This window comes from Rhodococcus sp. IEGM 1330 (assembly GCF_033142445.1).
In the GTDB taxonomy this organism is placed as follows: domain Bacteria; phylum Actinomycetota; class Actinomycetes; order Mycobacteriales; family Mycobacteriaceae; genus Rhodococcoides.
This window is the reverse complement of the sequence record NZ_JAWLSB010000014.1, coordinates 1-56756: the sequence shown is the minus strand read 5'-3', so window position 1 is coordinate 56756 and position 56756 is coordinate 1. Positions and strand designations below refer to the sequence as shown.

56 protein-coding genes and 1 pseudogene (1 of these 57 running past the window's edge) are annotated in these 56756 nt (G+C 64.7%); 28 read left to right on the top strand and 29 right to left on the bottom strand.

The window, feature by feature from the left end:
• On the top strand, positions 1-785 hold the 3' portion of the coding sequence (locus tag R4P57_RS24745; RefSeq protein WP_317805515.1) for a lipase family alpha/beta hydrolase. It extends 40 nt beyond the left edge of the window; 785 of the gene's 825 nt are visible here — the last part of the coding sequence; its start codon lies beyond the left edge, outside the window; it ends in the stop codon at positions 783-785.
• Between the two features lie 17 nt (positions 786-802).
• Here R4P57_RS24745 and R4P57_RS24740 read toward each other — a convergent pair whose 3' ends face one another.
• From R4P57_RS24740 to R4P57_RS24725, 4 genes are read right to left on the bottom strand one after another with little or no spacing between them, the layout of a single operon-like run.
• Complete coding sequence (locus tag R4P57_RS24740; RefSeq protein ID WP_317805514.1) at positions 803-1615, bottom strand: ABC transporter permease; 813 nt, start codon at positions 1613-1615, stop codon at positions 803-805.
• A complete protein-coding gene (locus R4P57_RS24735) occupies positions 1612-2562 on the bottom strand; it encodes an ABC transporter ATP-binding protein (RefSeq protein WP_317805513.1) in 951 nt (316 codons plus the stop codon). The genes R4P57_RS24740 and R4P57_RS24735 overlap by 4 nt, the downstream gene beginning before the upstream one ends.
• Positions 2559-3686, bottom strand: coding sequence for a hypothetical protein (locus R4P57_RS24730; RefSeq protein ID WP_317805512.1), 1128 nt, complete (start codon positions 3684-3686; stop codon positions 2559-2561). The genes R4P57_RS24735 and R4P57_RS24730 overlap by 4 nt, the downstream gene beginning before the upstream one ends.
• A gap of 21 nt (positions 3687-3707) precedes the next feature.
• On the bottom strand, positions 3708-4805 hold the full coding sequence (locus tag R4P57_RS24725) for a DNA alkylation repair protein (RefSeq protein ID WP_317805511.1): 1098 nt from the start codon (positions 4803-4805) through the stop codon (positions 3708-3710).
• A gap of 335 nt (positions 4806-5140) precedes the next feature.
• Between R4P57_RS24725 and R4P57_RS24720 the strand changes: the two genes are divergently transcribed.
• Together R4P57_RS24720 and R4P57_RS24715 are read left to right on the top strand one after the other, a co-directional pair.
• Positions 5141-7666, top strand: a complete 2526-nt coding sequence (locus R4P57_RS24720; protein ID WP_317805510.1) for a putative bifunctional diguanylate cyclase/phosphodiesterase — start codon at positions 5141-5143, stop codon at positions 7664-7666.
• 46 nt (positions 7667-7712) lie between these two features.
• Positions 7713-8804 (top strand): spore photoproduct lyase family protein, encoded by a 1092-nt coding sequence (locus R4P57_RS24715; RefSeq protein WP_317805509.1) that lies wholly within the window; start codon positions 7713-7715, stop codon positions 8802-8804.
• 73 nt (positions 8805-8877) lie between these two features.
• Here R4P57_RS24715 and R4P57_RS24710 read toward each other — a convergent pair whose 3' ends face one another.
• The 4 genes and pseudogenes from R4P57_RS24710 to R4P57_RS24700 form a co-directional block, all read right to left on the bottom strand.
• Positions 8878-9279, bottom strand: coding sequence for a type II toxin-antitoxin system VapC family toxin (locus R4P57_RS24710; RefSeq protein WP_317805508.1), 402 nt, complete (start codon positions 9277-9279; stop codon positions 8878-8880).
• A gap of 20 nt (positions 9280-9299) precedes the next feature.
• Positions 9300-9536 carry a type II toxin-antitoxin system prevent-host-death family antitoxin gene (locus R4P57_RS24705; protein WP_317805507.1) on the bottom strand — a complete coding sequence of 79 codons (237 nt, stop codon included), beginning with the start codon at positions 9534-9536 and terminating at the stop codon, positions 9300-9302.
• A gap of 51 nt (positions 9537-9587) precedes the next feature.
• Positions 9588-9668 (bottom strand): annotated as a pseudogene (locus R4P57_RS26850) (DUF2087 domain-containing protein); the annotation flags it as partial.
• Between the two features lie 90 nt (positions 9669-9758).
• A complete protein-coding gene (locus R4P57_RS24700; RefSeq protein WP_317805506.1) occupies positions 9759-10127 on the bottom strand; it encodes a helix-turn-helix domain-containing protein in 369 nt (122 codons plus the stop codon).
• Positions 10128-10207: 80 nt separating this feature from the next.
• On the opposite strand from R4P57_RS24700, the gene R4P57_RS24695 reads away from it, so the two are divergent.
• The 4 genes from R4P57_RS24695 (at position 10208) to R4P57_RS24680 (ending at position 13516) form a co-directional block, all read left to right on the top strand.
• Positions 10208-10618: a RidA family protein gene (locus tag R4P57_RS24695; RefSeq protein ID WP_317805505.1), complete on the top strand. Its 411-nt coding sequence runs from the start codon at positions 10208-10210 to the stop codon at positions 10616-10618.
• A 70-nt stretch (positions 10619-10688) separates the two neighbouring features.
• Positions 10689-11246 (top strand): dihydrofolate reductase family protein, encoded by a 558-nt coding sequence (locus tag R4P57_RS24690; protein WP_317805504.1) that lies wholly within the window; start codon positions 10689-10691, stop codon positions 11244-11246.
• Between the two features lie 40 nt (positions 11247-11286).
• A complete protein-coding gene (locus tag R4P57_RS24685; protein WP_317805503.1) occupies positions 11287-12519 on the top strand; it encodes an AGE family epimerase/isomerase in 1233 nt (410 codons plus the stop codon).
• A 103-nt stretch (positions 12520-12622) separates the two neighbouring features.
• Positions 12623-13516: a LysR family transcriptional regulator gene (locus tag R4P57_RS24680; protein WP_317805502.1), complete on the top strand. Its 894-nt coding sequence runs from the start codon at positions 12623-12625 to the stop codon at positions 13514-13516.
• On the opposite strand, the gene R4P57_RS24675 is transcribed toward R4P57_RS24680, so the two are convergent.
• The 5 genes from R4P57_RS24675 to R4P57_RS24655 are packed head-to-tail and all read right to left on the bottom strand — an operon-like array spanning position 13517 to position 18796.
• Positions 13517-14326, bottom strand: a complete 810-nt coding sequence (locus R4P57_RS24675) for a carbohydrate ABC transporter permease (RefSeq protein WP_317805501.1) — start codon at positions 14324-14326, stop codon at positions 13517-13519. It abuts the gene before it with no gap.
• Positions 14316-15236, bottom strand: a complete 921-nt coding sequence (locus tag R4P57_RS24670) for a carbohydrate ABC transporter permease (RefSeq protein WP_411742439.1) — start codon at positions 15234-15236, stop codon at positions 14316-14318. The genes R4P57_RS24675 and R4P57_RS24670 overlap by 11 nt, the downstream gene beginning before the upstream one ends.
• A gap of 38 nt (positions 15237-15274) precedes the next feature.
• Positions 15275-16234, bottom strand: coding sequence for a metallophosphoesterase (locus R4P57_RS24665; protein WP_317805500.1), 960 nt, complete (start codon positions 16232-16234; stop codon positions 15275-15277).
• Positions 16231-17607 (bottom strand): ABC transporter substrate-binding protein, encoded by a 1377-nt coding sequence (locus tag R4P57_RS24660; protein WP_317805499.1) that lies wholly within the window; start codon positions 17605-17607, stop codon positions 16231-16233. The genes R4P57_RS24665 and R4P57_RS24660 overlap by 4 nt, the downstream gene beginning before the upstream one ends.
• A gap of 34 nt (positions 17608-17641) precedes the next feature.
• Complete coding sequence (locus R4P57_RS24655) at positions 17642-18796, bottom strand: ABC transporter ATP-binding protein (RefSeq protein WP_317805498.1); 1155 nt, start codon at positions 18794-18796, stop codon at positions 17642-17644.
• 199 nt (positions 18797-18995) lie between these two features.
• On the opposite strand from R4P57_RS24655, the gene R4P57_RS24650 reads away from it, so the two are divergent.
• On the top strand, positions 18996-20333 hold the full coding sequence (locus tag R4P57_RS24650) for a hypothetical protein (RefSeq protein WP_317805497.1): 1338 nt from the start codon (positions 18996-18998) through the stop codon (positions 20331-20333).
• Positions 20330-21427, top strand: coding sequence for a hypothetical protein (locus R4P57_RS24645; protein WP_317805496.1), 1098 nt, complete (start codon positions 20330-20332; stop codon positions 21425-21427). The genes R4P57_RS24650 and R4P57_RS24645 overlap by 4 nt, the downstream gene beginning before the upstream one ends.
• Before the next feature lie 36 nt (positions 21428-21463).
• Here the strand turns inward: R4P57_RS24645 and R4P57_RS24640 are convergent, their stop codons facing one another.
• Together R4P57_RS24640 and R4P57_RS24635 are read right to left on the bottom strand one after the other, a co-directional pair.
• A complete protein-coding gene (locus R4P57_RS24640) occupies positions 21464-21775 on the bottom strand; it encodes a hypothetical protein (RefSeq protein ID WP_317805495.1) in 312 nt (103 codons plus the stop codon).
• An 82-nt stretch (positions 21776-21857) separates the two neighbouring features.
• Positions 21858-22391: a CGNR zinc finger domain-containing protein gene (locus tag R4P57_RS24635; RefSeq protein WP_317805494.1), complete on the bottom strand. Its 534-nt coding sequence runs from the start codon at positions 22389-22391 to the stop codon at positions 21858-21860.
• A 39-nt stretch (positions 22392-22430) separates the two neighbouring features.
• Between R4P57_RS24635 and R4P57_RS24630 the strand changes: the two genes are divergently transcribed.
• Complete coding sequence (locus R4P57_RS24630; protein ID WP_317805493.1) at positions 22431-23432, top strand: DMT family transporter; 1002 nt, start codon at positions 22431-22433, stop codon at positions 23430-23432.
• A gap of 23 nt (positions 23433-23455) precedes the next feature.
• On the opposite strand, the gene R4P57_RS24625 is transcribed toward R4P57_RS24630, so the two are convergent.
• A complete protein-coding gene (locus R4P57_RS24625; RefSeq protein WP_317805492.1) occupies positions 23456-24100 on the bottom strand; it encodes a TetR/AcrR family transcriptional regulator in 645 nt (214 codons plus the stop codon).
• Positions 24101-24173: 73 nt separating this feature from the next.
• On the opposite strand from R4P57_RS24625, the gene R4P57_RS24620 reads away from it, so the two are divergent.
• Genes R4P57_RS24620 through R4P57_RS24610 form a run of 3 tightly spaced genes read left to right on the top strand, consistent with a single transcriptional unit; the run spans position 24174 to position 27254 of the window.
• Positions 24174-25040 (top strand): SDR family oxidoreductase, encoded by an 867-nt coding sequence (locus R4P57_RS24620; RefSeq protein ID WP_317805491.1) that lies wholly within the window; start codon positions 24174-24176, stop codon positions 25038-25040.
• A gap of 26 nt (positions 25041-25066) precedes the next feature.
• Entirely contained in the window at positions 25067-26557 is a 1491-nt protein-coding gene (locus R4P57_RS24615) for an NAD(P)/FAD-dependent oxidoreductase (RefSeq protein ID WP_317805490.1), read from the top strand.
• 37 nt (positions 26558-26594) lie between these two features.
• Positions 26595-27254: an NADPH-dependent F420 reductase gene (locus R4P57_RS24610; RefSeq protein WP_317805489.1), complete on the top strand. Its 660-nt coding sequence runs from the start codon at positions 26595-26597 to the stop codon at positions 27252-27254.
• Between the two features lie 15 nt (positions 27255-27269).
• On the opposite strand, the gene R4P57_RS24605 is transcribed toward R4P57_RS24610, so the two are convergent.
• The 5 genes from R4P57_RS24605 to R4P57_RS24585 all read right to left on the bottom strand — a co-directional run bounded on the left by R4P57_RS24605 (position 27270) and on the right by R4P57_RS24585 (position 32125).
• Positions 27270-27551, bottom strand: a complete 282-nt coding sequence (locus tag R4P57_RS24605) for a protealysin inhibitor emfourin (protein ID WP_317805488.1) — start codon at positions 27549-27551, stop codon at positions 27270-27272.
• Positions 27552-27561: 10 nt separating this feature from the next.
• Positions 27562-28614: a M4 family metallopeptidase gene (locus tag R4P57_RS24600; protein ID WP_317805487.1), complete on the bottom strand. Its 1053-nt coding sequence runs from the start codon at positions 28612-28614 to the stop codon at positions 27562-27564.
• Between the two features lie 94 nt (positions 28615-28708).
• Positions 28709-29458, bottom strand: coding sequence for a 5'/3'-nucleotidase SurE (gene surE, locus R4P57_RS24595; protein ID WP_317805486.1), 750 nt, complete (start codon positions 29456-29458; stop codon positions 28709-28711).
• Positions 29455-30408, bottom strand: a complete 954-nt coding sequence (locus R4P57_RS24590) for a 1-phosphofructokinase family hexose kinase (RefSeq protein ID WP_317805485.1) — start codon at positions 30406-30408, stop codon at positions 29455-29457. Before R4P57_RS24590 ends, surE begins: the two co-directional genes overlap by 4 nt.
• 43 nt (positions 30409-30451) lie before the next feature.
• The gene (locus R4P57_RS24585; protein WP_317805484.1) at positions 30452-32125 is read right to left on the bottom strand and encodes a phospholipase D family protein; all 1674 of its coding nucleotides are present in this window, start codon (positions 32123-32125) and stop codon (positions 30452-30454) included.
• A 54-nt stretch (positions 32126-32179) separates the two neighbouring features.
• Here R4P57_RS24585 and R4P57_RS24580 point away from each other — a divergent pair, with 54 nt between their 5' ends.
• Entirely contained in the window at positions 32180-33028 is an 849-nt protein-coding gene (locus tag R4P57_RS24580; protein WP_317805483.1) for an aldo/keto reductase, read from the top strand.
• A gap of 68 nt (positions 33029-33096) precedes the next feature.
• On the opposite strand, the gene R4P57_RS24575 is transcribed toward R4P57_RS24580, so the two are convergent.
• Positions 33097-33738, bottom strand: a complete 642-nt coding sequence (locus R4P57_RS24575; protein WP_317805482.1) for a 3-oxoacid CoA-transferase subunit B — start codon at positions 33736-33738, stop codon at positions 33097-33099.
• Positions 33735-34496: a CoA transferase subunit A gene (locus R4P57_RS24570; protein WP_317805481.1), complete on the bottom strand. Its 762-nt coding sequence runs from the start codon at positions 34494-34496 to the stop codon at positions 33735-33737. The genes R4P57_RS24575 and R4P57_RS24570 overlap by 4 nt, the downstream gene beginning before the upstream one ends.
• Positions 34497-34606: 110 nt before the next feature.
• Here R4P57_RS24570 and R4P57_RS24565 point away from each other — a divergent pair, with 110 nt between their 5' ends.
• Positions 34607-35422, top strand: coding sequence for an IclR family transcriptional regulator (locus R4P57_RS24565; RefSeq protein ID WP_317805480.1), 816 nt, complete (start codon positions 34607-34609; stop codon positions 35420-35422).
• Here R4P57_RS24565 and R4P57_RS24560 read toward each other — a convergent pair.
• Positions 35419-35691 (bottom strand): hypothetical protein, encoded by a 273-nt coding sequence (locus R4P57_RS24560; protein ID WP_317805479.1) that lies wholly within the window; start codon positions 35689-35691, stop codon positions 35419-35421. The two genes, R4P57_RS24565 and R4P57_RS24560, sit on opposite strands and share 4 nt — an antisense overlap.
• Before the next feature lie 142 nt (positions 35692-35833).
• Here R4P57_RS24560 and R4P57_RS24555 point away from each other — a divergent pair, with 142 nt between their 5' ends.
• On the top strand, positions 35834-38176 hold the full coding sequence (locus R4P57_RS24555; RefSeq protein WP_317805478.1) for an HNH endonuclease signature motif containing protein: 2343 nt from the start codon (positions 35834-35836) through the stop codon (positions 38174-38176).
• A gap of 33 nt (positions 38177-38209) precedes the next feature.
• Here the strand turns inward: R4P57_RS24555 and R4P57_RS24550 are convergent, their stop codons facing one another.
• A complete protein-coding gene (locus tag R4P57_RS24550; protein ID WP_317805477.1) occupies positions 38210-39355 on the bottom strand; it encodes an NADH:flavin oxidoreductase in 1146 nt (381 codons plus the stop codon).
• 79 nt (positions 39356-39434) lie between these two features.
• Here R4P57_RS24550 and R4P57_RS24545 point away from each other — a divergent pair, with 79 nt between their 5' ends.
• The 3 genes from R4P57_RS24545 to R4P57_RS24535 all read left to right on the top strand — a co-directional run bounded on the left by R4P57_RS24545 (position 39435) and on the right by R4P57_RS24535 (position 42364).
• The gene (locus tag R4P57_RS24545) at positions 39435-40256 is read left to right on the top strand and encodes a sulfurtransferase (RefSeq protein WP_317805476.1); all 822 of its coding nucleotides are present in this window, start codon (positions 39435-39437) and stop codon (positions 40254-40256) included.
• 71 nt (positions 40257-40327) lie between these two features.
• Complete coding sequence (locus R4P57_RS24540; RefSeq protein ID WP_317805475.1) at positions 40328-41149, top strand: SDR family oxidoreductase; 822 nt, start codon at positions 40328-40330, stop codon at positions 41147-41149.
• A 69-nt stretch (positions 41150-41218) separates the two neighbouring features.
• Positions 41219-42364 carry an acyl-CoA dehydrogenase family protein gene (locus R4P57_RS24535; RefSeq protein WP_371828273.1) on the top strand — a complete coding sequence of 382 codons (1146 nt, stop codon included), beginning with the start codon at positions 41219-41221 and terminating at the stop codon, positions 42362-42364.
• Between the two features lie 8 nt (positions 42365-42372).
• Here the strand turns inward: R4P57_RS24535 and R4P57_RS24530 are convergent, their stop codons facing one another.
• Positions 42373-43410, bottom strand: coding sequence for a TIGR03086 family metal-binding protein (locus R4P57_RS24530; RefSeq protein ID WP_317805474.1), 1038 nt, complete (start codon positions 43408-43410; stop codon positions 42373-42375).
• Positions 43407-43766, bottom strand: a complete 360-nt coding sequence (locus tag R4P57_RS24525) for a metalloregulator ArsR/SmtB family transcription factor (protein WP_317805473.1) — start codon at positions 43764-43766, stop codon at positions 43407-43409. Before R4P57_RS24525 ends, R4P57_RS24530 begins: the two co-directional genes overlap by 4 nt.
• 94 nt (positions 43767-43860) lie before the next feature.
• Here R4P57_RS24525 and R4P57_RS24520 point away from each other — a divergent pair, with 94 nt between their 5' ends.
• The 4 genes from R4P57_RS24520 to R4P57_RS24505 are packed head-to-tail and all read left to right on the top strand — an operon-like array spanning position 43861 to position 46837.
• Positions 43861-44511: a hypothetical protein gene (locus R4P57_RS24520; protein ID WP_317805472.1), complete on the top strand. Its 651-nt coding sequence runs from the start codon at positions 43861-43863 to the stop codon at positions 44509-44511.
• A 19-nt stretch (positions 44512-44530) separates the two neighbouring features.
• Positions 44531-45142, top strand: a complete 612-nt coding sequence (locus R4P57_RS24515) for a DJ-1/PfpI family protein (protein ID WP_317805471.1) — start codon at positions 44531-44533, stop codon at positions 45140-45142.
• Entirely contained in the window at positions 45139-45603 is a 465-nt protein-coding gene (locus R4P57_RS24510) for a MarR family winged helix-turn-helix transcriptional regulator (RefSeq protein ID WP_317805470.1), read from the top strand. Before R4P57_RS24515 ends, R4P57_RS24510 begins: the two co-directional genes overlap by 4 nt.
• Positions 45604-45610: 7 nt before the next feature.
• A complete protein-coding gene (locus R4P57_RS24505) occupies positions 45611-46837 on the top strand; it encodes a hypothetical protein (protein ID WP_317805469.1) in 1227 nt (408 codons plus the stop codon).
• 13 nt (positions 46838-46850) lie between these two features.
• Here R4P57_RS24505 and R4P57_RS24500 read toward each other — a convergent pair whose 3' ends face one another.
• Positions 46851-48407 (bottom strand): amidase, encoded by a 1557-nt coding sequence (locus R4P57_RS24500; RefSeq protein WP_317805468.1) that lies wholly within the window; start codon positions 48405-48407, stop codon positions 46851-46853.
• 105 nt (positions 48408-48512) lie between these two features.
• On the opposite strand from R4P57_RS24500, the gene R4P57_RS24495 reads away from it, so the two are divergent.
• The 5 genes from R4P57_RS24495 (at position 48513) to R4P57_RS24475 (ending at position 54625) form a co-directional block, all read left to right on the top strand.
• Positions 48513-49517: an aldo/keto reductase family protein gene (locus R4P57_RS24495; RefSeq protein ID WP_037149047.1), complete on the top strand. Its 1005-nt coding sequence runs from the start codon at positions 48513-48515 to the stop codon at positions 49515-49517.
• A 57-nt stretch (positions 49518-49574) separates the two neighbouring features.
• On the top strand, positions 49575-51047 hold the full coding sequence (locus R4P57_RS24490; RefSeq protein ID WP_411742436.1) for a carboxylesterase/lipase family protein: 1473 nt from the start codon (positions 49575-49577) through the stop codon (positions 51045-51047).
• 63 nt (positions 51048-51110) lie between these two features.
• Positions 51111-52481, top strand: coding sequence for an NAD(P)/FAD-dependent oxidoreductase (locus R4P57_RS24485; RefSeq protein WP_317805466.1), 1371 nt, complete (start codon positions 51111-51113; stop codon positions 52479-52481).
• 13 nt (positions 52482-52494) lie between these two features.
• Positions 52495-52869, top strand: a complete 375-nt coding sequence (locus tag R4P57_RS24480) for a VOC family protein (protein WP_317805465.1) — start codon at positions 52495-52497, stop codon at positions 52867-52869.
• 238 nt (positions 52870-53107) lie between these two features.
• Positions 53108-54625 (top strand): amino acid permease, encoded by a 1518-nt coding sequence (locus R4P57_RS24475; protein ID WP_317805464.1) that lies wholly within the window; start codon positions 53108-53110, stop codon positions 54623-54625.
• 122 nt (positions 54626-54747) lie between these two features.
• Here R4P57_RS24475 and R4P57_RS24470 read toward each other — a convergent pair whose 3' ends face one another.
• On the bottom strand, positions 54748-56589 hold the full coding sequence (locus R4P57_RS24470) for an NAD(P)/FAD-dependent oxidoreductase (protein WP_317805463.1): 1842 nt from the start codon (positions 56587-56589) through the stop codon (positions 54748-54750).
• Between the last annotated feature and the right edge of the window lie 167 nt (positions 56590-56756).

Genomic DNA, 56756 nt, shown 5'->3' with positions numbered 1-56756 from the left:
TCGTCGTCCTCGCTCTCGTCCTGGTCGGGGTCGTCGCGGCCGTGGCTGCCGTCGTCGCATCGCGCCTCACGAGCGACTCAGTCGCGAGCGATTCAGTCGCGAGCGTCGACCAGTCCGTTCCCGGCCCGGTGCTTCTGGTCCCCGGGTTCGGCGGTTCCACCGATGCGCTGGAGGTGCTCGCGGCCGGGTTACGGGAGAACAACCGCGACGCGACCGTCGTGGCCCTGCCCGACGGCGGCGTCGGCGACCTGACCGTGCAGGCACAGACCCTGCGCGACGCCGTCGACGCTGCTCTGACCAGGACGGAAGCGAACTCGGTCGACGTCGTCGGGTATTCCGCAGGCGGAGTGGTGGCCCGGATCTGGGCCACCGACTTGGGCGGCGCCGAGCAGGCCCGACGCATCGTGACCCTCGGCTCCCCGCACCACGGCACCCAGGTGGCTGCTCTGGCAGCCCAGTTCGTGCCCGACCAGTGCGCGGCCGCCTGCCAACAGCTCGCCCCGGACAGCTCCGTGCTCACCGCCCTGAACTCCGGCGACGAGACGCCGGAGGGCCCGCAGTGGGTGTCGATCTGGACCGAACTGGATCAGGTGGTGACCCCGCCGTCCTCGGCCCAACTCGACGGGGCGATAGACATCCCCGTGCAGAGCGTGTGTGCGGACTCCACCGTCGATCACGGGAACCTACCTCGCGATCCTCTCGTCGCCGCGATGGTCTCCGCCCAGTTGGACGGCAGCTCTACCGTTCAGCTCGCTGCGGGTGACTGCGCCCGCCTGCGTGGCTGAGGGCGGGCGGGTGACACTCAGCTGGTGATGTCCTTGGTGGTGAAGTTCGCCCACGCCGCCCCCAGGAGCACGACGACGTAGACGCCCTGCAACCCGACGCCGCGCACCAGGTCCCGCGTCGGCACCGGGTCGCGGAAGAGGTCGACGAAAGCCAACCAGTACCGCGTCGGTAGGTACGGCGCGATGGCGTCGGCGGCGTCCAGCGTCAGCAGTAGCGAGCTGGCGATGAGGAATGCCAATGCGCCCAGCGTCGCGGCGAGCGGGGAGTCGGTCAGGGTCGAGAGGAACAACCCCATGGCAGCGACCCCGAGCATGGACAGCGTCACGTAGAGCACGGCGATGACGGTGCGCGCAGCGACCTGTTGATCGGTCAGCACCGTGCCGGACACGCTGGAGACGCCGGCCAACGACGTGGTGTCGAACAGCGTCGTACCGACGAAGTACGCGACGGCGGCCACGATGATAACGGCCAGCAGCACGAAGGCGGCCACCGAAATCAGCTTCGCCACCAGTAGCTTGGTCCGTCCCACCGGGCGGGCCAACAGGTAGCGCAGGGTGCCGGCCTGGGCCTCCCCGGCGACGGAATCGCCGGCGATGACCGACACGGCCACGGGCAGAAACAGCGGAAGCACGATGGCGAGAGCGGCGAGCGGGAAGAGCTGGCCGTTGGTGGTCACCGCAGACAGGAAGGCGGGGCCTTCGCCCGGTCGCGGACCGACGTCGGTGAGTGCCAGCAGGCCCGCGACGATGGTGGGCAGCAGATTGAGCAGGAGAATGACGACCCACGTGCGGGGACGGCTCAGCATCGCGCGTAGCTCGACGCCGATCATGCGGTCACCTCCGTCCGAGTGGAACGGACGGGACCGTCGACTCGGTCGGCACTGGCGCCGGTGACGGCCAGCACGGACTGCTCCAGACTCATCTGCTGCGTTGTCAGCTCGCTCACCCGCACCCCACCTTCGACGAGCAGTCGATTGAGCAGGGCCGAGTCGGGGTGTTCGATCACGAGCTGCTGCCCTTCACGGTGGAGCACGGTGGCGTTCTGGACTCCGGAGAGCACGGTGACGGCCTCGGCCGGATCCGGGGTGCTCACGAGCACTCGGCCGGTGGGCTGCTGGAACGCGGAGAGCTGATCCTGCAGAACGAGGCGACCCCGATCGAGCACTCCCACTCGGTCGCACAGTTGCTCCACCTCGGCCAGCAGGTGGCTGGAGAGGAAGACTGTGGTGCCCTTTGCATGCAGGCCCAGAAGCAACTCTCGAATCTCCAGGATTCCCTGTGGGTCGAGACCGTTGGTCGGCTCGTCGAGGATCAGCAGCTCGGGGGTGCGCATGAGCGCCGCGGCCAAGCCGAGTCGCTGCCGCATGCCGAGCGAGTACTGCTTGACCGGTCTGCGTCCCACCCCGGCGAGACCCACCTGCTCGAGGGCCTCGCCGACGCGGGAGGTCCTGGTCCGCCGGGAACCACCCGGCCCGGCCGCGTCGAGCAGCGTCAGGTTCCGGCGTCCGGAGAGATTGGGGTAGGCGGCGGGGTTCTCGATCAGCGCCCCCACCCGCGGCAGCACACTCCCGCGTCGCCGCGGCATCTCCTCGCCGAGCACCTGCATCTGCCCGGAGGTGGCCAGGACCAGGCCGAGCAGCATCCGCACGGTCGTCGTCTTGCCGGAGCCGTTCGCACCGACGAATCCGTAGATGTCGCCGGCACGCACATCGAGGTCGACGCCGTCGACTGCCCGCACCGATCCGTAGCTCTTGGTCAGGCCGGTCGTGCGGATCATGTGGCTGCTCCTTCGAGCTGCTGGGCGGCGGTGGCCAGGGTTTCTGCGGTGACGGTGCCGGAGAGCAGGTAGCGACGCCGGTCGGCGGTGGGCTCGGTGATCAGGACGTTGAGCGGCCCGATGGTCAGAGCGACACTGCCGCCGGTGACGACTGCGCCCGGGGCTGCCCGCAGCTGGTCGACGAGCCCGCTCGCGGCGCGGCGCGGCAGCGGAGCGGCGATCAACTCGGTCACTCCACGGCCGTAGATTCCCACCGCACCCTGGCCGCCGCGGTCCATCAGGTCGAGTCCGGACAGAGTCGACGGAAGACGGGCGGAGTCGATCCCGTCGGCGAACGAGGCGATGTCGAGCCCGTCCTGCTGCTGCACATCGGTTCCCGGCGGTGGGACGAAACGGACGGTGTCGGCGTCGGGGGTCGCGGAGGAGAAGTCGAGGAATCCGGTGCTGACGATAGGGCGAGTGGCCCCGTCGCCGAGCACGTCGACCTGCAGCGGAAGACCGCTGTCGGGGTCGACCCACACGTCGACCTCGGTGACGGTGCTCTGTGGTTCGCTGGGGATCAGCCGGAGGCCAGGGGCGTCCCGGCCTGCGATCCGGCGAGCCGGAAGCCGGGTGACCTCATCGGCGGCCGCCTCGCTCAGCAACCGCTGCCCGAGTTCCGGGGGCAGCAGGTCGGCTTGGCGCGGGAGGCGCAGGCTCGGCTCGGGGACCGGTGTCGCCACGGCCGTGTTCTGTTCGTAGTCCCAACTCCACAGCCGAGCCGGGCTCCGGTACAGACCACGCTCACCGGCGAGGCGCACGGTGTCGACGCGCCAGCTGTCCGGGCTGCGATACCACGCGCGCAGGGTCGTGGTGTCGCCCAACAGATCCGGAAGGCCGCCGAGTCCGTCGGTCACCGGCAGAGTGACACCACCGACCGCCTGGGCGTAGCCCGAGTACGGCGTCGCGGTGGAGGACTGGACCTGTGCAAGCAGTTCGGCCGCGCTGATGTCCGATGCGCCGACGGGCAGGCGCGCGATCATCGAGGGGGTGGCGACGAGCACGGCGATGCCGAGCACCACTGCCAGCCACCGCCACTTCTTGCGCACCTCTTCGACCGTACGGATGTACCCGTTGTGCTGCATGTGGGCAGTACAAAGCCCGCGTCAGCCGACGAGCGCGAACTCCGCGAAACCGTAACTGACACCGTTGATCTGGAGCTCGATCGAGTGGGGGCCGGGGTAGTACTTCCGTGTGGTCAGCGTCCGAAACGAGTGTTGCCGTGCAACGTCGATGCTCTCACCCGGCGCGATCGTCTTGGTCGTGAGTTTGAACGTCTTTCCTGTCATCCCGCCGTTGGCTTTGGTGTGGTGGACGATGTAGTCGATCGCGACCTTGGCCGGTTCGGTGCCGACGTTTCGGATCGACGCATCGAAGTGCACGCTGTCGCCGATCCGTAGCTCCACAGCGTCGAGGGTGGGGCCGTCCACCTCCAAGTCGGCCGGAGCGAACCCGAGTAGCGCAAGTGCGTCGGTGTTTCCGTTCTTGATCACCGTCCGAAGCGCATGTCGTACAAGCTGGTCGGTGTTCGCGTCCGGTTCGTCGAGCCACCGCGCCGCGGATCGGACGACCAAGTCCGGTACGTCTCGGCTGAAGTCGTTGAGATGGTTGGCGACAGAACGTCGAACGTAGTCACTGTCGTCTCGGTAGAGCTCGTCCAGAATCGGCACCGTGACGCCAGGGCGTGCGAGAAGGTCGGGGACGCGCACCGACCACGGCAGGTACGGGCGGGTGCCTTCCGATGCCAGACGACGCACGTGCGCGTCCGATGACTGCGTCCATTCGAGCGCGATCTCGAGCGCACGATCCGCATCGGCTCGCAGAAAAGTGCGGATGGCGAACTCCGAGCTGAGTCGACCGGTGAGTTCGGCCAGCAGCGACATCCCGTCGTCGAACGCGGCGGATGTCTGCTCGTCCACGGCCTTCAGGGCCACGGCACTCGTGACCGGCCAGATCGACCAGCCTTGGAAGTCCGGATCCTCGGCAGCCAGTCGTATTGTGCGAGCGAACTCCGTGTAGTCGCCGGGCATTCCCGCGAGAAGGGCATCACGCAGTAGATCGGCGCGCTCCCGAAGCGCGAGCGGCCCCAACCGATCGACCGATCCTGTCAGCAGTGACAGATCAGCACTCGGTGCGGCGTTGCGAATTGTCCGAAGTAGCGTGCGAGCCGCGTCCGGACCGATGAGTTCGTCGGCGAAAGGCATGAGAGTTTCTTACCCGACATTTCACGTGCCGCGGAATCGTCGGGGCTCGTCGCTCGGTCGCTGCTGATCGGGACGGTGGGATCACCAGGGCGACACCCTGTTGCCCCACTGTGCCGATGGCGACGGAAGGAATCGGATTGGGATAGCCTTCACGGAACATCAGTGCGCGAATACGCTGGCCGACTCGGGTTTTCGGTGGGGCGAGTATCCACTCCGATCCCGGTCGACCGTGCGGCGCACTGGGCTACCACCCTGGGGGGTCGCGTCATGCCCGTCTCTTGTGTCGAGTGGAACCGAAGCGCGTGTTTTCGGTGTCGATTCGGTGAGGACGCGCTGTGAGCGGCTGGGTATGGGTGGTGATCCTCAACGGGATCACCGCTGCGGCGTACCTGGGGATCGTGCTGTTCATCGTCCGGGGGCTGCTGCGCACCGGGCAGCTGCGTAACAACCGGTTGGCGTTGGCAACGGCAGCAATCTTCTTGACCTGCGCTGCGCATCACCTCATCCATGCGGTGCATCTGCTGTCGGGGTTCGACAGCCATGCATCGCATCTCGACGCAGGTTCCGGCGTGGGGATGCTCGACGCGATGCGGGAGACGATGGGCGACGGCGTCGACGTCGCGGTGACGGCATCGACGGCGCTCGCCGGCGTGATCTACCTGGGGATGCGCCGCTTCTACGGCCCGTTGATCGGCTCGCCCTCCATGTTCGACGATGCAAGCGAGGCACGGTACCGACAACTGGCGGCGAACCTGCCGCACACCTCGGTTTTCATCGTGGATTCCGACTTGCGATTCGTGCTCGTCGAGGGGGCGGACCTGGTGACGGAGGGCTACGACCCACATCGGATGGAGGGTCAACTGCTGCGGGACACCGTGTCGCCGGAGGCGTACGCCCGCCTCGAGCCTCACTATCTGTCGGCCCTCGCGGGTGACGAGTCTTCCTTCGATACCGTCAGCCCTCGAACAGGGGCGATTTTTCAGGTGAAGACCCGTTCGCTACGTGATAGTTCAGGTCAGATCATCGGTGCGATGGTGCTCTCCGAGGACGTCACCGCCGAGCGTGAGGCCACCGCCGCATTGGAGCAGGCACGGGCGTTCCGTGACGCGGTGTTGACCGCCTCACCGGATGTCACGACGGTCACCGACGTGGCTACCGGCCGTGTGACATGGGCCTCTCGTAGCCTTCGGACGCTCTTGGACGGGCCGCTTCCGGACGGGGCAGGCCATGACGACCATCAGCCATGGGACGGGCTCGATGGCTCCGGCACTACGGCTGGCGATGAGGAGCAACTGGACGGGGCGATGGTGGAGGACGTCGACGTCGTCCGAGCTGCGAACCACGAAGCGGCGTCGCTGCCGGAAGGCGAGAGCGTCACGATTCGATACCGGGTTCGAGCGGCCGATGGCACCCTGCGGTGGCTGTCGCGACGCACCACGCCTTTTCGGCGGGAACCGTCGGGTGAGGTGATGGAAGTGCTGTCGGTCGTGCGGGATGTGACCGACGTCGTCGAGGCGGAGCTGGCACTCGAACAGGCCGCCCTGCAAGACCCGTTGACCGGGTTGCCCAACCGGATGTTGCTGCTGGACAGAATCGGCTCGGCGATCAAACGCGGTGAGCGTAGCGGCGCTGCTGCAGCGGTGCTGTTCTGCGATCTGGACGGGTTCAAACGAGTCAACGACACCGGAGGTCATGCTGCCGGTGACGCGGTTCTCGTCGAGGTTGCTCGACGTCTGCGGTCGGTGCTGCGAGCCAACGACTCGATCGCCCGAGTCGGCGGCGACGAGTTCGTTCTCGTCATCGATGCGCTGCCCGCCGAACGTGGTTCCGACAGGCTTGCGGGTGCCGGCTTGGCAGAGCGCGTCGCCGAGCGCATCCGAGCGGTTCTCGCAGCCCCGATCGTGTACCAGGGCAGTCAGTATGTGGTGTCGGCCAGCGTGGGCATGGTGCTGGTTTGCAAGGGTGTCAGCGCGCAGGAAGTGCTGCGGGACGCGGACTCCGCCATGTACCGAGCCAAGCAGCTCGGTAAGGACCGGATCGAATTGTTCGACGACGCGCTGCGTGCGAACGCCCTCGAGCGCTCCTACATCGAGCAGACCTTGCGGGGTGCACTCGATCCCGAACACCGCGGTGCTGCGACACTGACCGTTGCCTATCAGCCGGTCTACGACCTCGGCAGCAGAGTGCTCATGAGCTTCGAGGCACTCGCGCGCCTACGTGACGACGACGGCGCAGGAATTACACCGGACCGTTTCATTCCCGTGGCCGAGGACACCGGCCTCATCTCCGAGCTCGGGGAGCGTGTGCTGGACGACGCGCTGGGCACTCTGGTGCGGTGGCGCGCGGCGAACCCGCGCGGTTCGGAGTTCGCCATCCCCGTCACGATGGCCGTCAACCTCAGTGCCCGACAGGCTCAACACATGGATATGGCTGCGGTGGTGGGTGCGGCTCTGGGGCGGCACCGAATGGCTCCGGAGGACCTCGTTCTCGAGCTCACCGAGTCGGTGTTGCTCGAGTCCGGGTCCTCGATGCTGCGTCAGCTCGGTGAACTGCGTGAGTTGGGTGTCGGCATCGCCATCGACGACTTCGGCACCGGATTCGCGAGCTTGCGGTACCTGGCCACGCTGCCGGTGAGCGCAGTGAAGATCGATCGATCGTTCACCGCCACGATGACCAGCGATGAGACGAGCAGCAGCATCGTTCGGGCGATCATCAATCTCGCGCGAGATCTGCATCTGGGGTGTGTTGTCGAAGGGATAGAGACCCTCGCCCAGCTCGACGCGTTGCCGAGTTCTGTTCAAGGGCAGGGCTATCTGTTGGGTAGACCCGATGAGATTCCGTCGAACATCTGGGTCTCGTAGCAACGGACGGGAAGGATCCACGACGGACGGGCGTTGAACTCGGGTAATGGACAACGCTCTCTCTGCCCCTACTCGACTGTGGACGCCGTCTCGCGTCCTGATCACGCGGTCTGCGTCGGAGCTTCCGCACACCGCGGAGATCGTTCGCCGGTGCGAGGATGCCGGCGTGACCGAAATCGACGTGCTGCCGGGCGACCGTCTGACCGGGTTACGCGGCGAGACCGAGCGAGAGACCTACGCCCGTGCCAAGACGACGATGGCCGTGGTGGTTGCGCCGCCGAGTGCGCTTAAACCGCAGCCGATTCCGCCGAGCGCTGACTGGCGCATCGACCTGGCGAAGGGATGCCCCGCCCACTGTCAGTACTGCTATCTGGCGGGATCGTTGTCCGGGCCGCCCATCACCCGGGTGTTCGCCAATCTCGACGACGTTCTGGCGGGGATCGGTACCCATGCAGGCCGTGGCACCATCACCTCCGGCACCGAGGAACGCGGGCACGAAGGGACGACCTTCGAGTTGTCCTGCTACACAGATCCATTGGGTATCGAACATGTGACCGGATCCCTTGCCGAGGCCGTGCGCAGAGTTGGCGCGGGCGAGTACGGCGATGGCGTGTCGTTGCGCTTCACTACCAAGTTCGACGACGTCACCGAGTTGGCGACGTTGGATCACGGACGACGCACCCGAGTTCGACTGTCGGTCAATGCCGATGACATCGCGCGCCGGTTCGAAGGGGGAACTGCGCGGATGCCTGCTCGAATCGAGGCGCTACGGCAGCTTGCGCTGGCCGGATATCGAGTCGGGCTGACCATCGCACCGATCATGCCCATTCCGGAGTGGCGCGAGCAGTACGGTCGGCTTCTCTCCACCGTCGCCGACGCGCTGCGCGGCGTTCCCGATCTGGACCTGACCGCCGAGATCATCACTCATCGGTTCACGCCGTCGAGCAAGGATGTGCTGTTGAGCTGGTACCCGGGGACGAAGCTCGAGATGGACGAAAGTGCCCGCACAGCAAAGAGAAACAAGTTCGGCGGCGTGAAGTACGTCTACCCGAAGGACACCATGTCGGAAATGCGGACGTGGTTCGTGGAAGAACTCGAATCCGTCCTACCCGAAGCGCAGCTTCTGTACTGGACCTGACGAAGCCCGAGCCCCCGATTATCGGTCGGCGAGGGCCCCGCTCATGGCCCGTTCTGCCGGGCGGTGATCGTCGTCAGGAATCGTGATCAGGATGGGGAACGGAGACGACCGTGAGTCCGTCGATTCCCGCGAAGTCGGTGGGGTTGCAAGTGAAGAGCGGCATGTCCACGGCCAGAGCCGACGCGGCGATCAATGCGTCGTACGCCCGTGCAGCCGGCTTTCTGCCTGATTCGCGTAACGATGCTGCGACGCGACCGAATGCCCGGGCAGCGAGCGCATCGAACGGTATCGGTTCGAAGTCGGACTCGGCTTGCTGAAGGTGGAGTTGCCTCGCCGCGCGATCCTTCTCGGTACGCGAAACGTGCGTTCCGACCGACAATTCGGCCAAGGTCACTGTGCTGATGGAACATTCGTCCGGTAAAGCGTCGACGTTCTGGATTCTTCCGAGCAGGATCACGGTGGATGTATCCAGCATGCCCCGTTCATGCCGGTCACTCATAGTGAAGGGTCCAAGACTTCGTCGATGTCCTGCCGCAGAGCCTCGGGGTCGACACGCGGTAGTAGCCGCCGCCGGCTGATCAGCTGCGCCGTCGACACCTTGCGGCGAGGGAGCGGCCGCAGTTCGGCAATTTCCATCCCGTCTCGGGTGACGATCAGCGATTCCCCACGCTCGACACGCGCGAGAACGTCGCCGCCGTGGTTCCTCAGATCACGCACGCTTACCGGGTCCATAACCGGACTGTATCACGGGTGATACAGCAGCGCTGCCAGGGGAAAGTCGGTTCACCCAACAGTTCGAGCCCGATACATCGAGCCCGCGCCGTCTCGTTCGAGAAATCCGTCGTCCACGAGCTCGCGTCGTAATGTCGCGTCTTCATGGCGGAGGAGAAGCCGAAAGAGATCGCGCGCTTCATCACCCGGTTGTCCGAGCGTGCCGAGGCTTCATCGATGCCGTCATAAGGCGTCGAATCGATCTCGTGCGCTGTCGATTTCGTGCATGTGAGCTGCCGCCCAGGCCAGGAGCACGTCGACGGGATCCCGAAGGGTTTTGCCCAGCGACGTCATTCGGTACTCCACGGCCACCGGACGGGTGCTGAGCACGGTCCGCTCGATGATGCCGTTGCGTTCGAGCTTCCTGAGCGTTGCGGTGAGGGACTTCTGCGTCACTGCCGGAATTGCACGGCGGAGGTCGTTGAATCGGCAGGGTCGCTCGCACAATTCGTTGAGTACCTGCAGCGACCACTTGTCCAGCACATGGTCCAGCAGCTCGCGGTGTGGGGCACTGATCGTCAGCTCTGTTCTGCCGTCGGCGGTATCGGTCATGAAACCAGGTTCCCTTGAAGTGTCCTCTGTGTACCAAGTATCAAGGTTATACCTGGCTTGGTCACGACGAAAGGAAGTTCATGAGCGTCACTCGATTCACCCCGTCCGGCATGATGCAACCAACCCCCTACCACCACGTGGCGGTGGGCCAGGGATCCCGGCATATCCACGTCAGCGGTCAGATCGCGCGGAACGAAGACGGGTCAGCGATCGCAGCGAACGACTTCGCCGGGCAGGTCGCGCAGGCGCTACGTAACACGGCGATCGGATTGGCCGGTGCCGGAGCGACATTCGAGGACGTTCTGCGGTTGACGTTCTACGTCACGCAGTGGGCTCCGGAGCGCATCGGTGAGTTCATGGACGGCGTCACACGTGTTGCAGGCGAGATCGGATTGCCGACTCCGATGCCGCCCGCGTCGTTGATCGGCGTGGACTATCTCTTCGAGCCCGACGTCCTCGTCGAGGTCGAGGCGACGGCCATTCTGGACTGACTCGCCGACCGGTGACTCCCGGGTACCGCCGAAGTCCATACTGACAACCCCACCCGACCCCAGGAGTGACATGGCAATTCTGACGTACAACATGATCGTTTCTCTCGACGGCTATGTGGAGGATTCCGCGGGCAGTCTCGACTACGCCATGCCCGACGAGGAGACGCATCGATTCTTCAATCGTCAGACGGAGGAGACCGCGGCTTTCCTGTTCGGGCGTCGAATGTACGAGGCCATGGAGGACTACTGGACGGCCCCGGAGCGAGCGGACGGCGAGGACATCGAAGCGGAGTTCGCACGGCTGTACGTGGACACACCTCGGATCGTCTTCTCCGACAGTCTCGACTCCGTTGCCGACGGGTGTCGGTTGGTGCGCAGTGCCGATGCCGTCGCCGAGGTGCAGCGCCTCAAACGCGAGACCGAGGGAACCGTTGCCGTGGCCGGAGCCGCTGTGGCCGCGTCACTGGTCGACGAGATCGATCAGTTCGAGGTCATCCTCCTGCCGACCATCCTGGGCGGTGGCAAACCATATTTTCCAGCCGATCACCATCTCGACCTGACACTCGAAGAGCAGCATACTTTCGCCGCATCGGGATGGGTCTATATGCGCTACAGCGTCTCTCGTTGACATCGAAACAGGTGTTCCGCGTGCGGCGCACAATGAACGCATGACTTCAGGAGACTCGCGCAGCTGGTGGGCGCTTCCCTCGCATCAGTTGTGGCTCGACACCGAATCATCGAGGCTTCTCGATTTCGGAACCGCACTCGACCACCCGGCCGGTGGTGCCGTGTGGTTGGACGACCGCGGGAACCCCGACCTCGATCATCCGGCGCACACGTACATCACCGCTCGGATGGCGCACGTGCACTTTCTCGCCTCCCTGCACGGACAACCGGGTTCTCGTAGGAAAGCCGACCGTGTCTTCGACGGATTGCTGACAACTCTTCGGGATGTCGAGAACGGCGGATGGTTCGAGTCCAGCGTCGACGTGTCCTCGCCCGATGCAGTGAAATCTGCGTACACGCATGCCTTCGTCGTACTCGCCGCGTCGGCAGCCACCGCAGTGGGCCATCCACGCGGCCGGGATTTTCTCGACGAGGCACTCGGTACCGTCGAGCATCGGTTCTGGGACGAGCAGTACGGAATGTGCGCGGACACATGGACTTCGGACTGGACCGAACTCGACGACTACCGCGGAATCAACGCCAATATGCACATGGTCGAAGCGCTGTTGGCTGCCGTCGATGCGGGTGCGCCCGCGGTCTGGCGTGAACGTGCAGTACGCATCTGCGACAACGTGATCGGCTGGGCGCAGGAGAACGACCACCGAATCCCGGAACACTTCACCGCCCGGTGGATCCCGCAGCTCGAGTTCAATTCGGACGACACCGCCAACCAGTTCAAGCCTTACGGGGCGACGGTGGGTCACGGATTCGAGTGGGCCCGACTTCTGGTGCAGGCCAGCATGGTTGCCACCAGCGCCCACGGCCACGGCTATGTCGAGTCGGCGAAGTCTCTGTATCACCGAGCGGCTCAGGACGGCTGGCAGCCCGGGCCGACGCCAGGGTTCGTGTACACCACCGACTGGTCCGGACGCCCCGTCGTGACCGAGCGCCTGCACTGGGTGCTGTGCGAGGCGATCGGCGCGGCCGCGACCCTGGCCCGCCACACCCGAGAAGACCGATACGAGCAGGACTACCGCACCTGGTGGGACGTCGCCGCCGAGTACTTCGTCGACCGTGTCGACGGCTCCTGGCATCACGAACTCGACAGCAGCAATCGTCCGGCCGCGACGGTGTGGAGCGGCAAGCCCGATCTCTACCACGCCGTCCAAGCAACGTGGATCAGTCGATATGCGCCGGGCTCGAGCATGTTGGCAACGCTGCAAGCCGATTCGTAATGACACGCGCGGTCCAAGAATGCATCACCTGTAAATCCTGTGTTCAGGTGCCGTTGTGTGCGCTCTATACCCTGGCGAGACAACACACCTCGAAGGGCAGATCATGGAGCTCAGGCATCTGACGGCGTTCATTGCTCTGTCCGAGGAACTGCACTTCGGACGCGCCGCCGCGCGTCTGCACCTCACCCAGCCGTCACTCAGCGCCCAGCTGCAGAAGCTCGAGAAGTCGCTGGGGGTGACGTTGATGGTCAGGACTTCCCACGAGGTGACGCTGACGCGAGCGGGGCGGGAATTCGAGGGTCAGGCACGCCTGATCGTCCGACAGATGGACACAGCCGCCAAGGTCACCAGGGCAATCGCGACCGGCGAAGAACTGTCGCTGAACGTCGGGTACAACCTGCCTGCTAGTCGGCACGTACTCCCCGACGCGCTCGCTCGGATGAGCCGTGATCACTCCGACGTCGTGGTCTCACTGTGGGAGAAGCGAACCGGCCCTCAGCTGGCGGCACTGAACGACGGCACCCTCGATGTCGCGTTCGTGTACGGCCGACCCGGCTCGCCGGAATTTCGCCACCGCCGAGTGCTTCAGGGGGTGCCGCTCGTGGCCGTGGTCGGCCGGGCGCACAGCTGGGCGGGACGGTCCGGAGTTCCGTTCGCGGAGTTGGCAAGTCAATCCTGCGTCTTGTTCGACCGGGAGCAATGCCCGGCAATGTACGACTCCATCTTCGCGGCCGCCGCCGACAACCGCATCGGACTCCATGTTGCCCAGACTGCCGATGATCCGGGTGCGACAGCGCACGTGGTGTCTGTGAAACCGCTGGTCGGCTTTGCGTCGTGGTCGCGAGCGACCTCGGCGGGCATGGGAGCCGTCGGAGCGGACACCGTGGCCGTCAAACTGTTCGACCCCGTTCCGAAAATCGACCTGTATCTGGTCTGGCGAGGCAACGAGTCGAACCCGGCAGTCGACGCCTTCGTGCGCTGCATCGAACCGGCGTGATCACTTCAGGCCCGACCTGACGAACGCGTCGACGATATGCCGCTGCAGCACGACGTAGAGCAGGAACACCGGCAGGCACGCCATTCCCGCGACGGCCATCATCGGCCCCCAGTCGGTGCCCTCGGTGCCCATGAAGCTACGCAGCCCCAACTGCAGGACGGCGTTGCTTCGCTGCAATACCACTGCGGGCCAGAAGTATTCGTTCCAGGAGTTGATGAACAGCAGGATCGACAGGGCTGCGAGTGCGGGCCTGAGGTTGGGGACCACCACGGTCCAGAGGATCGACCACGACGAGCGCCCGTCCATCTGCGCTGCCGAGATCAGCTCTTTCGGGAAGCCTGCCATGTGCTGCCGAAGCAGCAGTACCGCCAACGCGGAACAGAGCGTGGGGACGACGACGCCTGCGAGGGTGTTGATCAGTCCCAGCTGATACAGCAGCACGTAATTGGGCAACATCGTCACCTGGAACGGGACCAGCCACGTGCCGACGAAGGCGAGGTACAGCAACTTCTGAAACCTGAACGTGTACATCGCGAAGGCGTACGACGCCAGCAGGGCGATCAGCAACTGTGCCGTCGAGGACACGAGCGCGACGGCGAACGTGTTGCCCAACAGCCCGAACAGGTCCACCTTGTTCGCTGCGTCGGAATAGTTGGCCAGGGAGAGAGGCCACGGCACGGGAGACAAGGAGTAGACGTCCTCGGGTCGACGCAACGACGTCGCGAACAACCAGTAGATCGGGAACGCGCACGCCAGAGCGGTGATGCCCAGTACCAGGTGTCCGCGTAGGCGACCGAAATCAATCGTCATGGAATGCAATCCTTTCCGACAGCCAGACGAGTCCACCGGCGAGCGCCCCGAATCCGATGAACAGCACGATCCCCGCGGCGGCGCTCAGGCCGGCGTCGAAGGTGCGGAAGCCGTAGTCCCACAGCAGGTAGTAGATGTTGGTCGTCGACCGGGACGGACCACCCTGGGTCAGGGTGTCGATGAGCGGGAAGGTCCACTGGGCACTGAGCAGCACGGTCATCAGCGCGAGGAACACCAGCGTCGGCGACAGCAGCGGCAGAACGATCCACCGGTCGATCTGCCACTTCGACGCCCCGTCCATTTCCGCTGCCTCCTGGTACGAGGTGTCCACACCGGCCATCCCGGCGGAGACCACGAGGACCGCGAAGCCCAGGAAATGCCAACCGGTGATCACGATGATCACGAACTGCGCGGTGTCCGCATCCTGGATCCAGTTGCGATCGGATCCGATGATGCTGTTGACGATGCCGGCACCGGGATCGAGCAGCCACTGCCAAACGGCCGCACCGGCGACGGGTGCGATGAGAAACGGTGCGAATACGATGCTCTGGTACACCGTTCGGGCACGTCCGTTCACATTGCGCGTGGCGAACGCGATGACCACCGGTAGGACTATGGAAAAGGGTAGCAGTCCGACGATGAGTATTGCTGTGCGCCAAAGGGAGTCGCCCACAGCGGGCAGCTCGAGCAACCTTCGGTAGTTGTCAGCACCGACCGGGACCATCGGGGTGGTCGGCAAGAGATTCCACGAATACGTCGACAGCTCCGCCGCCTGTACGAGCGGCCGATACGTCCACACGATCAACAGCACGACGGCCGGCGTCAGATACAGGTACGGCTGCGCCGACCGCGTCGCCCGCCGCAATCGGCCGGGCAGCGCTGACTGCTCGATTCTCGGGTCGACCACGATCTCGCGCGGCCTGTCCTCGACGGTGACGAACACACCCGTCACCCGGCCCGGCGCGAGAGATCCGCCAGCTTGGCGAGCACGGACAGCCGAGACTCGTCGTAGACCACCGCGGCAGGCGCCGCGTCGACAGCGGTTGCGGTGAAGCCTGATTCGAGAAGATCTATCCGAGTGAATCCGAAACCGGTCAGTCCTCGGTGCCGATCCAGCGGGGGAGCGGTATCGACGCGATACGACATCGCAGGGCCGACCCACACCGGAACGCCTCCGATGGACCCTGTTCCGGTGTGGTGGGCGTGGCCGCACAGGACCATCCGTACATCCGATCCTGCGATGGTCTCGGCAAGGTCGTCGGGGTCCTGCAACCGCAGGTAGTCGACCGTCGTCACCGGCGACGAGATCGGTGGATGGTGCAGCACCAGGATCGTCCCGCGCAGGGATGGTGTCGCCAATTGCTCTGCGAGCCAGCGTAGTTGATGCTCTTCCAATCGGCCGTCGTGTCGGCCCGGTGTGGAGCTGTCGAGGACGACGATGCGTACGTCGTCGACGACGTGCACCGCGTCCCACGTGCGGTGTGGATCCAGTACCTCGCCTTCGTCGAGTAATTCGCGACCGAATGCTGCCCGATCGTCGTGATTGCCCATCGCGTAGATGGTTGCAGCGCCCAATGATTCCGCCACCGGTTCGACAGCGTCGCGCAGACGGCGGTATGCAGCAGGGTCACCGTCGTCTGCCAGATCACCGGAGAAGACCAGCGCGTTCACGCGTTGCCCGGACGCCACGAGCAGGTCGAGAACAGTCGTCAGATTCGCGTAGGGGTCGACGCTTCCGTGCACCAATTCCCCCTCGGCACGCAGGTGCGTGTCGGTGAGCTGCACCAGCGTGAAGCCTGCCTCATCGGGTCGTTCCGCAGGCTCCACTCCTGCTTCATCGGGTCGTTCCGCGGGCTTCACTCCTGCTTCATCGGGTCGTTCCGCGGGCTTCACTCCTGAATCGCTCATGATGCGGGGAGAAGCGTCGTTGCCTGCTCCCGGGCGGCAGTCAATGTCGAGGCCGGGTCTGCGCCCTGGTAGACGATCGATTCAACAGCGTCCATCATGCCGTCCCTGATCTGTAGGTAGTCGTTGCCGGGCATCGATACCCACGGCTCCATCGTTTCCAACTGCGTCAGATTGGGCCCGATCAACGGGCTGGACAAGGCCCAGTCCTTCAACCCCTCGGGATCGTCGACGAGGCCGGTGCGCAAGGGCAGGTAGCCGATTCCCTTCGAGATCGCGGTGTAGGACTCCTCACTGGTGAGGAACTCGATCAACTCCCACGACGCACGCTGCTTCACGGGGTCGGAGGCGAATGTGAACAGCGATGCCCCGGAGTTGGTCGGTACGACGGGCTTCGACCCGAACGACGGCATCGTGGTGGCGCGCAGGTCCCACTTGTCCTTGGCGCCCTTGATGAACGTCCCCTGAATGGCACTGGTTTCGAGAATCATTCCCATATCGCCACGCGCAAAGGCCTCGTACCCCTGTTGTTGACTGAGCTTGGGGGTTGCTCCGATGTCGACGAGGCTGCGGGCCATGGTGGTCACTTCGACGGCGGGTTCTCCGTCGAATTCGAGCGTCGACCGGTCCTGTGACAGCACTCGGCCGCCGTTGGATCGAACGAGGCTCTGGAGGCACCAGTCCTTCGCCGACTTGGTGAGGCAGTCCAGGTAGACCCCACCCTTGCCGGTCTTCGACGCGATGGCGGACGCCGCGGACGCAACCTCGTCCCAGGTGGTGGGCGCCTTCGCTGGATCCAGACCGGCCTGCTCGAACAGCGTTGCGTTGTAATAGAAGACAGGAGTGGAGAAGACGAACGGCACTCCGTAGGTCTCGCCGTCCCAGTCGGCGAGTACTCGCGCGGTGGGAGCGTAGGGGTGGCGGGCACCGTCGAAATTGCGCTGGACCTCGTCTTTGCCGACGAGCTCGTCCAGCGACTGTGCGCCGAGCTGGTTGATGGTGAAGTCGAGGTCGCTGAAGCCGAGTTGCGCCACGTCCGGCGCGGCCCCGGCGACCATCTGGCTCTGGATGCTCGACACCGTGTCGGTGGCGGGATTGGGGCTGTTGCCCTGAGGCTTCTGAGCCGTGACGCTGATGTTGGGATGCTGCTTCTCGAACTCGGCGATCAGCCCGTCGAAGGTGTCCGTCCACGCACCGGCCAGCCCGTAGTTGTAACTCTCGAAGACGATGGATACCGGTTGATCCGGCACGAGTTCGGGAATCGGTGTCGACTCCGTTGCCGAGGGAGGGGCTGCGGTGCTGCCCAGTCCGCCGCATGCTGTCGACAACAGAGCGATCACGAGAAGCGCTCCGGATCCGGTGAGTATGCGTTTCACTGTCGGTACTCCATTCGATGATGATGAGATTCGGTCAGGCGACGAACAGGGGTACATCGGAGTTGGCGGAGACCTTTTCGGGCCTCCAAGTCAGGCGTCGACCGCTGTCTCGGTCGAAAAGATGAACGTCCGCCGGGTCGACGCGGACTGAGATCGGGGCACCCGGGCGGGCGTCGGACGGGCGAGGTGCTCTGATACACAACGTGTTCGAGCCCACACGTATGTGGACCAGTTCTTCGCTACCGAGGTTCTCGACTGTGGTGACGACGGCGTCCACGTGAGCGTGCGTGTCGACGATCTGCATCTTCTCCGGCCGAATTCCGACAACGACCGAGTGTTCGGTGCGCGAGTCGGTCTCGATCCCGAGGGGAATGTTCACTCCGGGAGCGACAGCGTGAAGTTCGCCCCCACTCGATCGGGTCGTTCCTGCAGGCTCCACTCCTGCCTCGGCAACGGTGGCGTCGAACAGGTTCATCGGTGGGGCTCCGAGGAAGCCGGCCACGAAGGTCGATCGCGGAGTGTCGTACAGCTCGGCCGGTGTACCGACCTGTTCGATGCATCCGTTGTCCATCAATGCAATTCGAGTCGCCATGGTCATGGCCTCGACCTGATCGTGCGTGACGTAGAGGAAGGTGGTGCCGATCCGCTGGTGCAGTTCGATCAACTCGGTGCGTGTGGCGCTGCGGAGCTTGGCGTCGAGATTCGACAGCGGCTCGTCCATCAGGAATGCGCCCGGATCTCGAACCATGGCTCGCGCCAAAGCAACTCGTTGTCGTTGGCCGCCGGAGAGTTCGGCCGGTCGCCGGCCGAGCAACTCGCTCAGGTCGAGGGTCGCAACGACCGCTGACACCGAGTCCGCGATGACTGTGCGGGAGAACTTACGGGATCGAAGTGGGAAGCCGATGTTCTTGGCGACGCTCAGGTGCGGATAGAGCGCATAGCTCTGGAACACCATCGCGAGGTTGCGGTCGCGCGGCGGAGTAGTGGTGATGTCGTTGCCGTCGAGCAGGATTCGGCCTTCGCACGGCTGAATCAGTCCGGCGACCAGGCGCAGCAGGGTCGACTTCCCACAGCCACTCGGTCCGAGGAGAACCAGGAATTCGCCGTCTGCGATATCGAGATCGACATCCTCGATGGCGTGTGTGTTGCCGTAATTCTTGGACACGGACTCGAGCTGTATGCGGCCCACCGCAACCCCTCACCTGGTGTTGTCGAATCGATGGCCATATGCCAACACCCGGTGATGTATCGGAGATGAACGGTGTGAGGTGGGTGCGGCCGGTCGGTGGCCTCGCAATACCCATGAGCTGGAACGATAGGTTCTCGCACTCGTCCGATCGGCGGCGCGAAAGCGCGAGAACCTTCCGCTGGGTCTGTATTGTCGTTTGGTGCCCAGAGGTAGAAGACACGATGCCATCGTCGACGTATCCGTCATAGTCACGATCGTGGCCATCGTGGCCATCGGGGTCGTTGCGGCCGGCCTGCTTCGATCGCCGGAGTCGGCTGTCGCCGTGAGTGATTCGCAAGTTGTGTCCGAGCCGATCGAGTATCCGGTGGATATCCCGGGCTGCTCGGAGGTCGAGCCGCCCCCGTCGAGCGAGGGTGCAATCTTCGTGACTTCGTCGTCCGTCGGGGAAGACACCCCGTCGTACGGCAACCCTGCCTATCCGTGGCTCACCTCGGGTAAAGCCGGTGCCATGTCGGCTGCAGTGCTGGCTGCGCTACCTGCCGATGTCAATGTCGTGCTTGCCGCCCCATCCCAATCGGTGACCTTTCAACCGGTCGACGACCTCGGCGGTGCAGCGCCGGACGGTTTCGAGCCCAGCACCAGCGCGAGAGGTGAACTGGTTCGAGCCGGTTCGTCGGCATCCGCGAGCATCGATGTTCGGCCCTCGGATACCGGAGTTCCCGACTGCGTCGCAGGCGCTGTCGATGAGCGAACCACCGAGCCCGACGGCACCGTCGTCGACACCAACGACGGCTGGTACGAGTTCGACGGTAATCGAACTCATTTCCGCTCGGCCACCGCGTATCACCCGGACGGGACGCTGGTGATCGCCAATCTCACCGCCACGGCATCGGACGAGTTTCCATTGGAGGCATCCGAGCTGGCCGCCATCGCGGCGCTGCCGGATCTGCGTGTCACGGTAGCTGCGCCGGCGGGAAGTGCTGCACCACGGGAGGATTGCACTCTCTGGACATCAGATTCCGGAACTTCGCGGGATATTCGGGCCGATTCCGTCGGCGCAGCGAACGACGCGCTGTCGGCAGCGTGGCAGTCGATTCCGAACGCACCCGCACTGGACCGACCGATCGGGTCCCTCGTTCCCGGTTCCTATGGCTCGGGAGTGTGCACCGACCTGGAGGTGGTCGGAACTCGCGTGGGACTGTTCATCTCGGTATCCGGGGGCGCGGATATGCCCGTTGCGCTCGATCCTTACGATCCAGAGTCCGCGTACGGGCCTGTCATCGAAACACGAACGCTGCCCGATGGTTCGGTGGTCGAAAGCTATGACGCCGACATAATGAACAGCTTCGTCTCCGAGGACGGCACCACACAGCTCACGCGGTCGGTGACCGTGACACGACCGTCCGGGGTGCAGGTGTCGGTGCGATCGACCGTGGACCTCGACCCAACCCAGTACGCACCGCTGGTGTTGCCGGAACCATTGTCTTTCGAGGTGCTCGATGCCGTGGCGCAGGCTCCGATTGCGCAGTGGCCATGACTGATTCGCAGAGAAGGTCCACCATCCGCGCCGGAGTTGCGGTTGCTGTCGCCGCCGTATCCGTCGTCGCCGCAGTCGTCGTGGTATCGATGCAGGACGTTCCCGTCGAACAGCCGTCGGACATCCAGGCAATGACACCGACATTCTCGGAGGAGACGACCACCACGCAGGCACCGTCCGGACCCATCCTCGACCCGACGTGGCAGATCGATGCCGAGGCCGTCTACGGACGGAAGTTTGCTGCGTTCCGTTCTCCCGCAGCAGATCTGCAGTACGACTCGAGCGTGACCGGCGTGATCGATGCCGGTGATGTTCTCGTCACTGCCGCCGGCCTGCCCAACCCGCGTTCGTATTCCGTGGATTCGATCGAGTTCGTGGCGATCGATGCCGAGGACGGCGATGTCCGCTGGAAGAAGTCACCCGGCAGCGTCGACCAGTGCGTAAGCGAGCCCGTGGGCAACGACATCGTCTGTCTGGATTCGTATTCCGACGTCCCGTCGATCGTGAGGATCGGCGTGTACGACGGGGAGGCACGGAGAACGCCGATTCCCCAGGCCTGGTTCCCGTACGCCATAGAGAGCGACGGGACATCGGTGTACTTACTCGAAGGCAATCCGGAGGACGGCGAATCGGTGATGCACGGGGGTTCCATCGACGCCCTCGATCGGATGTGGTCGCGCCCGATCACGTCCTTCGCGGGCTGGGATGGCGTCGAGGGCCCGCTGATTCACGTGTCCGACGGGCGTGGACTTGTCACCCTCGGCGGTGAGGCCACGTTCTTCGATCCACAGACCGGCACGTCGCTCGAAGGTCTCGAATTGATCTCGGACGCAACCGTGGTCGACGAGGGCGGAACGGAAGTGTGGACGCTGCGAGATCCGTACGCGTCCGAAACATCCGTCGGCAACACCGTCTACTCGTTCGAGGAGAACGCGCTCGTAGCCACCACGGCTTCGAACGACGTGCGATGGCGGTGGACACTTCCCGAGGGTTCCGACGGTTTCACGGAATCGGGTTCGATCGTCGAGACTCAGTCGGGGGTGTTCTTCCTCGGAACCGATTCGATTGTTCGCCTCGAATCGGTTCCGACCTGACCTGGGAGCTCACGTAAGTGGCACTGCGCCGAACTGTCAGTCGCGGTGTGGGGTTCTCTCACCCGTCTGTGGGTCGACGTCGAACAGTTGGTCGGTGTGGTCCGGTGCGTAGACGACCTGCGTGGACTCGCTGGATCGACGGCGAGCCCCTTCGCGAACGGCCAGAAAGCCGCCGGTGAACAGGGCGATGACGGCGATGCCCGCAACGATCGCCCAACCCTCGAATCCGCCCGCGAGTGCGGCGATCAGACCGCCGATGGCGGCGATTCCGGCGAAGATCAGTACGACGGCCAGCATGTTCACGACTGCTCTGGACGCGCTCGATGTGGAAGGCCTTTTCTCGACCATGTGGGTAGTTCCTTTCGATCAGCTCGGGCGTGGGTTACCCGAAAGCCGATCGATTAAGCCCCGTAGAGGTCAGTGGGCGTCGTCACTGGGCCTTGCGCGCGCGATAGGCGGCAACGGCTGCGCGGTTGCCGCAGGTTGTGCTGCAGAATCGGCGGGATCGATTGCGGGAGAGGTCGAGGACCAGCCCGTTGCAGTCCGGATCGGCGCAGACGTCGAAGCGCGAGAGCTCGTCTGCGCGTATGACGTCGATCATCGCCATCGCGGTTTCGACGACGATGCGGGTTGCGAGCGGACTGTCGTCGGCCACAGCGTGAACGTGCCAGTCGAGGTCTCCATGGCGCACCAGACGCGGCAGGGCGGAGGACCCGGCGAGCAATCGGTTCACCTTGACCACCGCGTCGTCTCGGCTGCTGGTGAGCAGCGCGCGCAGGGTCGGCCGCAGTGCCCGGACCGCGTTGAGCTCGGCGTCGTCGCCGTCGAAGCGGCCGGAATAGCCCTGTTCTGTGAAGAACGTGGCCAGCTCCTCGTGAGTGGTCAACGTGTCCGGCTCCTCGGCAGAATTGACCAACGCCACGGCGGACAGCAGCGACAGTTCCGCGTCATGAGCAAAAAGCATGTTGACACCTTACCAAGTCGCTCTCTACTGTCACATGTCATGACGGCCTACACTCATGACACGAAGGTGGATCTCGCGGCCACCCACGAAGCTGCCGCGCGGTCGCGTCGACTCTCGGGGCTCGGTTTCGCGCTGCTCTCGGCGGCGTCCTTCGGGCTTTCCGGCTCGCTCGCCACGGGATTGCTCGACGCAGGCTGGACGGCCGGGGCCGCGGTGACCGCGCGGATTCTGCTCGCCGCAGCCGTCCTGCTGATTCCGTCGATCCTCGCGCTGCGCGGGCGGTGGGGCCTGCTGGCGAAGAACTGGAAGCTGATCCTTGCGTACGGAGCCTTCGCGGTGGCAGGGTGCCAGCTCGCCTTCTTCAATGCCGTCGGCCGGATGGAGGTGGGCGTGGCGCTGCTCATCGAGTTCACCTCGCCCGTGGCCGTCATCGGCTGGATGTGGTTCCGACACAAGCAGCGTCCGGGTCGCCTGACCGTGGTGGGCGCACTGCTGGCCGCGATGGGTCTCGTGCTCGTGCTCGACCTGATCGCCGGTGCCGACGTCGACACCGTCGGTGTGCTGTGGGCACTGGGCTCGATGGCCGGCGCGGCCGTCTACTGGGTGCTGTCGGCAGACGAGAGCAACGGACTCCCGCCGATCGTGCTCGCTGGGGCAGGCCTGCTCACGGGTGGGCTCATCCTGCTGGTCGCCGGACTCATCGGCATCGTCCCGTTCGCTGCCCCGCTCACCGACGTCACCTTCGTCGATGCGGTTGTACCGTGGTGGGTTCCGATCATCGGCCTCGGTGTCGTGACCGCCGCGCTGGCCTATGTCCTCGGGATCGCCGCGGGCCGATGCCTCGGCTCGAGGCTGGCGTCGTTCATGGGATTGATGGAAGTTGTTGCCGCACTTGTGTTCGCGTGGCTGCTGCTCGGGCAGGCTCCGGCGCCGATCCAACTTGCCGGTGGCGCACTGATTCTGCTCGGTGTCGTCGTCGTCAAGTCCGGAGAACGCTCCACCGCGCACGAGCCGGTGGAGCCGCTACAGAGTAGGCCCTGAGTCTGTAGGTCCTACATGTCAGATCAGCCGTCGACGCGTCCGAACACCACCGCGGCCAGGATGGTGTGGGCGCTGGCGATCACCGAGTCCAACGGTTCGTGTTCGGGGGAGAGCAGCCATTGTTGGGCGATGGTGAGGACCGCGCCCACCAGGCCCATGGCCAATATTCGACGGTTGGGCCCGGCGAGCCCGCGGCTGGATCCGACCCCCTCGGCCACCTGGAGCACCGTCTCGGAGAACGAGGTCGTGGTCTTGCGGTAGAGCGCATCGACGGTGGGCGAGACCCCGAGGATCTCGACGAAGGCGATGCGCGCAGATTTCGGATTCTCGGCGACGAACGTGAAGAAGCCGGTGAGAGCTCCTCGGAGTACCTGTTCGGTGGAGTCGGCGTCGGCGGCGGCCCCGGCCAGGATGTTCTCGCGCATGGCGTCGGTGGCGCGGGCGTAGGTCGCCATCAGTAGGTCTTCGCTGTTGGTGAAGGACTCGTAGAAGTAGCGCTTGGTCAGGCCTGCCTCACTGCACACCTTCTCCACGGTTGCCGTCCGGTAGCCGGTGGTGCCGAAGACCTCGACGGCTGCGTCGAGCAGGCGGATTCGACGCTCCTGCTGCCGCTGCTGCGGGTCGGCACCTCGGTAGGTGCGGCCGACTTCACTGTGATGCGTGGTCACACACAGATCTTGACACTGCTCGGTATCAGATGCAAAGTGTTCGCAGACAAGCATTCCGATCGAGGGGGAGTACATGGCGGCGTCGACGCTACGCAACAAGGTCGTTCTGATCACCGGAGCAGCGCGGGGAATCGGTGCCGCAACGGCGCGGACGCTGGCCGAACGCGGTGCCCGGTTGGTACTCGTCGACGTCGACGAGGCCCCGCTGCGAGAACTGGCGACGCAGCTGAAGGCCGAGGCGTTCGTGGCAGACGTTCGGAATCTCGACGACATGCAACGCGCCGTCGGCGGCGGAATCGAGGCGTACGGCGGCATCGATCTGGTGCTCGCCAACGCCGGAATCGCCAGCTACGGATCGATCATGCAAGTCGATCCCGCCACGTTCCAACGCGTCATGGACATCAACGTGATGGGCGTGTTCAACACCGTCCGCGCCGCTCTGCCATCGCTCATCGAACGCAACGGCTACGTCCTCGTCGTCTCCTCGCTCGCGGCGTTCACCCCGTGCCCCGGCCTGGCCGCGTACAACGCCAGTAAGGCTGCAGCAGAACACTTTGCGAATGCGCTCCGGCTCGAGGTCAACTACCGAGGCGTCGATGTCGGCTCGGCGCACATGGCGTGGATCGACACACCGATGGTGCAGGACGCCAAATCCGATCTCACTGCATTTCAGGATCTGCTCGCGGTGCTCCCCGGCCCGCTGGGCAAGACGATGACCGTCGAGCAGTGCGTCGACGCGTTCGTCGACGGCCTGGCCAAGCGTAAGCGGCGCGTCTACGTGCCGCGGTGGGTGGGCGCAGCGTCGTGGTTCAAAGCCGTCATCACCTCGCGGGTCGGTGATCGCAGCATGCTCGAGCACGTGCCGACGATCCTGCCGAAGATGGACGAAGAAGTAGCCCGCCTCGGCAGGTCCGAGAGCGCTCGCAACAAGACCAGCTGACATCGGACATCGAAGGAATCGTTGACATGACTGCAGTATTGCCATCCCCCGAGGTCGACGTCCTCATCATCGGTGCCGGCCTGTCCGGGATCGGGGCCGCGCGCCACCTCGGGCACGATCTGCCCGGCAAGACCTATGCCATTCTCGAGAGCCGAGGCGCGATCGGTGGAACGTGGGATCTGTTCCGCTACCCCGGGATTCGCTCCGACTCCGACATGTACACCCTCGGATACAGCTTCAAGCCGTGGATGGGTGAGAAATCCATCGCCGACGGCACCGACATCCGCAACTACATCGTCGAGACCGCGAGAGAAGCGGGCGTCGAGGAGCACATTCGGTTCCATCACAAGGTCGTCGCTCTCGAATGGTCGTCCGAACAGCAGTTCTGGACGGTGACGGCGCACCGTAGCGATACGGACGAGACAGTCACGATCACCGCGTCGTTCGTGTTCTCCTGCAGCGGTTACTACAACTACGACAAGGGGTTCACCCCCGAATTCGCCGGTCAGGAGAACTTCGGTGGCCAGGTGATTCATCCACAGCACTGGCCCGAGGATCTGGATTACTCCGGCAAGAAGATCGTCGTGATCGGCAGCGGCGCAACGGCGATCACGTTGGCCCCCAATCTGGCTCGCGACGCCGAGCACGTCACTCTGCTACAGCGCTCACCCAGCTACATCCTCTCGCTTCCGTCGCAGGACCCGATTGCGCAGACCCTACGCAAGCGCCTGCCGAAGAAGTTGGCCTACAGCGTGACTCGGCTCAAGAACGTGTCCATGGCGATGTTGATCTACACCCTGAGCCAGAAGTACCCGGAGTTCATGAAGAAGCGGATCAGGACGATGCAGGAGGGGTGGCTGCCGAAGGGATACGACCTCGACACCCACTTCACCCCGTCCTACAACCCATGGGATCAGCGTCTGTGCCTGGTGCCCGACAATGATCTGTTCCGTTCGATCCGCAAAGACGAGGTCTCGATCGTCACCGATCACATCGAGAGCTTCACCGAGACCGGTCTGAAGCTGAAGTCCGGCCAGCACCTCGACGCCGATATCGTCGTCACCGCAACGGGACTCAATCTCTCCGCGCTCGGCGGTGCGCAGTTTCGCATCGACGGAAACGACGTCGACCTGCCCAGCACCATGGCCTACAAGGGGATGATGCTCACCGGGATCCCCAACTTCGCCTTCGTCGTCGGCTACACCAACGCCTCGTGGACGCTCAAAGCCGACATGGTCTCGAACTACGTGATGCGTCTGCTCGCGCACATGGACGAGAAGGGGTACAGCACCGTCGAGCTCGAGCGCGACCCGTCGATCGACGAAGAACCGTTCCTCGACTTCGCAGCGGGATACGTGCTTCGGGCAGTGGACAACTTTCCGAGGCAGGGGAGCGAGACTCCGTGGAAGCTGCGGATGAATTACTTCCGCGACCTGCCGGTGCTGCGCTACGGCAAGGTCGTGGACAAGGCCATGAAGTTCGGCCGTCCCCGGTCGAAGGTCTTCGTCGGATCCTGACGGGAATTGTTTCGGGTCGGGTGTGTTGGTTCTCGATATGAAAATTGGAATCATCGGTAGTGGATTCATCGGCGGCACCCTCGTTCGTCGGTGGGCAGCGCTCGGTCACGAGGTTCGATTCTCGAATTCACGTGACCCGGAGACCTTGGCGGATCTGGCTGCGGAGACCGGGGCGACGGCAGTGTGGGCCGCCGACGCCGCGCAGGATGCAGACCTGGTGCTTCTGAGCATTCCGCAGAAGAACGTTCCCGACCTTGCCCCGGGAATTGTCAGCGCCCGCAAGCCGGGAGCGCCGATCATCGAGACCAACAACTACTATCCGCAGCAGCGCGACGGGTTGATCGAGGACATCGAGGGTGGGACGCCCGAAAGTGTGTGGGTGGCTCAGCAACTCGGCGAGCCGGTGATCAAGGCGTTCAACGGAATTTGGTACAAGCACCTGCTCGAGAAGGGCGTGCCTGCCGGGACCAGTGGTCGAATCGCACTGTCGATCGCCGGGGACGACGCGGAGTCGAAGAAGCTGGTGTTCTCGGTGATCGACGAGCTCGGATTCGACCCCGTCGACGGCGGAACCCTCGCCCAGTCGTGGCGTCAGCAGCCGGGAACGCCCTCGTACGGCAAGGACTTCGGAGTCGACGCCCTCGTCGAGGCGATGGGTCAGGCCACCGACGAGCGCAGTGCGGAGTGGAAGGCCTGAGCTGGAATTCTGGGGCTATCTGACGCGACCCTCGCGGAGTGTGCGCTCCGCGAGGTCGCGTAGCGGGCCGGTCAGGTTCGAGTCACCGACCCGGCACGAGTGCTCGCCCACCGACACACTCCACACGAAGGTGTCGCGGGCGTTCGACTCGGCCGGCTCGGCGGCCTGCTGATCGGCAATGAAGGGCTGCGCGGCCTCGACCAGCGACTGCCATTCCGGCTCGTCGGTCTCGACGACTCCGCGCTTGGACATCCCGGCGACACCACCGGTTCGCAGTACCTCGATGCGCAGGCTCATCTGCCCTCGATCACACCCGATCGTCGCTCGGCTTCGGTATGGACTCAAGCCCTGTTGTCTTCACCCCCACGGTAGACCAGCCCGTGGCCACGGCATCGGCTACGTCCGAACCGGTTCCGAATCGCTTGGTCGCCGCCGCGATCGTGGCGGCCGAGAACCCTGCGAAATCGACCGTCGGCGACAGTCCGCCGACCGTCATCGTGTCGAACCACACCTGTCCGACGCGGTCCCAGGCCGGACCGCCGAGCGTGGTGGCCGCAACCGCGAACGCGCGATTCGGGATACCCGAATTGATGTGCACCCCGCCGTCGTCCTCGGTGGTGACGACAAAATCGTCCATGCTGGCCGGCTGCGGATCCTTGCCGAGGACGTCGTCGTCGTAGGCGGTGCCGGGTTCGATCAGCGAGCGCAAAGCCTTCCCCTGCACAGCGGGCAGGAACAGGCCTTCGCCGATCAGCCACGACGCGTCCTCGGCGTTCTGCCCGAGAGTGTATTGCTCGACCAGTGCGCCGAACACGTCGGAGATGGACTCGTTCAGAGCGCCGGCCTGGTCCTTGTACTCGAGCGGGGTGGTGTACTGCGTGAACCCGTGCGCGAGTTCGTGTGCGATGACGCCGAGCGAGACGGTGAATCGAGCGAACACCTCGCCGTCACCGTCGCCGAACACCATGCGCGAGCCGTCCCAGAACGCATTGTCGTAGTCCTGGCCGTAGTGCACCGTCGCGTCGAGCGGCAGGCCGCTACCGTCGAGACTCGAGTATCCGTACACCTTCTCGAAGAACGCATATGTGGCCCCGAGGCCGTCGTATGCCTCGTCGGTCGCAGCGTCGCCGGTGGGATCCTCGCCCTCGCCCCTCACCTGCTGGCCGGGTAGATCGCGAGTGGACTTCGCGTCGGAGATCGTGCGCTCGAGCGTGCCGCCGGTGCGCGGAGCGATGGCGGTGCGAGCCTGCACCACCTCGCGTCCGGCACGCATCTCACGATCGGCGAGCAGCGTGGCGCGAGCACCAGCACCCTGCAACCGCTCGAGCAGAAACGGTGGAACTACAGAATGGAACGTCATACGCGGTGACCCCCTAGGTCCGTGGCATGTGCGGTAGTAGATCCCAGTGTGCACGACACCACCGACACATCTCTGTGAGCTCGGACGAAACAGGTCAGCCGCGCATCGCCGACAGGTCGATTCCCTCCACCTCGCTCGGCGGGCGGATCGCCGTCAACGTCGCCCAGTTGCGGGCCAACAGCGAGGCGTCGGAATCGTCGTCCTCGGCTCGGATCTCGTCGAAGCGGACGGTGACGAAATCCTCTCCGCGATCGCCTATTTCGGCCTGCACCGCGCCGTAGCGGGCCAGCGATGCCGGTACGATCCCCGCCAACTCCTCCAGCGGAACGTCCGGGATGTTGACGTTGACGACGGCGTCGGACGGGCCGTGGGACATCATCCACGTGACCGCGATACGTGCCACGTGCTCGGCCGTCGCCCAATGGGCAGGCTCCGTGGCGATCGACGACAGCGCCATCGCCGGAACCCGATGCGTCAGCGCCGTCAATGCGGCACCGACGGTGCCCGAATGCAGTACGGCGGCACCGGTGTTCGGTCCGTGATTGATCCCCGAGAGCACCAGATCCGGCGGATCGCCGAACGCCCCGCGGGTGGCGACGAACGCGATCAGAGCGGGTGACGCCTGCACCGCGTAGGCCGGTACATCGGGAAGGCCGGCGATGGCGACGGATCCGATACCGAGATGATCGTCGACACCCATACCGGTCAACGACGCGCTGGCCCCGCTGCGCTCCTCGTGCGGCGCGGCAACGACGACGTCGAGACCGGCCTCCACGGCCACCCGCGCGAGAAGGGCGATGCCCTCGCTGGACACGCCGTCGTCGTTGGTGATCAGGGCTCTCATTTCTTGCCTGCCTTCGTGTACGGACGAACCTCCACCGACTCGGTGAGGCCGAGAACCAGGTCGCGTCGCCCGCTACCCAGGCCGCGCCGCGTGACGTTGGCCGTGCCCGCTCCGCCGCCGAGTCGCAACGCTTCCGGGACCGACAGTCCCTGAGCCAGCCCCGCGGCGATGCCTGCACTCATCGAATCGCCCGCTCCGTGGTGATCGACCATGCGCAGCCCCGGCGTGACTATTTCGAGCACGTCGCCGTCCACCAGTGCCAGAGCGGGATCTCCTGCCCGCGAGATCACGACGATCTCCGCGCCGTCGTCGTGCATCTGCCGCATCGAGTCGATGAGGTGCTCCGGGTCCTCGGACTCGGCCCGGCCGTCGGCGATGAGGTCCTCGTGGCTGACCTTGAGCACCGTGAGGCCGCCGGCGAGCGCAGCGATCATGGTCGGCCCGGACAGGTCGGCCACCACCGTCTTGCCCAGGGCGGTGAGGTCCGCGCACAGCCTCTCGTACACCTCGGGCGGAACGATGTCGTCTTCGTGCGGTCCGCCGAGAATGGCGACGTCGCTGCGGGCACCGGCTGCGAGGGCCGCGCTGAACAGGTCGTCGAGGGCGTGCCGAGCCAGCGGAGGCGGGTCGACCGTGGCCAGAACTTCACGCTCACCGCTGCGGCGATCGTGAACGTAGGAACCGCTCTCCTGGCCGATGTCGACGGAGACGACGGTGATGCCCTCACGCTCGACGATGTCGCGCAGAATGCCCCCGATCTCGCCGCCGAACACTCCCGTCAGCGTGACGTCGAGACCGAGCACCGTGGCCATTCGGGCGATCCAGTGGCCTTGGCCGCCGGCGTGCACGTGCAGTTCGGTGTTGCCGTTGGGAGCTTTGTCGAGGGTCACCGTCAACAGTGGGGAGGGGGCGAAGACGAGAGCACTGAGGTCGCGAGAGGAGGAGGGCACAGCGTGTGCATGCCCGAAATGTCAGGTCCGAAACGGATGTAGGTCAGAAACGACGACGCAGGCGCATCCCGATCGGGCGGCCGTCGGGATCGACGAACAAGCGGTAGGCGAATGCGGCCAGTCGCTGCTGCCACACGGGTGGCACGGATATCTCGTGTCGGCGAAGCCGGCCGGCAGGGCGCGGGCCCGAGGACGGGGTGCGGTGCCACTCGTCGAGCGCGGTTGCACTCGCCGAGATGGCGTCGAAGAACTGCTGCGGATCCACCAGATCGGCGTCGTCACCGTCGGCGCGGCCGAGGTGCTCGCGAATCAGTTCCAGACGCAGGTTGCGGGCGTGAATTCGAGCACCGTCGCCCAGACCGGCCGGGTCGAGAGGTTCGCGAGTGTCCCGTTCTTCGTCGATGATGGCGGCCGTCAACTCCGAATCATGGGTCCAGGAGCGGCGATTGAAGTTGTCCGAACCCACCGCTGCCCAGATGTCATCGATGACGCACACCTTCGAGTGCACGTATACCGGTATGCCGCGGTCGTTTTCGATATCCAGGACCAGCACTCGATCACCGCCGGCAGCGCGGATGACGCCCAGTGCGGCCGAGTGTCCCAGCAGCGCAGACGGAATGGTGAGCGCACTGTCGTCGTCGAGGTGCTTGGGAACCACCACCACCAACCGCAGGTTCGGCTTGCGACGCAATGCCGCGGCGAACACCCGCGCGACGTCGACCGACCACAGGTATTGATCCTCGATGTAGATCAACTCGGTTGCTCGGTGCAGGGCCTTGGCGTACGCACGTGCCGCGCTCCGCTCGCCCTTGGTGGCGAACGGGTAGGCGGGCCGCCGACGAGGGTAAGTGCGCAGCAGCTGCACCGAGCACGTGCCCCGCGGATCCGGGGGCGCAGCCGCAGCCGGCAGCTCCGACGGTTCCCGAGTCACACCGCGCAGCATGTCCGGTATGGCGTGCCAGGGGAGGCGGGACAGGGCTGCGGGATCCTCCCAGCGCTCGCGAAAGACATCCTCGACGTCCCGCACAGCGGGGCCCTCGAGCTGGACCTGCACGTCGTGCCAGGCCGGGATCTCGCCGTACTCGGGAGGGAAGGGGCGCGAGACCGGATCGCCGAAATGATCGGCGTCGTCGCGTCGAGCACGGGCCAGGTCGATGCCGCCGACGAACGCGACGTCAGCCAGTTCGGGCCGTCGATAGCGGATGACGACGAACTTCTGATGGTGGCTCCCGAGTACCAGCACGCGCTGATCCAGAATGACTTCGCCGCCGGCCTCTTCGAGCCGCAGCGCGAGCTTGCGGTTCTTCGGGCCGGTGAAACCGAGCGTCTCCATGTGCGAGCGCCACACCATGCCCTTCACGAGGCCACCGCGGTGCGCGACGGCTGTGAGCGCGTCCTCGACGGTCACTCCGTCGTCGGTGAGCAGCTGTTCCGGGTCGCCGCGCCAATCGGTGAAGAGCACCAGATCGTCGCGCTCGGTCCGCTCGAGCGCCTGCGCCAGCGCCGCGAAGTACGTCTTGCCGTGCACCAGATTCTCGACGTGGTTGCCCTCGGTCCAGGCCGCGATGCGGGTGTCGTCGTTGCCGCGCTCGACAGCGGTGAGGAACCACGGGTGCGCAGGATCGAAGTGCCGGGTCGGGGCGGTCAGAGCTGCGGTGGACCGGCCGAAATTCTCGGCAACCCCATCGACGACGCGCCGGATGCGCTGCACTATCACGCTGGCATCATTTCATCCGGTTTGAAGCGAGGGGAGGGCGGGCACCCGAGCGATATGACTCAGGTACCCAACGTCACGCTCAGAAACGGCAAGCAGATCCCGCAGCTCGGCTACGGCGTGTTCCAGATCGATCCCGAGAAGACGGCCGAGGCCGTCGAAACGGCCCTCGAGATCGGCTACCGCCACATCGACACCGCTGAGATGTACGGAAACGAGAAGCAGGTCGGCGACGGTATCCGCAACTCCGGCATCGACCGTGAATCGGTCTTCGTCACCAGCAAGCTCAACAACGGCTTCCACAAGCCCGACGATGCGCGGAAGGCGTTCGACGCGACGCTCAGCGACCTCGGAACCGACTACGTGGACCTCTTTCTCATCCACTGGCCGCTCCCGACCCGCTACGACGGCGACTTCGTCTCCACGTGGAAGACGTTGGAGGAGTTCGTCGCTGACGGTCGCGCCCACAATATCGGCGTATCCAACTTTCAGCCGGCCCACCTCGACCGGTTGGCGGAAGAGACCGAGACGGTCCCCGCGGTGAACCAGATCGAGGTGCACCCGTACTTCGTCAACAACGACGTGTGGGCCTACGGCCGCGAGCACGCCATCCCCACCGAGGCGTGGTCACCGATCGCCCAGGGCAACGTTCTCGACGACGCGGAACTGAAGCGAATTGCCGACGCGACAGGCAAATCCGTCGCACAGGTGGTGCTGCGCTGGCACATTCAGCGCGGCAACATCATCTTCCCGAAGTCGGTGACGCCGGAGCGCGTCAAGGCCAACTTCGAGATCTTCGACTTCGAGCTCAGCGCTGCCGATGTCGAGGCCATCACCGCCCTGGACAAGGGTGAACAGGGCCGCAACGGCCCGAACCCGGATACGTTCGACATGATTCCGGACTAGCACGTTTCAACTGTGGGCTCGAACGTTGTCGTCACGTTCGAGCCCACAGTTGTGTCACCGGATTTGTCTCACGTGATCGTGAGCGCGGATCCCGTTGCGGCGGTGACCTCTTCGGAGGTCACTCCGGGTGCAAGCTCGGCGAGTGCGAGCGTGCCGTCGCCGACGACGTCGATGACGGCGAGGTTCGTGATGATGCGATTCACGACGCCTTGGCCGGTCAACGGCAAAGTGCAGGCATCCAGGATCTTCGGATTGCCGTCGCGGTCGGTGTGTTCCATGACGACGATGACGCGCCGGGCACCGTGCACGAGGTCCATCGCACCGCCCATGCCCTTGACCATCTTGCCGGGGACCATCCAGTTGGCGAGGTCGCCGGTGCGCGAGACCTGCATGCCGCCCAACACGGCTGTGTCGATGTGGCCGCCGCGGATCATGCCGAAGCTCAGTGACGAATCGAAGTACGCGGCACCGGCATTGACGGTGACCGTCTCCTTGCCCGCGTTGATGAGATTGGCGTCGACCTCGTCCTCGGTGGGGTACGGCCCGGTGCCGAGAATTCCGTTCTCCGAGTGCAGGGTGACCTTGATCGAGTCGGTCAGGTACCCCGGGATCAAGGTCGGCAGACCGATGCCGAGGTTGACGTACTCGCCGTCGACCATTTCCGCTGCGGCGCGTTCGGCCATCTGATCGCGCGTCCACCCTGCACTCATGCTCGAACTCCTGAACTGACGGTGCGCTTTTCGATGCGCTTGTCCTGTGGCCCGGTATGTACGACGCGTTGCACGAACACTCCGGGAAGATGTACCTGGGCCGGATCGATCTCGCCCGGCTCCACCAGATTCTCGACCTGCGCGATGGTGATCCGGCCTGCCATCGCGGCGAGGGGATTGAAGTTCATCGCAGTCTTGTCGAACACGAGATTGCCTGCTGTGTCACCGATCTCGGCGTGTACCAGGGCGAAGTCGGCGTTGATCGACTCCTCGAGAACGTACCGCTTGTCGCCGAACACCCGAGTCTCCTTGGGCGGCGACGCGATCGAGACGGATCCGTCGGCGTCGTAGCGCCACGGCATTCCGCCGTCGGCGATGGGGCTGCCGACTCCTGCCGGTGTGAAGAACGCGGGAATTCCGGTGCCTCCGGCGCGAAGTCGCTCCGCCAGAGTCCCTTGCGGGGTCAGTTCCACCTCGAGCTCGCCGGCGAGATACTGCCGGGCGAACTCCTTGTTCTCGCCGACGTAGGAAGCAGTGACACGGCGAATTCGTCCGGCGGCCAGCAGGATTCCGAGACCGTAGCCGTCGACGCCGCAGTTGTTGGAGAACACTTCGAGCTCGGTGGCGTCGGTGTTCGCAATGGCCTCGATGAGCGCGTCGGGGATGCCGCACAATCCGAAGCCGCCGACCGCGAGGGTCGCTCCTCGGCCGATGTCCGCGACCGCGTCGGCGGCGGACGCGTAGGTCTTTCCAGTCACTTGCAGCTCCTGATGTGTTCGTTGAGCAAACGTTGTAGTCAGTGAACCTGAGCTGTGCATTTCGGTGAAGAGAATGCTGGTTTTTGCTCGTTCGGTGAACGGATGCGGACATGGCGTCCGGTGAGTGGACGTACGATGGCCGGGTGACCTCAGCGGAAGCCAACGCAAGTGTGATCGGCAAGATCTGTTCGTTGCTGCGCGCAGCGGGAGGCGAGGAGCCGTCGGGTGCCTCGACCACCGCGCTCGCTCGGGCGACCGGTATCGCGCGACCGACCGCCCATCGCCTCCTGGCGACTCTGGCCGACCAAGGATTCGTCGACCGCGACGCTGCGACCGGCCACTGGTCGCTGGGTCCGGAGATCTATCTGCTCGGATCGATGGCGGCATTGCGGTACGACATCACCGACCAGGCTCGAAAGATAGTGCAGTCGTTGGCTACGGAGAGTGGAGAGAGTGCGTTCCTGTCGGCCCGGCGCGGGGCGGAGACCGTGTGCCTGCTTCGGGTGGAAGGGAGCTTTCCGTTGCGCTCGCACGTGTTGTACGAGGGTATCCGGCTACCGCTCGGGGTGGCGTCCGCAGGTCTGGCCATCCTCGCGCACCTTCCCGATCGGGAGGTGGACGAGTACCTGGGCGGAGTCGACCTGGTGCCCGAGTGGGGAGAAGGCCACTCCTACAGCGAGATTCGACGCCGCATCGCGCACACCCGCACCACCGGATTTGCCGTCAACCCGGCGTTGCTGGTGGAAGGCAGCTGGGGCCTCGGTGCTGCCGTGTTCGACCGTGCCGGAGGTCCTGCGTGGGCACTGAGCCTGACGGGTGTCGAGACGCGATTCCGTGATGATCGACGCCGGGAGTTGGGCAAGCTGTTGCTCGACGCGGCGCACCGACTCACCGTGCAATTGGGGGAGCGTCCCAGCCCCGGCTAACTGTCCATTTCTTCGAGAATGTCTGCGGCGTCCTGACTGCCTGCGGTGGCCAACCTTTGCAGCTCGTCGCGGTCGCCACGTTCACTGGCGAGCTCGACGAGGATGTCGACGGCATCGCTGCTGCCTGCATCGGCGAGAGAGCGGAGTTCGCCGAGGTCGTTTCGAGAGCCTGCGAGTTCGACCAACTGGTCGATGGCATCCTGATCGCCGCGGGCCGCACGCTCGCGCAACTCTACTAGTTCTGACGACGTGGAATCGGGCTCGCTCATGGAGTGGAGTGTAGGACGATTCGGCGGATAGCGGCAGGTCAGCTGTCCGATTATCAGCTCGAGCGTTCTTGTCGGTGGCCCGGGTTAGTCTTCACCTCGTTCGAACGCATGTTCTGAAACGTTGCTCACCGGGGGGTGAAATATGGGTGCAGTACCGACTGTGTCGCTGGAGGCGTTGACCGCTGCCGCGCGTGAGGAGAACCGGCACGCGGCCCTCAAGATCACCGCCTGCTACCGCGTGCATTGCGACTGGATCACCCGCGATTCCAAGCACAAGCATTACAGCCGGTACGGGCGCACCGAGATGGCACTCGCGTTGGGCTGCTCCGCCACGGTCGCCGAAGCGTACGTCTCGGTCGCAGTCGCCCTGCACACCCGGCTCCCCCTGGTACGGGCCGCGTTCGAGACCGGCGAGATCGACCTCCCGCGAGTGCGGACCGCATGCCGGATCCTCGACAACCTCTCCGACGACATCGTGACGTTGGTCGAGAAAGAAGTAGTCGAAGCAGCGCGACGCAACTCGCCCGGCCCCCTCGAGAAAGAGATCTGGGACATCCTGCTGCGCGTCGCACCCGAGGAAGCAGCAGCACTGCGGGAGTTCGCGAAGAAGTTCCGCACCGTCACCTACAGTCCCGCCGGCGAACTCACCCGCATCCGGGCCGAGTTGACCGCACCCGAAGCCGCCGCCGCATGGCAGCTGCTCGAGGAGATGGCCGACACCCTCTGCCCGAAAGACCCGCGCGGTAAGAAAGAACGCCTGTGCGATGCGTTCATGGCCCGCATGCACGGCGAACCCCGCCTGGCGTGCCTGTGCCAACGCCCCGACTGCCCCAAGCCGGGTGCGGTGCTGCCGGATCGGCGGGTGCCGTTGACGATGATCACCGTCGACATCGCCACCCTCATCGGACTGTTGGCGAATCCGGCGTATCTGGCCGGGCACGGATCCATCGACCCCGACCTCGCCCGAGAACTCGCACGCAACAGTCACTGGCAAATCCTGCTCACCGAAGCCGTCACCCTCGCCGAATCCCTCGGCCTGGCCGTGCAGAACCCGGAGACCGGGGAATGGGAACGAACACCGACAGACCAGAAACAGCAGTCGGACTCGGGGTCGGATCCAGCGAGCGACACGAACCCGGAAACAGAGCCCGACGCTGGATCGGCAACGGAGTCGACCCCAGCATCAGCATCGGTGCCGAACAGGGATCCCGCGACCAACGCGACCGAGACAACCACCGACACCGATGCGAGCACTACGTCAGCGCCAGCAGCGGAATCTGCTTCCGGCCAGGGAACAGATCGCGGCCTTGGCTCCGAGGCAGCATCGGAGCATGCAACATCGGCCCGAGGTCCGGTCGGCAAATCGAGTTCGGCATCCGACCCGACCGGCGAATCACCTCGAACACCGGATCCAGCACAAGCACCTGCGCCGATGCCGGAGCCGGAGCCGGAGCCCAGCACTGCATCCGATCGAACCGAAACCCACACTGCTCCAGATCAACCCGAGCGAACCACGACTGTCACTCCGACACCGACAGCTGGACCACCACCGACAGCTGGACCACCACCGACGACAGGCCCCACGCAAGGAAGAGTCCTCTCGCCGGAACCGGGAACGACGACATCACCGGCTCCGATGGAAGGTCAGACGGTGGGTCAGGCGGAGGACACCCCTGCCCATCCAGCGGCAGATCCAGCTCCACCCGACTCCGACGGAGGCGAAGGCGAAGGCGAAGACAGACCACGACGGACACAGTCGCTGACATCCGCCGCAGCCCTGTTCTGCACCCACACCCCAATCGGCAGGGGCACACGGCACAGTTCTGCCCTCGACCTCTCGACACTGAACCGCGCCGCCCCGAATCGCGCTGCCCTGAATCGCGCTGCCCCGAATCAGGCAGGCCTCGGGCGTTCGAGCAACCGCACCGGCTGTACAGCCAGCAGCCTCTACCTCGGCAACGCATCCCTGGCCGCAGCACTCGAAGCCGCCATCGCCGCCGACCCCACACTCGCCCGATCAGTACCGCGCGACCCACTGACCGACCGAGCCCTGATCTACCGACCCGACACCCTCACCACCGCCGCCGTCCGACTCCGCGACAAACACTGCCGCTTCCCCGGCTGCCACCGACCCGCCACACACTGCCAACTCGACCACATCGTGGCCTTCGACCACACCAACCCCCACGGCGGCGGCTGGACCACCGTCAACAACCTCCAATGCCTCTGCGAATACCACCACACCGTCAAAACCGCCGGCTACTGGAAAGCCGTCATGCTCCCCGGCGGAGCCATCCTCTGGAAATCGACATCCAACACCACCCGAATCACCCTGCCCACCAACGGCACAGCAGTCCCCATCCTCGGCAACGACCTGCGCCCACACATCCCCACCCAACCAAAACGATCCGGCATCATCGCCTACCCGCACCCACCCGACAACCAACAGCCCGAGACAGACGAAACGGCAGCACCGCCGTTCTAGGCGATGCTGCCGTGTATGCCTGTACTCGCTACGTCAGACCAAGTGCTGAATGTGATCGCGCGTGAATTCGATGCGCTCGTCGACGCGTCCGTCTCCGACCTTGTTCACCCACTCCGGATCGGACAGCAGTGCACGTCCGACGGCCACCAGATCGAATTCGTTGTCCTCGAACTGACCGACCAGTGCATCGAGTCCGGTGACACCGGACGCGGCGTCCTCCGACCATGCCGAGGTGAACACCGAGTCGAGGCCAACCGATCCGACAGTGATCGTCGGGACGCCGGTGAGCTTGCGGGTCCACCCGGCCAAGCCCAGCTTTCCGTCGTTGCCGTCCAGCTCCGGGAACGCCGGATCCCAGTGGCGACGGGTCGAGGCGTGCAGGATGTCCACTCCGGCGTCGACCAGAGGAGTCAGGACGCGTCCGAGCTCCTCGGGATTCTGGGCGATCCGAGCGTCGAAGTGGTTGCTCTTCCACTGCGAGAATCGGTACACGATGGCGAAGTCCTCGCCCACCGCGGCGCGGATCGCGGCAACGACCTGCACGGGAAAGCGAGTCCGCGCTTCGAGCGAACCGCCGAACTTGTCGTCGCGCACATTGGTTGTGGCCCAGAGGAACTCGTCGAGCAGGTATCCATGAGCGCCATGCAGTTCGAGACCGTCGAAGCCGGTGTTCTTCGCGTTGACCGCGGCCTGTACCCACTGTGAGGTGAGTTCGTCGAGGTCGGCGTCGGTGAAGGCTCTACCGACCGAGGAGCCGTCGAGTGCAATGCCGGACGGACTGACAGTGGTGACGTCCGGGAACAGGCGAGGCTCGGTGCCGCGCTCGACGCCCAGGTGCCACAGCTGCGGGATGATGGCGCTGCCCTCGGCGTGCACCGCGTCGACGACGCCCTTCCAGCCCTCGAGGCTGGCGTCACCGTAGATCCGCGGGACGCGGGTATGGGGGCCGGCGGCGGGATCGGGAATGTAGGTGCCCTCGGTGATGATGAGGCCGGTACCGCCTGCGGCGCGCTTGCGGTAGTACTCGGCGACATCCGGTCCGGGGATGCCGTCGGGTGAGAAGGCGCGGGTCATCGGGGCCATGGCGAAGCGATTGCGCAGCTTCAGCGACTTGACCTCGAACGGCTCGAAGAGGCCGGCGGTGGACAGATGCTGTGTTGTGGATGCAGTTTCGGTCACGCCTGCGCACAACCTGTACGAACACCGAGCTATTCCCGTCGTGATATTTCGACAGCGGGGCTGTTAGCGTCGGAGCCTTATGAGCCCCTCGCCGCTGATTTCTGCCGCCGAACTGCACGACCTCTTCGAGATGGGACGCGGCCCGGTCGTCCTCGATATTCGCTTCGTGCTTCAGACCGGCAGCGACAGAGCCGGTTACGAGGCCGGCCACATCCCGAACGCGCAATTCGTGGACCTCGACACGGAGCTGGCGGCTCCGCCCGATCATCGCGGCCGCCACCCGTTGCCCGACACCGAGACGTTCGTCGCAGCGATGCGCGGTGCCGGGGTGAGTGACGATTCCTCCGTGGTGGTCTACGACGCGGGCCCCGCAACTGCCGCGGCGCGCGCGTGGTGGTTGCTGCGCTACTTCGGGCACCGCGACGTGCGTGTCCTCGACGGTGGCCTCGCCCAATGGGTCGCGGCCGGATTCCCGATCGGTACCGAACCGTCGATCGTTGCAGCCGGATCGTTCACCGCCCGCCCGTCCCTGGCGCGAGTCCTCGACGTCGACGACGTGCTCGAGTTCGCGCAGAACAACATCCTGCTCGATGCCCGGGCACCCGAACGATTCCGCGGGGAAGTGGAGCCGGTGGATCCCGTGGCCGGTCACATCCCGGGTGCGGTCAACCGACCGACGACCGAGAACGTCGATGCGGACGGGCGATTCCTGGCTCCCGAGGTACTCGATGGCACATTCGGTGGACTTGTGCCGGAGGGGAAAGACGTCGCCGTCTACTGCGGTTCCGGGGTGACTGCGGCACATCAGATTCTCGCGCTCGAATTGGCGGGCATCGATGCTGCGTTGTACCCGGACTCATGGTCGGGATGGATCACCGATCCGACGCGTCCGCGGGCCTAGAGTACGCCTCTGAGCAGCGTGTTCATGCAACCAGGGTTGAACTTGAATCCGACTTCAACTATACCTGGGGCATGAAGGTAGAAGGCAGAGTTGCCATCGTCACCGGAGGTGGTGGCGGAATCGGCGGGGCCATCGCCGCTCGACTCTCCGAGCACGGCGCACGCGTCGTCGTCTCCGATCTCGACGAAACCACGGCCCGATCCGTCGCCGACGCCATCGAACGCGACCGGCCGGGAACTGCCGTCGCCGCTGCGGCGGACGCGTCGAACATCGAGGACATCCAACGGCTGATCGCGGTGGCCGAGGACTCGTTCGGACCTGTCGATCTCTACTTCGCCAACGCCGGTATCAGTGGCGCACCAGGACTCGACGCCGCCGAACAGGACTGGGACCTCTCGTTCGATGTCAACGTGCGCGCGCACATTCGCGCCGCGCAACTGTTGGTACCGGGCTGGCTCGAGCGCGGTGAGGGCTACTTCGTCAGCACCGCGTCCGCGGCCGGCTTGCTCACCCAGATCGGCTCGGCCACTTACGCAACGACCAAGCACGCGGCGGTCGGATTCGCCGAATGGATGAACGTCACTTACGGCAACCGCGGTATTCGCGTCAGCTGCCTGTGCCCGATGGGTGTCAACACCAAACTGCTCTACGAGGGACGAGAATCCGGAGATGCGTTGGGAGCGGCGGCAACTGCCGCGGTTCTCAGTGCTGGGGCCGTACTAGAGCCGCTCGATGTCGCCGATGTGGTGCTCGACGCAATGGACCGCGAGCAGTTCCTCATCCTGCCGCACGAGAACGTACTGGACATGTACCGCAACAAGGGTGCCGATTACGACCGGTGGTTGCGCGGCATGCGTCGCTACCAGGACAGCTTGCTCGACAACAACCGATAGGGGCCCACCGTGGCATTTTTCGAGACGTCCGACCGTGCGAAGAAATACGAGTCGGATCTGTTGGAGTTCATGGACTCTCACATCTACCCGGCCGAGGCAGTGTACGAGCAGCAGATGCTCGAGTCGGGTGACCCGCACTTTCAGCCGCCGATCATCGAGGACTTGAAGAAGGAAGCGCGCTCGCGTGGACTGTGGAATCTGTTCCACCCGCACCCCGAGTGGGGCCCCGGTCTGACCAACCTCGAATACGCACCGCTGGCCGAGATCATGGGACGCAGCCTGCTCGCTCCCGAGGCATGCAACTGCAACGCACCGGACACCGGCAATATGGAGGTGTTCACGCTCTTCGGCACCGACGAGCACAAAGAGAAGTACCTGAAGCCGTTGCTGGACGGCACCATTCGCTCTGCCTTTGCGATGACCGAACCCGATGTGGCCAGTTCGGACGCCACCAACATCGCGATGAAGATGGACCGCGACGGTGACGACTTCATTCTCAACGGGCGCAAGTGGTGGACGTCCAATGCGATGCACAAGAACTGCAAGGTCCTCATCGTGATGGGCAAGACCGATCCCGAGGCGGCCACCCACCGACAGCAGTCGATGCTGGTGGTGCCCATCGACGCACCCGGTGTCACCGTCCTGCGCAATCTGCCGGTATTCGGCTACATCGACCGCGAAGGTCACGCCGAGGTGCTGTTCGAGGATGTGCGGGTGCCGGCGAAGGACGTGCTGAAGGGTCCGGGCGAGGGCTTCGCCATCAGCCAGGCTCGCTTGGGACCGGGCCGTATCCACCACGCGATGCGCACCATCGGCGTCGCCGAACGTGCGCTCGAATTGCTCTGTCGCCGTGCAGTATCGCGAGTGACGTTCGGCAAGCCGGTGGCGATGCGCTCGAACATTCAGGACTGGATCGCCGAGGCGCGCATCGAGATCGAGAAGACGCGACTGCTCACGTTCAAAGCCGCGTACCTGATGGACACCGTCGGGAACAAGGAAGCGCGCACGGAGATCGCAGCAATCAAGGTTGCGGCACCGGAGATGGCGCTGAAGATCATCGACCGTGCCATCCAGGTCCACGGCGGAGGCGGAGTGTCCAACGACTTCCCGCTGGCCATGATGTACGCGCACATACGCACGCTGCGGCTCGCGGACGGTCCGGACGAGGTGCACAAGATGTCGATCGCGAAGATGGAGCTGAAGAAGTACCTCTGAACGTACGTCTATCGATTCGGCTGCCAGGCCGGGTCACGGCCGATGAAGGCCATCAGCTTGTCCTGTGGGGAAGCGTCGTCGGCAACGGGGACGGCGGGGCCGTACTGCCCGCTGTCGCGCAGCATCTGTTCCATCGGTCGCATGGCCTCGAGAGCTGCGGCGCAGCGTTCCTGACCCAGATCGGGTTCTCGGCCGAGGGCTTTCGCCAGGTCCCAGGAGTGCATCCAGACGTCGGCGGTGTAGAACATGTCGATCGCCTTGTCCACCGGCATGTCTCCGGTGTGCGGGTTGCTCAGAATCCGGTCGGCGGGGTCGTCGAGAATTGCTTGGATGTCGGCGGCGTGCTGGGTCCAGGCAGCGGCCGGGTCGGCTTCGACGTCCAGGGTCTGAAACTCGATACCGGCCCCGCCGGCGAGGAAGCCGCGAGACCACTCGACCAGGTGCTGTACGACATCGATTGCAGCCCAGCCTGATACCGGGCTCGGCCGAGACCAGTCCTCGGGCGACGCGGACTCGACGAGCGTGGTGAACCTTGCCGCATCCTGCATGTGCTGCTGGGCCGGACCTGTGCTGTGCACGAGCAGTTCGTCGAGCTTGTCGTAGCCCTCCTTCACGCCGACGTCCATGCCACTCGACAGCATGCCGTCGCGAGAGGCGAAGTCCGAGAACACACTCGACACTCTCAGGCGCGTGCCACCGCCCTCGCGACCCTCGAAGGTGAGCGTTTCGAGTGCGACCGTGTCGGGCGCACCCTCCCAGGTGAAGGTCCACACGATTCGCTCGCTCGCACGCACCTCGTGGAAGCTGCCGTAGAAGGCAGCGATCTCCTCGCCGTCCCGGTCGTTGGCGAAAGCCCAGGCACCTCCGGTGTTCCCCTCCCACTTCAGGATTCGGGTCGTCAACGATCGCGGACCCACCCACTGGCGATACAGCTCGGGGTCGATGTGAGCGCGAAACACTCGCTCCGGCGTCGCATCGAACTCTCGGATGATCTCGATCGTGGGGACTTTCTCGTCAGCAACGATCGCGGTCTCGTGCGCAGTCATGACACTTCTTTCGTCTCGGTGGTCTTGTCGTCTGCGATGCTCTCCAGCAGGGCGTCGAGGCGTCGATAGCGTTGCTCTGCTTCCTGGCGATAACGCTCGATCCATTTCGTCATCAGGCCGAACACCTCGGCGTCGAGATGCACCGGACGACGTTGGGCATCCTTGCTGCGCGTGACCAATCCGGCCTCCTCGAGCACCTTCACGTGCTTCGACACCGCTTGCAGGCTCATCTCGTACGGCTCGGCCAGTTCGCCGACGTTCGCGTCACCGCCGGCGAGGCGGGCGACGATGTCACGTCGAGTGGGATCGGCCAGGGCCGCAAACGTTCTGTTGAGTTGCTCTGTTCGATCGTCCATGAGGTTCCTCGCTGTGCGTTGTGGCCGAGAATAGGCTGCTCACCGGTCGTAGTCAACCATTTGGTTGATTAAGTTGATCGCCTACCCTCGGCTCATGAGCGTTGGCAATGACATGGTGCGGGACGTGCTCTCCCGGGTCCCGGGACATCCGCTACGAGTGGCGATCGACGGTGTGACGGCTTCGGGTAAGTCCACGTGCGCACGATGGCTGGTGAATGCTGTGGCAGCACAGGGGCGTCCGTCCGTGCATGTGACGATGGACGGCTTCCATCACCGGCGCGCACACCGGTATCGGCAGGGGCGGGCGTCGGCTCTCGGCTACTACCAGGACGCATACGACTTCGGGGCGCTACGTGCACACGTGCTGATCCCGCTGGGGCCGAACGGAAGTGGTGCCATTCGGCGTCGGATCATCGATCTGGCGACGGATGAGCCGGTGGATGATCCGCTCGAACCGGTGCCGGCCGATGCGATCGTGGTGGTGGACGGAACCTTCCTGCACCGGACGCCGCTGCCCGACCACTGGGACTACACCGTCTTTGTCGACACCCCCATGGACGTCGCACGGTCTCGGGGTATTGCCAGGGATGCGGACGTGCTCGGGGGCGAGATGGCCGCGGGTACGGCCTTCGATCAGCGTTATCACGCGGCATGCCGGATCTATCTGGACGAGGTGAATCCGCGAGTGCGGGCTACGCGGGTTCTTCCCGGTATTGACAGCCTGCTGTCCAAAGGTCAGAATTGACAGCATCCTGTCAATCGACGTGAGGTCTTCGATGATCACCATTGCGCTCTATGCCACCGACACCATGGCCGACTGGGAGTACGGCTACCTCACCGCAGGGCTGGCCATGGCCCGCGAACAAGACCCGGACGCCAACCGGTTGATCGTCGCATCCGAGACGGGGGAGGCCGTCACGACGATGGGAGGGTTGCGAATCACTCCCGACGTCGCGCTCGCCGATCTTCCGACCCTCGATGCCTTGATTCTGCCCGGCGCGGACAGTTGGAACTCCGGCCACGACGCGGCGCTCGGACTCGCCGGCGAACTCGTTGCGACGGGCACTCCGGTCGCGGCGATCTGCGGGGCCACATTGGGTTTGGCCCGAACCGGACTGCTCGACGACCGGCCACATACCTCGAACGCCGCCGAGTTCCTCACGCAGGCAACCGAATACCGGGGATCTGAGCACTATCGCGACGTGAAGGCCGTGTCCGATGGCACCGTGATCACCGCAGGCGGCGTGAACCCGTTGGACTTCGCGAAGCTCGTGTTCGAGCGGTTGAACGTGTTTCCGCAACCCGTCGTCGACGCCTGGTACGGCCTCTACACGACGGGGGAACGCAAGTACTACGACCAGCTCGCTGGCGCATGAAGCAACGTACGCCACAGGGTGATGCCCTGACTGCGCTGGTGTTGCCCGTCTTCGAGCTCAACGGTGAATTCCTCGCCGCTGCACACGACATCACCGAGCCTACGGGTCTGACTCCGGCGTGGTGGCAGGTGCTCGGAGCCACCCTGGACGAGCCGCTGTCGGTCGCTGATATCGCGCGACGCGTCGGGCTGGGGTTGGCACGGCAGAGTGTGCAGCGGACGGCAAATCTGTTGGTGGACAAAGGTTGGGCCGTGTACGTCGACAATCCGAACCACAAGCGCGCGAAGTTGTTGGAACCCACGGCCAAGGGGCGCGACACCGTTGCAGAGCTGCGGGATGCGCAACATGCATGGTCCGATGCCGTGGGAGCCGCTGTGGGAGAACGTGAACTGCATGCCTTCGCGGCCACCCTCGGCAGGATCCTCGCGGCATCCCGGGACTATCGCGGCGGCAGTGCATAATTCGGGCATGGTTGCGCTCGGGGTACTTCTGACCGGATTGCTGGCCGGATTGTCGATGCAGTCCGACGGCATCGACGTATTGGGCGACACCAGCTTCGGCGGGCTGTTCTCCAGTGGTGGCGTGGGAGTCGCGGTCGCACTGATTCTTGCGTCGGGTACGGCGATGGTCGTTCGTCGACGTATCGTGCTGGCCGGTCTGTCCATCGCCGCTTCTGTCGTCATCGGGGGATCGGCACTGGTGTTCACGTCCGACTTCGCCGAGGTGATGGCAGGCGGAGTCCTGTTGGGATGCAGTGCAGTACAGGCGAACCGTGAACGAGTTCATCAGGCGCTGCTGATCGGGTCGTTCCTTCTCGGCCTGCTGTCCGCAGGCGCGGTCGAGGCATTGCACTACCTCGACGTTCCACAGGGCTACGCCGAGTACCTCACCGAATCCGACATGGGAACGCCGGTGGTCGTGCCGGTGCTCTGCGTGTTCGTTGTGTTGGCAGTGGCGTGGGCAGCGCGCGTCGGAAACCAGGCCGAGAGCCCGGCGACCGATCGTGATATCCGCACCATTTGGGCGACACTGCTGATCGTGATCGGTGGGCTGCTGCTCACTATGTTGTTCGTGTTCAGCATGTTTCAGAGCGCGTACGGGTTCGGCGGCCGATGGTATTTCGGCCTCCTGGTCGTACCCGTGTTGTTCGCGGCGGCCGCCCTGCTTCCTGGCCGCGGCGGCATCATGGTGCTCGCCGGAACAGCCGTGTTGCTCACCTCGAGCACCACCGCTGGGGTGGGTATCAGTGCCTCGGACCGGGTCTGGGTACTGGGACTTGTGGCTCTCACCGCACTCTCGGTGGCGGCCGGCACCGCACTCGGGTTGCGTTGGGGGCGTCCGCTGATCGGCGTCGCACTTCTGGCGGTGGTCTGCGTGACGGCACTGTTCGAGCGGCCGCCGCTGGACAACGTCCACTTTGTGGCGAGTCTGCTGATCTTCCCGGCTGCCGCGTCGTATCTCTACGTGTCGTGTACACCGGCCGACCCGACGCCCGCGACCCTCGGTCTCGCGGTGCCGGTCGCGATCACGGTGCCGATGGTCGTCACCTACGGCTGGACGGCGTACACGCCATTGACGTCCGTCGTGCACAGCACGACGTGGCCCAGCATCGAGTTGTGGTTTTCGACCGGTGCGGCAGTCGTGACGGTCGTCCTCGCCGGCGTCGGGACATGTCTGCTCGGCCGTAATCGGTAACTGGCAGAACAGGTCACGACACTTCGGGTGCCTCGATGTCCACGTTCACGGAGTCTTCGAGAGCGCGCGCGACTGCCAGAGCAGTGGCGTCCTGCCCCGGTGCTGCCGCAACGGTCAGACCGAAAGGTAGACCTTCCGACGTGGTCCCGATCGGGATCTGCACCGAGGGCGCACCGGTGTTGGCGCTGATGCCGCACGCTGCCGTGCCCGCCCACTCCGCTGAGGCTGTTTCCGGCGTCGTCGGGTAGATGAGCACGTCCACATTCTGGGCAGTCATGAGGTCGGTCAGCGCCTGCGTTCCCGCCTGTTGTTTCGCGAGGATCGCATCCTGCGCCGGATTGGGCAACGAAGGTGCCGCCAACCATTCGGTGATCGTTTCTGCTTCCAGCGCGCTGCCTTCGGTGACATCCTCGAACGTCAGAGCATCCGACGGGAGTGCTTTCGAGGCGACCTCGGGGTCGTAAGTGGCGTTCGTCGAGCTGAGAAACTGGTCGATGGATGGCCGTGCATCCTTGTAACCACTGTCCGTCAGAACGTCGGTGGCGAACTCCTTGTTCAGTTCGGGTAGGTCGACCAACTGCGGTCCCGACTGAGTGAGTGCCTCGACGGCGGCATCCGAACCGCTACGGATCTGGGGCCGCACCGCCTGGTCGGGACTGTCCGGATCGGCACCACGGGCATCGAACGGCCAGGTGAGGTACGCGGCCCTCACGGATGTCAGGTCCACTGCTGCTGCGGAGTCGGACCACCCGTTGGCACCTCCACTGATCAGATCGGCTACTTCCGCTGCGTCAGCGACCGAGTGCCCGATGGGTCCGACCACGTCTTGCGAGAGAGACAGTGGGACAACGCCTTCCCTGCTGATCGCATCGTGACTCGGGCGAAAACCCACCAGCCCTGCGTGAGCAGCCGGTCCGACGACCGAGCCGCAGGAATCCGTGCCCAAGGCTATCGGGGCAAATCCTGCCGCGACCGCCACCGCGCTTCCGCCACTGGATCCGCTGGCGCTGAGTTCACGATCGAAGATGTTTGCGGTTCTTCCCTCGACGGAACTCTCGGTGAACGTTCCGTGCCAGGCGAATTCAGACATGTTGGTGGTACCGAGGATGATCGCGCCCGACTCGCGTAGATTGCGAACGACGGGTGAGTCCTCGTCGGGACGGAACGAACTCAGATTGACATTGCCTGCGGTCGATGGCAGTTCCGCGCTTCCGATGTTGTTCTTGAGCAGGACCGGGATGCCGTGCAGCGGGCCCCGAATTGTTCCTGCCGCGCGCTCGTCGTCCAGGGTGGTCGCCTCGGCCACCGCGTCGGCATTGACGTCGACGACGGCATGCAACGGCGTTGGCCCTGAGTCGTCGTATTTCTCGATCCTGTCCAGGTACGCGCGGGTGATATCTGCGCTGGTGTATTGACCCGAGACCAAACGAGACCGAATGTCTTCGACGCCGAGCCCCTGCAATGGGAGTTCGGAGCCGTCATCGGACGTACTGGTCGATTGACAGCCGACGGCGCTGAGCGTGAGAGCCGTGATCAGTAAGAGAACGCCCCTGCGGTCTTTGATGGACACGGTAACGACGCTAACGACGCCATATGCACAGGCTGTTACACATCAGTAAATTCGAACCGCGTGACAGTACGGAGTCGAAGCTGCGGCCGGAGTACCGTTTTCTTCATGGCTTACAGATACCTCGGAAACAGTGGACTGAAAATTTCGGAGATCACCTACGGCAACTGGTTGACCCACGGATCGCAGGTGGAGAACGACATCGCCACCCAGTGCGTACGTGCAGCGCTCGATGCCGGGATCACCACCTTCGACACCGCCGACGTCTACGCGAACGGAGCCGCCGAGACGGTGCTCGGGGACGCGCTGAAAGGGGAGCGTCGGGAATCGCTCGAGATCTTCACCAAGGTCTACTTCCCGGTCGGGCCCAAGGGCCCCAACGACACCGGACTCTCGCGCAAGCACATCCTCGAAGGCATCGACGCGTCACTTCGTCGACTCGGCACCGACTACGTGGACCTCTACCAGGCGCATCGCTACGACGTCGAGACTCCGCTGGAGGAGACCATCGCCGCCTTCGGTGACGTCGTCCGCCAGGGCAAGGCCCTCTACATCGGCGTATCGGAATGGACCGCCGATCAGCTGCGCGCCGGGCAGGAACTCGCCCGTCAGAACGGCTTCTCGATCATCTCGAACCAGCCGCAGTACTCGGCGCTATGGCGCGTCATCGAGGATCAGGTGATCCCGACGTCGAAGGAACTGGGCATCTCGCAGATCGTCTGGTCGCCCATCGCGCAGGGCGTTCTCACCGGCAAGTACCTCCCCGGCCAACCGCTCCCCGATGGCTCGCGCGCCAAGGACGACAAGGGCGGCGACAAGATGATCGCGCGCTACCTCGACGATCAGACGCTCACCCGAGTGCAGCAATTGAAGCCCATCGCCGACGATCTGGGAATCACCATGGCGCAGTTGGCCGTTGCGTGGGTACTGGCCAACGACAACATCGCCGCAGCGCTCGTCGGCGCCTCTCGGCCCGAGCAGATCGCCGAGAACATCAAGGCCTCCGAGGTGACACTCGACGCCGATGTGCTCGCCAAGATCGACGAGGCCCTCGGCGATTCGGTGGAGCGCGACGCGGGCAAGACGGGCTCGCCGGAAGCACGTCTGGTCTGAGGGCCCGATCTTGCCGGTCCGACCGACAAGACGAAGCGAACAGGGTAATAAGGAGTTATGGACATGATCACCGTCGATACTCCTCAGGGTCAGGTTCGCGGTCGGACCGGCGCAGGCATCATCTCGTTCCTCGGAGTGCCGTACGCCGAGGCCCCGTTCGGGCCGCGTCGATTCCAGGCACCCTCGCGGCCGCCCAGGTGGGACGGGGTTCGCGACGCGCTCGAGTTCGGGGCCACCGTCCCCAAGGTGGGCTACCGGCCGCCGACCAGCGAGATCCTCAGCGAGCCGGTGGTACCCGGTGACGACTGCCTGAACGTCAACGTCTTCACCCCCGACGTCGGCGGATCGGCGCCGGTGTTCGTCTGGATCCACGGCGGAGCATTCGTCAACGGCAGCAACGCCATCCCCACATACGACGGTTCCGCGTTCGCGCGAGACGGCGTCGTGGCCGTGGTGATCAACTACCGACTCGGAGTCGACGGTTTCGCGCTGATCGACGGTGCCCCGGCCAACCGCGGGATGCTCGATCAAGTCGCGGCACTCGAATGGGTACGCGACCACATCGCCTCCTATGGCGGCGACCCCGCGAGGGTGACCATCGCAGGGGAGTCAGCCGGCGCGATGAGCGTCGGCACCTTGATGTCGATGCCTCGTGCCGAGGGGCTCTTCCAGCGGGCGATTCTGCAGAGCGGAGCCGGGCACCACGTCATCACCGCCGAGACCGCCGCGAAGGTCTCTGCGGCGTTGGCGGCCTCGCTCGGTGTCGAGGCGTCGGTCGACGGCCTCGGTTCGGTACCGGTGGATGCGTTGGTGGACGCACAACGCGAGCTGTCCGATCGGATCACGGCCGAGGCCCCGACCGGAGCGTGGGGTGAGCTGGCACTGAACGTGATGGCCTTCGAGCCGTATATCGACGGCGATGTCGTTCCAGCGCTGCCTTTCTCACGCATCGGCGACGGTGCGAGCGCACAGGTGGACGTGTTGATCGGAACCACCAGCGAAGAACACGCGTTCTTCATCGTGCCGGCCGGAATCGTCCCTCACCTCACCGAGGACTACGTGAAGATGGTCCTCGCCGGGTACCGGGCCGATGCATCGGCGCTGGACCGGTATCGTGGACAGCTGCCCGACGCCTCGGCCGGCGAGTTGATGATCGCCGTCATGACCGACTGGTTCTTCCGTATTCCGGCCACGCGTCTGGTCGAAGCCCGCTCCGGAAACGCCTTCGTCTACGAATTCACCTGGCGCTCATCGTTGTTCGACGGCGCTCTCGGAGCCTGCCACGCACTCGAGATCCCGTTCGTGTTCGACATGTTGCACAAGCCCGAGACCGAACGCATCACGGGGCCGAACCCGCCGCAGCAGGTGGCCGACCAAATGCACCGCGCCTGGGTCGAATTCGTGCGCGACGGCTCTCCCGGCTGGGACCGGTACGGCACCGACCGCGCAGTGATGATGTTCGGCAACGAACCCGGCGTCGCCCTCGACCCGAGGCAGGCCACCCGCACGGTGTGGGACGGGGTGCGCTGACCTTCTTTCCACAACCTCCGAACGTCGTCTGCGGGGTGGCTCACCGGCGGGTTAATCTCGGATATGCGCAGTTTCCTTCCCGGTTTCGGTACGAGTTCTCCGGCCCCCGCGCGGCCTGCGCGCGTCGTGGTGGTCGGCGGTGGTTTCGGTGGATTCAATGCCCTCCAACAGCTCGAGAAGCTACTGGGACCCGATCGAGCAGCGCTGACACTGGTCGCCCCGACCGACTACCTGCTCTACAGCCCGTTGCTGCCCGAGGTGGCCACCGGCGTGCTCGATCCCCGCGACATCGCCGTCTCGATCCGTCAGACCTTGCCCCGAACGTCGTTGGCGCTCGGCCACGTCGTCGATGTCGACTTCGACGCGCACCGACTGACGCTGACCGGTCCCGACGGGGATTCCACTCTGGAGTGGGACAAGCTGATCCTTGCGCCGGGATCAGTGACCAAGCAGTTCGACATCCCCGGCGTCGACGAGCATGCGTACGGGCTCAAAACGCTGAGCGAGGCCGTCTACATCCGCAACCATGTGCTCGCGCAGCTCGACGCAGCGGATGCTCTGCCCGATACCCCGGAAGGCCGGAGCGAACGCGCCGAGCGGTTGACGGTGGTGGCCGTGGGCGCGGGCTATACGGGCACCGAATTCGTTGCGCAGATGCAGAATTGGGTTCGAGGTATCGCATCCCGGTGGGCGGGCGTCGATCCCGACGAGGTGCGTTGGGTGCTCGTCGACGTGGCCGACGCGGTACTGCCGGAACTCGGAGCGCGACTGGGCAAGGAAGCGCTCGCCGTGCTCGCCGAGCGAGGCGTCGACGTCCGGCTGGGTGTGTCGGTGGCCTCGGCCACCGCTAAGTCGGTGACGCTCACCGACGACGAGGTCATCCCGTCCCGCACTCTCGTCTGGGGAGCCGGCGTCGCGCCGAGCCCGCTCATCGCGCAGCTGGGTCTGCCCACAGCCAGTGGACGTCTCGTCGTCGGCGCGGACATGACCGTCCCCGGCGTATCGGATGTCTGGGCGATCGGCGATGCGGCGGCCGTCCCCGACCTCGCCGCCGACCCGTCGAAGCCGACACCGCCCACGGCTCAACACGCCCAGCGCCAAGGCGTCGCCGTCGCACGTAACGTGGCCGCGTCCCTCGGTGTCGGTACCGCCAAGGAGTACCGACACAAGGATCTGGGGCTCGTCGCCGACCTCGGTGGATTCGACGGCGTCGCAAAGCCTCTCGGGATCCCGCTGACCGGACCCGTGGCGAAGTTCGTCGCGCGCGGATATCACCTCTACGCGTTGCCGACGATCTCCGCGCGAGTGCGAGTGGCGACGGATTGGCTGTACAGCGCAGTGCTGCCGACCCGGGTCGTCAACCTCGCTCAGGTGCGATCCGAGGATGCGCTGATCAAGAAGGCTCAGGCAATCGACCTGTACGACCGAACGTAGGTGGGAGGGACATATGGCTTGCCGCATCAGTGAATTGGTGCTCGAATGCCGTAGCCCCGAGTTGCTGGCGCAATTCTGGTGTGCAGTACTCGGCTTCGTCGAACTCGACCGTGAAGGCGACGACATGATCGAGATCGGCCCTGCCGAGGGGTTCGGCGGGCCCGAACCCACGATCATCCTGAGCCGTCACGAGCAGCCGAGAACAGGAAAGGGGCGGCTGCACATCGACGTCAACCCCACCGACAGGGATCAGGACGATGAGCTGGAGCGGTTGCTCGCTCTCGGTGCTCGGCCTGCCGATGTGGGCCAGACGGGCACCGAGCAGTGGCACGTCTTGCAGGATCCCGAGGGCAACGAGTTCTGTCTGCTTCGGGCGCGGCTGTCGTAGGACCTTCGTGCTCGTGTGTGAGCCCCACTCCGGGATGCGGTGCAAATTACCCAGTGTTAACCGTGCGCAGCTTTCGCGACATCGCTGAACGGCTAGTGTCTGAGAAGCGTCGACTGGACCAACTGCCGTTGTCGGGCAGTCGACTTCACCTACGCCTCGTATCGACGCGGACCTATTTCGCGTGGGCGGTGTTCGACGTAATCCCCAGCAAGAGACACGATCGCGAGGAATTCGACCTATGAGTACAACTCCCGAGCAGAAAGCCGCGGCGTACGACAACTCCGCGCTCGCCCATGAGGACGAGGGGTATCACAAGGGGCTCAAGCCCCGTCAGATTCAGATGATCGCCATCGGTGGCGCAATCGGCACGGGACTGTTCTTGGGTGCCGGTAGCCGACTTCGTGACGCAGGTCCCGGGCTGTTCATCGTCTACGCGATCTGCGGCGTGTTCGTGTTCTTCATTCTTCGCGCACTCGGCGAACTGGTTCTGCACCGCCCGTCCTCGGGTTCGTTCGTATCGTATGCGCGTGAATTCTACGGCGAGAAAACGGCTTTCGTCACCGGGTGGCTGTACTTCTTCAACTGGGCGATGACGGCGATCGTCGATGTCACCGCCATCGCGTTGTACGTGCACTACTGGGGGATGTTCGACGCGGTGCCCCAATGGTCTATCGCGTTGGTTGCCTTGATCTTCGTGCTCGTCCTGAACATGATCTCGGTCAAGCTCTTCGGTGAACTCGAATTCTGGGCATCGATCATCAAGGTATTCGCACTCGTGGCATTCCTGATCGTGGGCACAGTCTTCCTTGCCGGTCGATTCGAGATCAACGATCGAGCAACGGGTTTCAGCGTTCTGGCCGATACCGGTGGACTGTTTCCCGAGGGGCTGTGGTCCCTGGTGCTGGTGACCTCGGGCGTGATCTTTGCCTATGCCGCAGTCGAACTCGTGGGCACAGCGGCGGGCGAGACCGAGAACCCCGAGAAGATCATGCCCCGGGCCATCAATTCGGTGATCTTCCGAATCGCCCTCTTCTACGTCGGTTCGCTGATCCTGCTGGCTCTGCTGTTGCCGTACACCGCATACGCGCCGGGGGAGAGCCCCTTCGTGACGTTCTTCGCGGCAATCGGACTTCCTGCTGCGGGCGGCCTGATGAACATGGTGGTGTTGACGGCGGCGTTGTCGAGTCTGAATGCCGGTCTGTACTCGACCGGTCGTACCCTGCGCTCGATGGCGATGAACGGGAGCGCACCGCAGTTCACCGGAAAGATGAACAAGAACGGAGTCCCGTTCGGCGGCATCGCCCTCACCGGCCTGCTGACCCTTCTCGGCATTCTGCTCAATCTCGTTGTGCCGGAGGAAGCATTCAATATCGCACTCGATCTCTCGGCACTCGGCATCATCTCCACCTGGGGCATGATCGTTCTGTGTCAGATTCAGCTGTACCGCTGGTCCAAGAAAGGCATTCTCGAGCGTCCGGCATTCCGGCTTCCCTGGACACCGTGGACCAGCTACGCAACTCTCGTCTTCCTTGCTGCAGTGACCGTTTTGATGTGCTACGACAACTACTGGAACATCGTCGCAATCGTCGTCATCACGCCCATGCTGATAGGTGGATGGTACGCAGTGCGTGGCAAGGTTCTGGCCATGGCACAGGAGCGCATCGGGTACACCGGCGAGTACCCGGTGGTGCCGGGAATAGTAGCTCCGGTATCGGGCCGGGAACACAAGCACGATGGTGGCAGTGACCACGAGTAACCAGTTGTTGGACCGACCACAGCATCACCACTGCACCGAACCGCCTGTCGCTGTCTGGTTTTCACCAGCTGCGTCGGCCGGTTCGGTGCAGTTCTGTGTATCGCAGTTCTGTGTATCGGGACCTAGCGCAGGTGATGCACTTCCTGCAGCCCGTAGACCGGGGTGTCGATACCTTCGTAGCGCGCCTTGATCTGTAGCGCGAGGTAGAGCGAATAGTGCCGTGACTGGTGCAGATTGCCGCCATGGAACCAGAAGTTCTCTTGCTGCGTCGGCTTCCACATGTTGCGCTGCTCGCCTTCCCACGGACCGGGATCCTTGGTGGTGTCCGAGCCGAGACCCCAGCACTTGCCGACTTTGTCCGCGGTCTCCTGGTCGATCAGATCGGCGACCCACCCGTTCATCGAGCCGTAGCCGGTGGCGTAGACGATCAGATCGGCCGGTAGCTCGGTGCCGTCGTCGAGCACGATGCCGGTCTGGCTGATCCGATCCACCTGCCCGGCAACGAGTTTGATCTTGCCGTCTGCGACCAGCTCCGAGGCGCCGACGTCGATGTAGTAGCCGGAGCCGCGGCGCAGGTACTTCATGAACAGCCCGGATCCGTCGTCGCCGAAATCGAGTTGGAAGCCGGCCTTCTCCAACCGATCGTAGAAGTCCTTGTCCTGCTCGGCAATCTGCTGGTAAACCGGAATCTGGAACTCGTGCATGATCCGATACGGCAGCGAGGCGAACGTGAGATCGGCCTTACCGGTGGTCATTCCCGACTCGACGGCTCGCTCGGAGTACAGATCGCCGAGCGCTATCTCGCACAGGGAATCGGACTTGACGATGTGCGTCGACGAGCGCTGCAGCATCGTCACATCGACGCCCGTCTCGTACAGCGCCTTGCAGATGTCGTGGGCGGAGTTGTTGGAGCCGACCACCACGACGCGCTTGCCGACATAGGCGTCGGGACCGGGGTGTTCGCTGGAATGGTGCTGCTCGCCCTCGAATTCGTCCATGCCGGGGAAGCTCGGCACGTTCTTCTTGCCCGACATCCCGGTGGCCATCACCAGTTGCTTGGGCCGCAGGATCACTTCCTCGCCATCGCGATCGACGACGACAGTCCACTCCTTCGCGGTCTCGTCGTACGTCGCAGATTTGGCGGTGGTCTTGCTCCAGTACGGAACTTCCATGACCTTGGTGTACATCTCGAGCCAGTCGCCGATCTTGTCCTTCGGCGCGAACACCGGCCAGTTCAGCGGGAACGGCAGGTATGGGAGATGGTCGTACCAGACGGGATCGTGCAGGCACAGCGACTTGTAGCGTCCGCGCCATTGATCGCCGGGGCGTTCGGCACGGTCGACGACGATCGCAGGCACACCCAGCTGCCGGAAGCGAGCGCCGAGAGCGATTCCGCCCTGACCACCGCCGACGACGAGGGCGTACGGCTGAACGCTGTAGCCGAGTTCGGACTCCTCGATCTCCTTCTTCTCCGCCCAGTTCTGCGTATCGGCGTTCGAGCCGTGCACCGCGCCCTTGATGCGAGAGCTGCCCTGACGCTCCTCGTGCCCCTTGAGTTCCTGCATCGTGGTCAGCAGAGTCCACGCGACGTCGTCGCCGGTGTCTGCGTCGACGGTCAGGCGCAGGTGGCCCTTGCCGCGACTCGTTGCGGTCTCGAACTCGATCCACGCCGAGACGACGCCGTCCGCCTCGTCGGGGACCTCGGTGGTGTGAATGCCCGTCGGATCGGTGTCGTCGAGTCGTTCGGACAGCATGTCGGCGACGCCGTCGCGGCCCTCCACCGTCTTCAGGTTCCAGGTGAACGTGACGAGATCGCGCCAGAAGCTGCTGACGGCGAACATGCCTGCGACGCGAGGAATATCGCGGGCGGCCAGCGCTTCCTCGAACGTCGCCAGCCAGGCGTCGATCCGTTCCTGAGGACTGTGCGTGCGGGTGATCTCGACCGGCTCGATGGTCTGGGTCATGAAAACTCCTTGCGATGAAGAGGTGCTCGTGCTGTGACCCAGCACACCCTTTTGCGCACATGGGGTCGAGAGTTGCAGAGGGTTGCAGCGAAGAATCGGGTGCAGCTGACCGCGCTCACCCTCTTTGCCAGGCTGCTTGTGAGTCGAGATCAAGTAGCGGAGGAGAG

Coding starts and splice junctions, on each gene's coding strand:
- R4P57_RS24740 (WP_317805514.1), bottom strand. CDS start 1,615: ATGATCGGCGTCGAGCTACGCGCGATGCTGAGCCGTCCCCGCACGTGG.
- R4P57_RS24735 (WP_317805513.1), bottom strand. CDS start 2,562: ATGATCCGCACGACCGGCCTGACCAAGAGCTACGGATCGGTGCGGGCA.
- R4P57_RS24730 (WP_317805512.1), bottom strand. CDS start 3,686: ATGCAGCACAACGGGTACATCCGTACGGTCGAAGAGGTGCGCAAGAAG.
- R4P57_RS24725 (WP_317805511.1), bottom strand. CDS start 4,805: ATGCCTTTCGCCGACGAACTCATCGGTCCGGACGCGGCTCGCACGCTA.
- R4P57_RS24715 (WP_317805509.1), top strand. CDS start 7,713: ATGGACAACGCTCTCTCTGCCCCTACTCGACTGTGGACGCCGTCTCGC.
- R4P57_RS24710 (WP_317805508.1), bottom strand. CDS start 9,279: ATGCTGGATACATCCACCGTGATCCTGCTCGGAAGAATCCAGAACGTC.
- R4P57_RS24705 (WP_317805507.1), bottom strand. CDS start 9,536: ATGGACCCGGTAAGCGTGCGTGATCTGAGGAACCACGGCGGCGACGTT.
- R4P57_RS24700 (WP_317805506.1), bottom strand. CDS start 10,127: ATGACCGATACCGCCGACGGCAGAACAGAGCTGACGATCAGTGCCCCA.
- R4P57_RS24695 (WP_317805505.1), top strand. CDS start 10,208: ATGAGCGTCACTCGATTCACCCCGTCCGGCATGATGCAACCAACCCCC.
- R4P57_RS24690 (WP_317805504.1), top strand. CDS start 10,689: ATGGCAATTCTGACGTACAACATGATCGTTTCTCTCGACGGCTATGTG.
- R4P57_RS24685 (WP_317805503.1), top strand. CDS start 11,287: ATGACTTCAGGAGACTCGCGCAGCTGGTGGGCGCTTCCCTCGCATCAG.
- R4P57_RS24680 (WP_317805502.1), top strand. CDS start 12,623: ATGGAGCTCAGGCATCTGACGGCGTTCATTGCTCTGTCCGAGGAACTG.
- R4P57_RS24675 (WP_317805501.1), bottom strand. CDS start 14,326: ATGACGATTGATTTCGGTCGCCTACGCGGACACCTGGTACTGGGCATC.
- R4P57_RS24665 (WP_317805500.1), bottom strand. CDS start 16,234: ATGAGCGATTCAGGAGTGAAGCCCGCGGAACGACCCGATGAAGCAGGA.
- R4P57_RS24645 (WP_317805496.1), top strand. CDS start 20,330: ATGACTGATTCGCAGAGAAGGTCCACCATCCGCGCCGGAGTTGCGGTT.
- R4P57_RS24640 (WP_317805495.1), bottom strand. CDS start 21,775: ATGGTCGAGAAAAGGCCTTCCACATCGAGCGCGTCCAGAGCAGTCGTG.
- R4P57_RS24635 (WP_317805494.1), bottom strand. CDS start 22,391: ATGCTTTTTGCTCATGACGCGGAACTGTCGCTGCTGTCCGCCGTGGCG.
- R4P57_RS24630 (WP_317805493.1), top strand. CDS start 22,431: ATGACGGCCTACACTCATGACACGAAGGTGGATCTCGCGGCCACCCAC.
- R4P57_RS24620 (WP_317805491.1), top strand. CDS start 24,174: ATGGCGGCGTCGACGCTACGCAACAAGGTCGTTCTGATCACCGGAGCA.
- R4P57_RS24615 (WP_317805490.1), top strand. CDS start 25,067: ATGACTGCAGTATTGCCATCCCCCGAGGTCGACGTCCTCATCATCGGT.
- R4P57_RS24610 (WP_317805489.1), top strand. CDS start 26,595: ATGAAAATTGGAATCATCGGTAGTGGATTCATCGGCGGCACCCTCGTT.
- R4P57_RS24605 (WP_317805488.1), bottom strand. CDS start 27,551: ATGAGCCTGCGCATCGAGGTACTGCGAACCGGTGGTGTCGCCGGGATG.
- R4P57_RS24600 (WP_317805487.1), bottom strand. CDS start 28,614: ATGACGTTCCATTCTGTAGTTCCACCGTTTCTGCTCGAGCGGTTGCAG.
- surE (WP_317805486.1), bottom strand. CDS start 29,458: ATGAGAGCCCTGATCACCAACGACGACGGCGTGTCCAGCGAGGGCATC.
- R4P57_RS24580 (WP_317805483.1), top strand. CDS start 32,180: ATGACTCAGGTACCCAACGTCACGCTCAGAAACGGCAAGCAGATCCCG.
- R4P57_RS24575 (WP_317805482.1), bottom strand. CDS start 33,738: ATGAGTGCAGGGTGGACGCGCGATCAGATGGCCGAACGCGCCGCAGCG.
- R4P57_RS24565 (WP_317805480.1), top strand. CDS start 34,607: ATGGCGTCCGGTGAGTGGACGTACGATGGCCGGGTGACCTCAGCGGAA.
- R4P57_RS24560 (WP_317805479.1), bottom strand. CDS start 35,691: ATGAGCGAGCCCGATTCCACGTCGTCAGAACTAGTAGAGTTGCGCGAG.
- R4P57_RS24555 (WP_317805478.1), top strand. CDS start 35,834: ATGGGTGCAGTACCGACTGTGTCGCTGGAGGCGTTGACCGCTGCCGCG.
- R4P57_RS24545 (WP_317805476.1), top strand. CDS start 39,435: ATGAGCCCCTCGCCGCTGATTTCTGCCGCCGAACTGCACGACCTCTTC.
- R4P57_RS24540 (WP_317805475.1), top strand. CDS start 40,328: ATGAAGGTAGAAGGCAGAGTTGCCATCGTCACCGGAGGTGGTGGCGGA.
- R4P57_RS24535 (WP_371828273.1), top strand. CDS start 41,219: ATGGACTCTCACATCTACCCGGCCGAGGCAGTGTACGAGCAGCAGATG.
- R4P57_RS24530 (WP_317805474.1), bottom strand. CDS start 43,410: ATGACTGCGCACGAGACCGCGATCGTTGCTGACGAGAAAGTCCCCACG.
- R4P57_RS24525 (WP_317805473.1), bottom strand. CDS start 43,766: ATGGACGATCGAACAGAGCAACTCAACAGAACGTTTGCGGCCCTGGCC.
- R4P57_RS24520 (WP_317805472.1), top strand. CDS start 43,861: ATGAGCGTTGGCAATGACATGGTGCGGGACGTGCTCTCCCGGGTCCCG.
- R4P57_RS24510 (WP_317805470.1), top strand. CDS start 45,139: ATGAAGCAACGTACGCCACAGGGTGATGCCCTGACTGCGCTGGTGTTG.
- R4P57_RS24505 (WP_317805469.1), top strand. CDS start 45,611: ATGGTTGCGCTCGGGGTACTTCTGACCGGATTGCTGGCCGGATTGTCG.
- R4P57_RS24495 (WP_037149047.1), top strand. CDS start 48,513: ATGGCTTACAGATACCTCGGAAACAGTGGACTGAAAATTTCGGAGATC.
- R4P57_RS24490 (WP_411742436.1), top strand. CDS start 49,575: ATGGACATGATCACCGTCGATACTCCTCAGGGTCAGGTTCGCGGTCGG.
- R4P57_RS24485 (WP_317805466.1), top strand. CDS start 51,111: ATGCGCAGTTTCCTTCCCGGTTTCGGTACGAGTTCTCCGGCCCCCGCG.
- R4P57_RS24480 (WP_317805465.1), top strand. CDS start 52,495: ATGGCTTGCCGCATCAGTGAATTGGTGCTCGAATGCCGTAGCCCCGAG.
- R4P57_RS24475 (WP_317805464.1), top strand. CDS start 53,108: ATGAGTACAACTCCCGAGCAGAAAGCCGCGGCGTACGACAACTCCGCG.
- R4P57_RS24470 (WP_317805463.1), bottom strand. CDS start 56,589: ATGACCCAGACCATCGAGCCGGTCGAGATCACCCGCACGCACAGTCCT.